A 57,671-nucleotide genomic window follows, 5' to 3' on the forward strand; every position below is an offset into this window, starting at 1 on the left:
GCCCCGCGCCCCCCCCCCCCCCCCCCCCGCGGCGGGGCCGGCCCCCCGCCCCGCCCCCCCCACCCCCCCCCCGGGGCGGGGGGTCGCGCCACCCCCCCCCCCCTCGGCCCGTTCTTCTTGGAACCTGTGTCTGTGACCTACGTCATGGACGGGCATCGGAACTCGGCCCTCCGCCCTTCGCCCTCTCCCGGCGCCGTGTGACCGAAGGCAACGCGGCCTACGACACCGCGATCGACTCCGTCGACATTGCGGCGGGCGACAGCCTCGCCATGTCGCCGACCGGGGTCGACTTGACGGTCTCGGCGGCCACGGGCCAGTGGCGTTCCGGCGACCTCGTGCCCTTCACCTTCGAGTTCCGGCGCAGCGGGCGGGTCACGGTGCTCGCCGTGGTCGTGCGTCCCGGCAGCGTCTCGCTCCAGTAGTCGGCCCGAACAGCCATCGAGTTCCCCGTGCCGTCATGTGACATGAGTCACCGCATCCGTGGTGAGTCGAAGCCCCGGTGTGCGCCCGTACCCCCTGATGACGATCAGACGTCGGGTGCAAAGATGGGCGCGCTATGACTGTCGGAGGGTGGGGCCGCACGCTGCGGGCGGGTGTGTTCGCCGCCGTCTGCGTGCTGCTGGCCGCCCTCGGTCACGTGATGATGTCCGGCGCTCCCGTCCCGTGGTGGACCATGGGCGCCGGTGCCGCCGCGACCGGCACGGCCGGCTGGTTCCTGGCCGGCCGTGAGCGCGGGCGCGGACTGATCGTCACGGTCGTGGTCGCCGCCCAGACGGCGCTCCACGAGACGTTCTCCCTGGGCCAGAACCTGATGCCCGGGAGTGGTACAGCGTCGGCCGACATGGGCGGCACGGCCATGGGTTCCTCGGACTCCATGGCGTCCATGTCCATGGACGCCATGGACATGAGCGGCATGGCACACATGGCGCGCGGCTCGGCCGACATGGGGTACGCGCACACCATGACGGGCGGCGCCTCGTTCGGCATGCTCGCCGCCCACCTCCTCGCCGCCGTCCTGTGCGGGCTGTGGCTCGCCCACGGCGAACGCGCCGCCTTCCGCGTCCTGCGGGCGGCGGCGGCACGGCTGGCCGAACCCCTGCGGATGCTGTTGGCACTGCCGGTACCGGCCCGCCGCCCGTCCGCGCGCAGGCGCCGCACCCTCGCGTACCGGTCGTCCCTGGCCCGCTTCCTTCTCTGCTACTCCCTCACCACCCGGGGACCGCCCACGGGCCCCGCTGTCGTCTGAGACAGCCGGATCCACCGGGGGCTCACCCGCACTTCGTCGCACCGCGTTCCGACGCGGGTCTTCCCAGCGCCGCACACCACTTCGTGCGAGCCGACGAGCGCGCGCCGAGCCCCGGGCATCGCCGTACCCATCGCGTACGGCCGCACCCCATGTGCCGGAGAGCCGTGCCCCATCGCGGGACGTCGGCCCCGGACGACCCGAGAAGGACACCACGTGATCACTTCTGTGCTGCCCGCTCCCCGCCGCGCGGACCGTGCCGTGGCGGACGCCTCCGCCACCGCCTGGGCCCTGGCCGCCCGAAACGGCGATCCCCAGGCGACCGAGCGCTTCGTCCGCGCGCTGCACGGCGACGTACTGCGCTACGTCGTCCATCTCAGCGGCGACCCGCAGACCGCGCACGACCTGACCCAGGACACGTTCGTACGAGCTCTCGACAGCCTGCCGGGTTTCGAGGGCCGTGCCTCGGCCCGCACCTGGCTGCTGTCCATCGCCCGTCGCGCGGTGGCAGACAGCTTCCGGCGGGCCGCGGTCCGACCGCGGCTGGCCGACGCGCACGACTGGCAACTGGCCCTGGAACGCGCCCAGCCCAGCGGCCTGCCGGGCTTCGACGACGGCATCGCGCTCCTCGACCTGCTGGAGTCGCTGCCCGACGAGCGCCGTGAGGCGTTCGTGCTGACCCAGGTGGTCGGTCTGCCGTACGACGAGGCGGCGCGCTTCATCGGCTGCCCCGTCGGCACGATCCGCTCCAGGGTCGCCAGGGCGAGGACCACCCTGGAACGCCTGCTGCGCGAAGCCGAGACCGAGGCCGCCGTCCAGGCGGCGTGACGTGAGGGCCGGCGCCCTCCTGGTGGGCGTCGGCGCTCCAACTCCCCGTAACTGAAGAAGAGTTGACGGAAACGCTCGGGAACTCACCCACTCCCGCTCCCGACTGCCAGTGCGACGGCTCGATCCCGCGCCCGGTCACGACACCAGTCAGGAGGTCCGTGTGACGCCAGAGATGGAGGACGCCTTCGCGGCGATCAGAGCCGTGCACGGCGCGGACGCGATCACCCGCGTCGAGCGGATGCTGGAGCCCGGCGGAGGCGGCGGCACCCGCTCCAGAAGGGCGCCAAGTGGATCCTGCCGGGACTGTCCACGCCCCCTTGGCACGACCCCTACGCCTATCCCGAACTGCTTCCGGTGGTCGAGGCGCTGGAATCGGCCCACCCGGCCGTCAGAGAAGAACTGAACTCCGCCTGGAGTTACAGGCGTGAAGCGTTCTCCGACTACGAGCACTACCTGACCCGGCGACTGCCCGATCGGCACGGTCCGCTCCCGCGTGGCGCGGGCCCGGGCGACCTTGACGGATGTGCTGGCCGAGGCCGACGAGGTGGCGGTCTGACACCAACACGGTCTGTCGGCAAGGGTGTTCAGTCGGCGGCCCCGGACGCCGGCTCGCGACCAGGTCGGGAACCGGCGGCGGGCGGTCGCCTTCGACATCCCGAAGCAGGGCGCCGGACCACTCAGCGCCAGCCGAGCTCCGGTGCCACCTCGGTCAGGATGCTCTCCAGCACATGGGCGTTGTAGTCGACCCCGAGCTGGTTCGGGACGGTCAGCAGGAGGGTGTCCGCGGCCTGGATGGCCTCGTCCTCCTTGAGCTGCTTGACCAGCACGTCCGGCTCGGCGGCGTAAGAGCGTCCGAAGATCGCCCTGGTCGTGTCGTCGATCATGCCGACCTGGTCGCGCGAGTTGCGGTCGTGGCCGAAGTAGGCGCGGTCCACGTCGTCGGTCAGGGCGAAGATGCTGCGGCTGACGGACACCCGCGGCTCGCGCGTGTGGCCCGCTTCCTTGAATGCCTCGCGGTACGCCTCGATCTGCTTGCGCTGCTGGACGTGCAGCGGCTCGCCCGTCTCGTCGTCCTTCAGCGTGGAGCTCTGCAGGTTCATCCCCAGCTGCGCGGCCCAGACGGCGGTCGCGTTCGAGCTGGACCCCCACCAGATCCGATCCCGCAGCCCCTCGGAGTACGGCTCGACGCGCAGCAGCCCCGGCGGGTTGGGGAACATAGGCCGCGGATTCGGCCGCGCGAAACCCTCGCCCTCGATCACCTTGAGGAACGCCTCGGCGTGCTGCCGGGCCATGTCCGCGCCGGTCTCGCCCTCCTCGGGGGCGTAGCCGAAGTAGCGCCAGCCGTCGATCACCTGCTCCGGTGAGCCACGGCTGATGCCGAGCTGCAGCCGGCCGCCGGAGATGAGGTCGGCCGCGCCCGCGTTCTCGGCCATGTACAGCGGGTTCTCGTAGCGCATGTCGATCACGCCGGTGCCGATCTCGATCTTCGAGGTCCGCGCGCCGATGGCCGAAAGCAGCGGGAACGGACTGCCCGCCTGCTGCGCGAAGTGGTGCACGCGGAAGTACGCGCCGTCCACGCCCAGCTCCTCGGCGGCGACCGCCAGATCGATGGACTGGTGCAGGAAGTCCGCGGCCGACCGGGTCTTGGAATGCGGGCTCGGCGACCAGTGACCGAACGAAAGGAAACCTATCTTCTTCACGCAGGCCAGAGCGTTCGGCGGCCACGATTGATTCCCACGCGCCCTGCACGTCGGTGCCGTGCCTACTCCAGGATGGGATCACCGCGCCCGGCCCTCACACTGTGCAGGCCACGCGGGCACTGGGGGCGGTTGAGGCCTGTTCGGCCGGCAATGTGCCACGCCTCTCGTGCAACGATCCCCAACCGGCCGACGCCCACGGGGCGTTGAGCTAGTGCACGGAGAACCCCCCGTCGACGAAGACCGACTGACCGGTGACATAGGCGGAGGCACGGCTCGCCAGGAACACCGCTGCGCCCGCGAAGTCCTCGGCAAGTCCGTTGCGCCCGACCATCGTTCGGGCGGCCAGCGCCGCCACCTTCTCCGGGTCGCTCGACAGTCGCGCGTTGAGCGGCGTCATCACGAACCCCGGCACCAGCGTGTTGCAGGTGACGCCGTACGGCGACCACGCCTCGGCCTGCGACCGGGCCAGCGACTCCAACGCCCCCTTGGAGACGCCGTAGGCGCCGCTCTGCACGAACGCGCGATGCGCCTGCTGGGAGGTGATGTGGATGATCCGCCCGAAGCCCCGCTCGGCCATGCCGGGACCGAACCGCTGTCCCAGGAGGTAGGGCGCCTCCAGGTTCAACGCCATCGTGGTGTCCCACACGTCCTCGCCCAACTCGCCCATCGGCGGCCGGAGGTTGATCCCGGCGCTGTTCACGAGAATGTCCGGCTCGCCGAACGCCTCGGCCGCGGCCTCCGCCGCCGCACGCACCCCGTCACGCGTCCCCAGATCCCCGCTCACCCACGCGGCCCGGCACCCCTCCGCCACCAACTCGTCGACGGTGGCCGCCAGTTCCTCCTCCTTGCGGGCCACTACGACGACCTGGGCCCCCGCCCGCGCGAGCGCCCCGGCGACCGCCCGGCCGATGCCGGAACTGCCGCCCGTCACCACGGCCACCCGGCCGTCCAGCGAGAACATGTCGAAGAGATAGTCGCGAGAGATCATCTCCGCAGCCTAGGCGTCGACCCTCGCGATCCGGTCCCGGGGACTGCGAACAACGAGGAGACAAGGCCTCTCGCACCCGTGGCACCAACTAGGTACCATCGATGTATGCCATCACTGAATGTGTCCTTCACCGAAGAGGAACTCGACGGAGTGCGCGCCGCCGCCGCGGCCGAGGGCAAGAGCCTCAAGCAGTACCTGCACGACCTCGGCGTTCGGGAGATGCAGCGTGGCCGGTTCGTCGCCGGCGCGTCCGCGTGGGCCGAGCGGCTGCGCGGCGAGTTCGACGACGCCTTCCCCGAAGAGGTGCCGCCTTCCGAGCGCGGTGGGGTCGCGGCCGCCTGATGCACCTGTACATCGACGTCTCCTGGCTGCTCGACGTCCAGGAGGCCGCCCTCTCCGACGAGGACATGTCGGTCTCGGACTACTCCGCGCTCGTGGCCGCCGTAGCCCGCCACAAGACCAAGCTGCCGACCCTTGCCGCGTCTGATCCGGACGCCGCCTGGCGGGCCGCCGCGCTCATGCACACCATCGTGCGCCTGGAGCCGCTGCCGCACCGCAACAGCCTGTACGCCGCGTTCGTCGCCGCCCAGTACATGGGCCAGTCCGGCGAGGGCATCGACCCGCCCTACGGCGCGCTCTCCGAACTCGTCCGCAAGATCCGCGACACCCGCGTCGGGGTCGTGGCCGTCGCCGACCAGCTGCGGTCCTGGAAGGTCTGACCTGGTCCTTCCCGGGTCCTCGCGGCCGGGTGGCGGTACCTCTGCGTACGCTGTTGGCGTGTCAGCCGCCCGCCTCCGCCGTGTCGCCGTCCTCGTCCTCGAAGGCGCCAAGCCGCTCGACGTCGGTATCCCCGCACAGGTCTTCACGACGCGGGCGAGCATGCCGTACGAGGTGCGGCTGTGCGGTGCGGCTCCCGGACTGGTAACCGGCGGTGACGGCCTGTCGTACCACGTCGCCGACGGCCTCGACGCGCTGGCCTGGGCGGACATCGTCTTCGTCCCCGGCTATCGGTTCCCGGACCGTGAGGACCCGCCGCAGCCCGTCCTCGACGCGCTGATCACCGCCCACGACCGGGGCGCACGGCTCGCCGCGATCTCCACGGGTGCCTTCGCGCTCGCCGCCACCGGCCTCCTCGACGGCAAGCGGGCGACGACCCACTGGCACTACACGCGGGCCCTCGCGGCGAAGTACCCACTCGTCAAAGTTGACGAGAACGTCCTGTTCGTCGACGAGGGCAGCATGCTCACCTCGGCGGGCGCCGCCTCCGGCATCGACCTCTGCCTGCACATCCTGCGCGGCGACCTCGGCGTGGCCGCGTCCAACCACGCGGCCCGGCGCCTGGTCGCGGCCCCGTACCGCAGCGGCGGCCAGGCCCAGTACGTGCCGCGCAGCGTGCCCGAACCGCTCGGCGAACGGTTCGCCGCCACCCGCGAGTGGGCCCTGCACCGGCTCGGCGAGCCCCTCACCCTGGAAACACTGGCCCGGCAAGCGGCCGTCTCACCCCGCACGTTCTCCCGGCGCTTCGTCGACGAGACCGGCTACACACCGATGCAGTGGGTCATGCGCGCCCGCGTCGACATGGCCCGCGAACTGCTCGAACGGTCCGAGCGCAGCGTCGAGCAGATCGCCGCCGACGTCGGCCTCGGCACCGGCGCCAACCTGCGGCTGCACTTCCACCGCCTGCTCGGCACCACACCGAGCGAGTACCGGCGCACCTTCGCCCAGGGGGAGTAGCCGAGACCCTGCGACGGCCTTGGGCGAAAGCCCTGCGACGGCGTTGGCGAAATCCTTTTGAACCGTGGCGATCGCGCCACTGTCACCGACGGTTGCCGCGCGCGAGCCTGGAGTCGAACCGAAGGGACTTCACTCATGACTCGCATCGCCATCAATGGATTCGGCCGCATCGGACGCAATGTGCTGCGCGCCCTGCTCGAACGCGACAGCACCCTCGAAGTCGTCGCCGTCAACGACCTGACGGAGCCCGCAACCCTGGCCCGGCTGCTCGCCTTCGATACGACCTCCGGCCGGCTCGGCCGCCCCGTCTCCGTCGACGGGGACACCCTTGTCGTCGACGGCCGGCGCATCAAGGTGCTCGCCGAACGCGAACCGGCGGACCTGCCCTGGGCCGCGCTGAATGTCGACCTCGTCCTTGAGTCCACCGGCCGTTTCACCTCCGCCAAGGCCGCCCGCGTCCACCTCGACGCGGGCGCGCGCAAGGTGCTCGTCAGCGCGCCCTCGGACGGCGCCGACGTCACGCTCGCGTTCGGGGTGAACAACGACGCCTACGACCCGGCCACGCACACGATCGTCTCCAACGCCTCCTGCACGACCAACGCGCTGGCCCCGCTGGCCGCGGTGCTCGACGAACTCGCCGGTATCGAGCACGGCTTCATGACCACGGTGCACGCCTACACGCAGGAGCAGAACCTCCAGGACGGCCCGCACCGCGACGCCCGCCGTGCCCGCGCCGCCGCGGTCAACATCGTGCCGACCACGACGGGCGCCGCCAAGGCGATCGGCCACGTCCTGCCGAACCTCGACGGCAAGCTGTCGGGCGACTCGATCCGGGTGCCCGTACCGGTGGGTTCGATCGTCGAGCTCAACACCACGGTTTCCCGCGACGTGACCCGCGAAGACGTGCTGGCGGCCTACCGCACCGCGGCCGAGGGCCCCCTCGCGGGCGTCCTCGAATACTCCGAGGACGCGCTCGTGTCCTCCGACATCACCGGCAACCCGGCCTCGTCGATCTTCGACTCGGCGCTCACTCGCGTCGACGGCCGTCATGTGAAGGTCGTCGCCTGGTACGACAACGAGTGGGGCTTCTCCAACCGGGTGATCGACACCCTGGAACTCCTCGCCGCAGGCTGACCGACAGCACGGGGGTGGAAGGCGGCTGTCCGCCGGTGTGACTGGTGCTGCCGTAGTGTCTGGCCATGCCCGAGTCGCCCCGCCCCGTTCCGCCGGCGCCCGACGTGCCCCGCCGAGCCCGTGAACTCGGGCTCGGTATCGGCGACTTGCCCACCGGGACGCACAACGCGATCACGGACGTGCCCGGCATCGGTGTCGGGCACACCACACTGATCCGCCCGCCGCACGTGCACAGTGGCGTCACGGCGATCGTGCCCGAGGGAGTGGGGCCCGCGAACCCGTTGCCCGCCGGGGTGTTCGCGGGCAACGGCTACGGCAAGCTCCTCGGCACCACGCAGATCGCCGAACTCGGCGCCCTCGAAACCCCGGTGCTGCTCACCTCGACCCTGTCCGCCTTCCGGGTCGCGGACGCCCTGGTCGGCTGGGTGCTGGAACGGCCCGAGGGGGCTGACGCCCGGAGCGTGAACCCCGTGGTGGGGGAGTGCAACGACGGGCTCCTGTCCGACATCCGGTCGCGTCCGGTCCGCGAGGAACACGTCCGTGCCGCACTGGACACCGCGTCCGCCGGTCCGGTCGCCGAGGGCTCGGTGGGCGCGGGCACCGGGATGACCGCGCTCGGTTTCAAGGCGGGCATCGGAACCTCGTCGCGACGCGTGCCGCTCGCGGGCCGGGAGGCGATGCTCGGGGTTCTGGTGCAGGCCAACTTCGCCGGCACGCTCCGGGTACGCGGCCGTACGGTCACTCCCACCCACGTGGGCGTCCCCACCGACGAATCCGATCCCGGTCCGGAGACCGGCTCCTGCATGATCGTGGCCGCGACCGACGCGCCTCTCGACGCCCGCCAGCTCACCCGACTCGCCCGCCGCGCCGTCTACGCGCTGGCCCGGGTCGGTGCGGGCTACGGCCACGGCAGCGGCGACTACGGCCTCGCGTTCGGCACCCGTCCTCTGGGCACGCCCGCCGGACCGGCGGTGGTGCCCGATGCCGGGCTCGACGCCCTCTTCGGCGCGGTACTGGACGCCGTGGAAGAAGCGGTTCTGAACTCGCTGTTGACCGCGACCCGGGTGACGGGGCCGCGCGGCCACACCCGTTGGCCGTTGCCCGCGGCGGCACTGCTCAGTCTGCTGGGGTGAGGGTGCGCTCGTACCAAGCGCCCTGCCTGCCGCCGATCTCGGCCGGGAGCGCCCGGCCGACCGGGACGAACCCGGCCTTGGCCAGCACCTTCTGCGACGCGATGTTCTCGTCCGAGGTGGCCGCCCGAAGCGTACGCAGACCGTGTCGTGCCGCCGCCAGCCGGCACACTTCCTCGACGGCCGCGGTCGCCACCCCGCGCCCGGCCACATGCTGCGCCACCCGGTATCCGAGGTCGGCGGTGCCGCCCTCGACGAGGTCGAACAGATTGAACCTGCCGAGGACCGAGCCGTCCTCGTCGACGAGCACATGAAAGGCGCAGACACCGGCCTCCTGCTCGGCCAGCAGGGCCTCGAACTGTCCTGTGAAGTGCTCGAAGTAGTTGTCGCCCCGGTCGGAGACGGACGCGGCGAAGTAGTCACGGTTCGCCAACTCGAAGGCCAGGACCGCCGGGGCGTGATCGGCGCGCAGCCGCTGCAACTCGGGCACCGCCCGACCCTACCCAGGCGGGCACCCGGCCGGGCAAGTCACTTTCTGACGAGGAAGCAGGTCCCGTACGCGTCGCGGTCGGTCGGTGACCACCCATGACGGCGGGGCCGGTACCTCAGCTGGGCTCCAGCCCCGCGTCCCGCGCCAGCAGCGCCGCCTGTACCCGGTTCTCGCACCGCAGTTTCGTCAGGATGCGGCTGACGTACGTCTTCACCGTCGCCTCGCTCACATGGATCCGCTCGCCCGCGTCGGCGTTCGACAGGCCCTCACCGAGCAGCGCGAGTACTTCCAGTTCGCGGGTGCTCAGTGTCTCCAGACGCCGCCGCGCCTCCTCGCCGCGCGCCGCGGCCTGCCCCGAGGCGAGCGAGTCGACCACGTGGCGGGTGGCGGCCGGCGACAGATACGCGTCCCCGGCCGCGGCCGCCCGCACCGCCTGGATGAGTTCGGCCGGCGCCGAGTCCTTCAGGAGGAACCCGGCGCCTCCGTGGCTCAGCGCGCGCAGTACGTTCTCCCGCTCGCCGAACGTCGTCAGGATCAGTGGACGTACGGCCGGTGCCGCGCGCCGCAGTTCGGCCAGCGCGGACAACCCGTCCAGTACGGGCATCTGGATGTCCAGGAGAGCCACGTCGACGGAGTGGGCGCGGACCAGGTCGACGGCCTCACGGCCGTTGGCCGCCTCCGCCACGACGTCGATGTCGTCGGCCGAGGTGAGGATCATCCTGATGCCCGCCCGGATGAGCGGTTCGTCATCCGCGACGAGGACTCTGATCACAACTCTCCTGCAGGGACGTACGGCGATGGCTGCTACTTGACCAAGTAGGCCTTTTTCTCGATCAGTTTGCCGTCCTTGAAGCAGAAGCGGTAGGCAGGCATCTTGTCCCCCTCGTTCGGCCAGTCCTCCGTCGACAGGTACGACGCGCACGTCGCTCCCCTCGGCACGGCGGGCGCCTGATCGTCGTCTATGGCCCCGGCCAGGAACGACTTACCGTGCGGCAACGTGTTTCGCACGGCCGTCTCGGTGTCTCCGACCTTCACGGAGTTGTAGACGGACGGCTGGATCATGAGTTTGTCGGACTCCTTCTCCACCAGGTTGACGATCAGCACGAAGGCCAGCACTCCGAGCACCAGGAAGATCACTGCTGCGGCACTGCAGCCGATCACAAGGCCTTTCCCTCTGCGTCCCATGGCGATGTCGAACTCCTTCTGCCTGTCCGGCGCACCGGACCAGTCGATGTCCGCACCACCGTCGCCGGGCACCACCCCTTCGCTCTGCCCCCGGAAGTCGTTCGCCCCGTCGACGAACGTCGTTGCTTCGTTCATCGAGTCCGCTCGCCGCGAGTCCCCGCCCGGCGTGCGTGGCGGGGAGCTGTACGGCAGAACGCCCGCGACCCGGAACCCGCCCTCGGACGTGGAGCCCGTATGCACCATCCCGCCGACCAGCCGGGCCCGCTCCTGAAGGCCCGTGAGGCCCTGCCCGCCGCTGATCACCGGGTGCCGTCCGCCGCCGGTCGTCACGGGTATCGGCCCGTTGGCCACCTCGACCACCAGGGAGTCCGGCTCGTACCGCAACTCGACGGCGACCGAGGCCCCCGGCGCGTGCTTCAGGGCGTTGGTCAGCGCCTCCTGCACGATCCGGTACGCCGCGTGATCGGCGGCGGGAGGCAGTGGCCGTGCCTCGCCCGCCTGCCGTAGCTCCACGACCGAATGCGCGCCCCGCGAAGCCGCCACCAGGCCGGCTATCCCCGCGACACCCCTGGCCGCGGGCTCCGGGTCGGGTTCGCTTTCCCGGGCCCGGTCCGGTGTGCCGTCGTGCAGGATGCCGACGGCCTCGCGGAGCTCGCGCATCGCGGCCACGGACGCCTCCCGCAGGACGCCGACCACCTCGCGCTGCCTGTCCGTCAGATCCCGGTCCACCTCCAGGGCGCCCGTGTGGACGGCGATCAGCGCCAGTTGGTGACCGAGGCTGTCGTGCATGTCCTGGGCTATGCGCTGCCGCTCGCGCAGGCGGGCGTGGGACGCTATGATCTCGCGCTCGCGCAGCAGCTGCGCGTTGTGCTCGTGCAAGGCCTGCACCAGCCTGCGCCGCTGGGCGCGGTAGCGACTGGTGAGACCGGGCACGACCGTCGTCGCCAGGAACGCGAGCGCGGTGAACACCAGCGTCTGCGCCGCGAACAGGTTGAAGGGTCCTCGGCTGACGGACAGTCCCGTGTAGAGGACGAACGTGGTCCCGAACAGCGTGAGCGCCCGCCGAGGCGCCTCGATCCGCGCCCCCGCCGACCAGCTCGCTGCCATCAACACGACCCCGAAAGCGCCGAGCGCACCGGCGATCGCACCAGTGAGAACCAGCACGGTCGCCGGGAAGGACCGCCGCAGCAGCGAGAGCACCACGGCGGTCACCGCCGCGGCGATCATCCGCGGCACGCTCTCGTCGGCGAAACTCAGCATCGCGAACAGGCCCAGCACCAGGGCCAGCACCGTCTCGCCGACGATCTGCCGCGGGGACCACAGGCCCGGCGCCCCCAACTGCTTCCGGACCTCGCGCGCCTTCGTCTTCACGTCCACGCGCCAACGGTAGACATCACCGCCCGCGCGCACAGCCAACGTTCGTCGCGACCATGAGCAACCAAAGTCGTACGGCGGGCCGAGGAACCGGCGGGCTCGGACATGTGTCGTCGTCCAGGAGCCCCTCAGCCGCTGTCGCCGAAGGACTTCACCTGGCACTCGACCCTGTACCTGTCGAAGTCGGGCAGGTTCATGCTCTCACCGCCGGCGAGTCCCCAATTGCCGTCGGAGACCACGCTCTTGATTCCGTGACCGTTCATGCACCTCACCATGGTCCGCACGCCGTCGCCGTAGCGGGGATTGCGCGCCGGATCCAGTTCCACCGGCTGGAGCGGGTATGTCAACTCGCACGTCTTGAGCGCCGGGCTGTCGGCGACGGGCCTGCGGCCGGCCGGCACACCATGCTCGTGGAGGCAGCCCGTCCAGGCGTCCCAGTGTCTCTTGATGTCCTGCTGGTTGTCGTCGAGACGGATCCGCACGTGTCCGGCGTCCGGGTCCGCCGTCTTTCCGGTGGTGGTGGAAGGGGTGGCGATGGAGGCGACACCCTCGTCGCGGGTGCCCTTCCCACCGTCACCGCAGGAGGCGAGCAGGACGAGGGTGGTGCCGGCCGCGACGACCGTCAGGACGGGACCGGTGACGCCGCGGCGCCCGGGATCGGTGAAGGAGGACATGGCACCAACATCCCGGCCAGGTATGAGGATCCTGTCAGCGAGCGATCAGCATTCTGTCTGCGGTAGCGGTGACGCGGAGGCCGAACGCGGACGGTTGCGGGAGGTTCAGCCGAGCATCGAGCGCAACGAGGTGTCCGGCCGCGGGGCGGTCGGTGACTCGTACGGCGATGTCAATGACCGGAAGACAGCGGCCAGTTGGCCGAGGTCAGCCACCCGCCCCACCGTGCGCGGAGTGCGGCCGATGCCGCCCCGGACCTCGGTCGCCGCATGATCAGACCGACGCCCGACGCGTCGAACAACTTCTGTCCCAGCGCTGTACGCGAATCCGGTGTTCGAGATAGCGTCACCACGCAGTTGCCGAGTGAAACGATTCAATCCACTGCCGCACAAGGGGACAGCATGGCGTCGAACAGCACACCGGACAACGGCATTTCCCGTCGCGCAGCTCTGGCCGCAGCAGGCACCGTCGGACTCACCGCGGTGTCCCTCTCGACCGGACTTCCCACCGCCGAGGCGCTCCCCGCCGCCGAAGCCTCCGCTTCGCTCACCGGCAGCCCGTCGCGCCGCGCCGGCGGCTGGCACCGCTATGTCCAGGGGCCGTCCTCGCGCACGGTCCGGCCGGTGCGGATCGTCGCGTCGACCGGAGACGTGAAGAACCCCAACGCGCTGCTCAAGCCCGGCGGTTCCAGATCCGTCCTGCGGCGCCCGCAGCCCGCGGCGGCTCCCGCCTGGCCCACCGGCACCACGGCCGAGGCCTCCTCGTCCCACGCGGGCAACAACGGCAACGACGGACAGCCGCGCACCTACGGCGCCTCCAACGCGATCGACGGAAACCCGGACACCTTCTGGAACGACGACACCCTCGGTGTGTTCCCCGACGTCCTCACCATCACCGCGCCGCAGGTCGCGACCCTGCGGGGCATCACGGTGATCTCCAACAGCGACGGCGTACCGACCGACTACACCGTCGACGTGTGGCGCGACGGCGACTGGCACACCGCCGCCACGGTCGCGGGCAACGACGCGGTGCAGCGGGCCGTTCCGTTCGCGGAGCCGGTCGGCACCGATCGCGTGCGCATCACCGTGACCCACGCACAGGACACCTCGCACGGCAACTTCACCCGGATCAACGAGGTCTGGCCCGCGCCGGTCGAGCCGATTCCCGTGCCCAGCGTCACGGTGGACTTCGGCAGGGTCGTGGTCGGATATCCGCAGATCAGGTTCACCTCCGCCTCCGCCAACTCCCCGGGTGTACGCGTCGCGTTCTCCGAGACCCGCCAATTCCTCACCGACCGCTCGGACTTCACCCGCTCCGACCAGGCCGGCGGCGCCGGACAAGGCACGGACCAGTTCGCCGTCCCCGCGAAGGGCGCCAACTGGACCGACCACAAAGGCTTCCAGGCCGGCGACAAGGTCTTCGCGGACGGGCTGCACGGATTCCGCTACCTCAGGATCAGCCTCGACGCGCTCGCCTCCGACAGCCCCGCCGCGCAGCCCTGGGGCACGGTCGAAATCGACTCCGTGGCCCTCCAGTTCACCGCGTACCTGGGCACACCGAGCACCTACCGCGGCTGGTTCCTGTGCTCCGACGACGAGTTGAATCGTTACTGGTACGGCGCCGCGTACACCAACGAACTGGTCACCGACACCTTCCGCCAGGACGACGTCGATCCCCGCAACGCCTGGAGCGCCACGTTGGAGGGCAAGTTGGTCCTCCAGGACGGTGCCAAGCGTGACCGAGACCCGTACGTCGGCGACCTCGCCGTCTCCGCGCGCACCCTCTACCTCACCCACGACGACGCGGCGGCCGCGGCCCGCAACGTCCTGGCCGACCTCGCGGACCACCAGCGCGCCGACGGCTGGATACCGCCCGCCTCCATCGGGAACTACACCCTGCCGCTCTTCGACTATCCGCTGTACTGGGTCACTTGCAGCTGGGACTACGTCCTCTACACCGGGGACCGCCAGTACGCGACGAGCTACTACCCCACCCTGCTGAAGGTCCTGGACACCTGGTACCCCAGCGTCACGGACGACGCCGGACTGCTCAACAAGGGCCTCAACGGGACCGGCGGATACGGCGACTACGCCTTCCTCGGTCGCACCGGCCGCGTCACCTACTACAACGCGCTCTACGTCCAAGCCCTCCAGAACGCCGCCCAGTTGGCGACTCTGCTGGGGCAGAAGGCCGATGCCACGCGCTGGAGCGAGCGCGCGGACAAGGTCGCGCAGGCCGTCAACTCGCTGCTGTGGGACGAGGGCGCGGGCGCCTACCTGGACTCCTCGACAGACGCGGTGCGGCACGCGCAGGACGGCAACTCCCTCGCCGTCGTCACCGGCATCGCCGACGCGGACCGCGCCACCTCCGCGCTCGCCCATCTCGACGCGACGACGAAACGGGCGTACGGCAACGCCTTCATGGACAACGACACCCTCTTCGACCAGGCATCCCAGCGGGTCTACGCCTTCACCTCCTATCCGGAGATCGAGGCCCGCTTCCTGACCGGTCAGGTCGACTCCGCGCTCGACCAGATCCGCCGTATGTACGGGTGGATGGACAAGAACGACCCCGGCATCACGAACTGGGAGGGCATAGGCCCGAACGGGTCCCTGTACGAGGACGCGTACACCAGCATGGCGCACGGCTGGTCCACCGGAGTCCTGCCCGCGCTCACCAACAACCTCCTCGGCGCCCGGCCGACCTCGCCCGGCTACGCCACCTGGGAGGTGCGTCCGCAGCCCGGCGGCGTGGACTGGGCGACTGGACAACTCCCCACCCCGCACGGCTCGTTGGGCGTCGAGTGGGAGAACGGTACCCGCGTCTTCCGGCTCACCGTCCGCGTACCCAAGCGCACCCAGGGCTCCGTCACCCTGCCCGGTGACGCGCGAGGGCTCCGGGTGTCGGTCGGACGGCGGACGCTCTGGGACGGCAAGCGGGCGGCGACCCGTGACGTGAGCGTGGCCGACGGGACGGTCACCGTGTCGGGCCTCGGCCCGGGCGAGCACAGTTTCGTGAGCGAACAGCGCGGCAACTGACCCAGTTGGGCGCCTCGTTGGCGAGGCACCGAAGTGAGCCGCTCCGGTGCAGGCCAACTACGGTCTGGCTCGGGGCGGTTCGCTGTGAAATAGGCGAACCAGGCGTTCCCTTCGGCTAATTGTGGCGGGTGTTTTGCCGGTGCGCGCATTGCCCGCCCCACCGCCCCGACCTGGCCTGACCCGCGGACCAAGGGAGGGCCGGCATGCTGCGGACCGTCCGGGAACAGGCCGCGGGTCTCACCAAGGATCAGCGCAACGCCTTCGTCGCCGCCTACCTGGGCTGGGCGATGGACGCCTTCGACTACTTCCTTGTCGTACTCGTCTACAGCGAGATCGCCGACGACTTCCATGTCTCCCTCACCGACATGGCCTTCCTCACCACGGCCACCCTGGTGATGCGTCCGGTCGGCGCGCTGCTCTTCGGCCTGTGGGCGGACCGCAAGGGCCGCCGCACCCCGCTCATGGTCGACGTGGCCTTCTACTCGGTCGTCGGATTCGCCTGCGCCTTCGCGCCCGACTACACAGTGCTGCTGGTGCTTCGCCTGCTGTACGGCATCGGAATGGGCGGCGAATGGGGTCTGGGCGCCGCGCTCGCCATGGAGAAGATCCCCGCCGACCGGCGCGGTTTCTGGTCGGGTCTGCTGCAGAGCGGCTACTCGCTGGGCTATCTGCTCGCCGCGATCGCGTTCTTCGGTATCGAACCCGCCTTCGGCTGGCGCGGGTTGTTCGCCTTCAGCCTCGTCCCCGCCCTGGTCGCGCTGTGGGTGCGCACCCGGGTCGAGGAGAGCGAGGTGTGGGAGAAGAGCGTCCAGCTCAACCGCACGCCCGCCTATCAGGTGTTCAAGAACCCGGCGGTACTGCGGCGCTTCGTCTACCTGGTCGCGCTGATGACCGCCTTCAACTGGATGTCGCACGGCACCCAGGACATCTACCCCACCTTCGTCAAGAAGGGGCTGGGCCTGTCCCCGGACACCGCGATCGCCATCGCCGTCGTCTACAACATCGGCGCCATCATCGGCGGCATGGTGCTCGGCGCCTACTCCGAGCGACTGGGACGCCGTCGCACGATCATGATCGCGGCAGCCGCCGGCCTGGTCGTGGTGCCCTTCTTCGTCCTGTCCAGCGCCGTGGGCCGGCTGATGCTCTCCTCCTTCCTGATGCAACTGTGCGTGCAGGGCGCCTGGGGCGTCATCCCCGCCCACCTGACCGAGATGAGCCCGGACACGATCCGGGGCTTCTACCCCGGCGTCACCTACCAGCTCGGCAACCTCGTCGCCGCCCTCAACCTGCCGATCCAGGAAGCCCTTGCCGAGCGGCACGGCTATCCGGCGGCGATGGCGTGGACCGTGACGCCCGCTCTGGCCCTGGTGATCGTGCTGAGCGCCGTGGGCCGCGAGGCCAAGGGCATACGGTTCGGCGGCACGGGGGCGCAGGTGCCGAGTCCCGCGGTGGCCGACACCTGAGGGTCTCTCAAAGCGCCGGTGAGCGGCCCGGGACGGTGACCGGTTCCAGCCGCCGCACGCGAAACCGGTCGCGGCGCAGCAGGGGCCGTTCGACCAGGGCGTACGAGGCGAGGGCCGCGGCGAGCGTCGCCGCGAGGCCGGCCGGGAGCAACGCGTCGCCGTGCACACCGAGGTCGTGGAGCAGCCGGATCACGGGGTAGTGCCACAGGTACATCCCGTAGCTCAGGTTGCGACCGATCCACACCGGAACGGACAAGGACAGCAGACGGGTGGGCCACGACTCGGGGCACAGGTCGAGTGCGGCCACCACGCAGGCCGTCAGCAGGGCCGCGGCCAGGAACCCGACCGTGTACCAGGCCGGATTCCATCCGCTGACCTCGGTGATCGGGATCTGCCAGGCGATCAGCCCCAGCAGCACGAGCGCTGGGCAGCACAGCCGTCCAGCCCAGCGCCGCAGCAGTGCCGGCCGGGGGTCGTCGGCGCGCAGCCGGGCCAGTACGAGGGCCAGCAGGGCGCCGACGAGGAGCTGGTCGGCGCGGGTGTCCGGGCCGTTGTAGATGCGGTGTGCCGCCGAGGGATCCCAGAGCACGGTCCGCCAGAGCACCGGCAGCACGCACAGCACCGCGACCCAGCCCAGCACGGCACGTGCCCTCGCGCGTCGGAGCAGTACCAGCAGGAGGAGGGGCCAGGCCAGATAGAACTGCTCCTCCACTCCCAGGGACCAGGTGTGGCTGAGCGGCGCGGTGAGGTCCGAGTACGTCCCGGCGTTCCCGGCCCGTACGAGGTTGACGACCGAACCCGCGGCCAACACGGCTGCCACCCAGGCTCCTTGGAACAACGGCAGCGCGAACGTCACGGACAGGACGGCGGTCACCGCGCACATCACCAGCAGGGCCGGCATCAGCCGCAGCCAGCGCCGGCGGTAGAACGACCACAGCCCGATACGACCACTACGGGCGTACTCGGTGACCAGCAGCCGGGTGATGACGAACCCGCTGATCGTGAAGAACACATCAACGCCCACCGAGCCGCCGGGCACCAGGTCCGGTTCCACGTGGTAGACGATCACCAGCACCACGGCGACCGTCCGCAGCCCGTCCAGCCCCGCCACCCGCCCACCACCGCGCAGCGCGGACGCGAAGCCCTGTCTTACGTCTCCTGCGTCAGGGCTCTGTCCGGTGGCCTCGTCTACCGCGCTTCGATGGAGGGTGCTCATAACGGCGGCGTCTGCCCAACCGGAGCGGGATCACACAAATTCTCATGTTCCTCATCGAGCGGCGGCACGATTCGGCCGCTGTCAGCCGTCGGGAGTCAGGAGAGGGCGGCCTGTATCTCGGCGTGAACGGCGAGGGCGCGCAGCGGGGTGAGGTCGAGGGAGGTGAGGACGGAGGAGTGCACGATCGAGGGGAGGGTGTGGCGGAGGAGGGCGGAGGTGGTGTGGGGGAGGTTCTGGTAGGCGGTGGTCGCCTGGGACATCGCCTGGATGCCGGCGAAGGCGCCGACCAGGACCTCGGCCGTCTCGACGGGGTTGACGTGGGGGAGGAGTTCGCCCTGGTCGCGGGCCTTGTCGAGGAGGTCGGTGACGATGGTGGTCCAGTGGTGGAACGGGCCGGTGCGGTCGACGCCGTCGGCACGCTGGTCGAGCGCGAGCCGGGCGCCGGCCCGGACCATGGGGTCGGTCTGCAGGTGGTACGCGTGGAGCATGGCCGTGTCGACGAGCTCCTGGGTCTTGCAGGGGCGGTCGGGGACGGCGAGGTTGTCGTGCTGTCCGGCCAGGACGCCTTCGGCGAGCTGTTCCTTCGACTTGAAGTGGAAGTACAGGGCGCCCTTGGTGACGTTGGCAGTGGTGAGGATCTCGCTGATCGTGGCCGCCTGGTAGCCGCGTTCCTCGAAGACGCTGGCCGCGGCGACGAGGATGGTGCGGCGGGTACGGATCGCCCGGTCCTGTTTGGGTCCTGGCATGGGCCGGCGCCTTTCGTTGCGGTTGAGCTGCGCTGTTCAACTCGTCAAAAATACCGTCCAGTTCGTATAGTCTACGGCGCTTCGAAACTCATCGAGGGGCCTGTGGCGGGCTTGTTGACGGCTGAAACTTCGCCAATTGGTGTGTGACAGCTGGTTTTCCGGACCGGTCATGCCGTTTTTTCGAACCCTGTTCGGCCGGCCGGTCACCACCCGCCCGAGTTCCACACCTCCGACGTCACGGACTCTCGGTCAGCAGGCTGCTGGCGAACTCATGGGCCGGATCCGCCAAGGTGCTCCGGAGTGCGGCGAAGAGGTCCGCGGCCGTTGTGCCCGACCAGGTGGCGGGGAGCAGGGTGTCGGGCAGGCCCGGGTCCAGGTAGGGGAGCCGGCGCCAAGCCGTCAGAACGTGGACGTAGTCGATGAACGCCTCCTGGTCGGACAGCGCCTCCGCGCCGACCCCGGACCAACGCCCGGCCAGCGGCGTGAACTCCGCGACGAAGTCGTCGTAGAGCTTCTGCAGTGCCTCCAAGTCCCACCAGCGGCCCACCTGTTCGGCGGGGTCGCCGAAGGCAACGTAGTCGGCGCGGAACAGGTCGACGTACTGGTCCAGGCCGTGTCGCAGGAGGTGGTCGCGGGTGTCGTCGAGGGCGTGGGCCGGGGCGATCCAGACCCCGGAGGAGACCGTGCCGAAGCCCAACCAGGCCAGCCGGGAACGGAGTTGGTGACGGTGCTGCCGTTCGCTCTCCGGGACGGAGAAGACGGCGATGACCCAGCCGTCGTCGGTCGCGGCGTGGCGCTCGAAGATACGGCGGTCACCGGTCTCCAGGACGGAGCGGGCGTACGGCGAGAGCGCGTAGCCCGCGCGGCCGTCCCGTCGCTCGGCCACCAGGATCTCGCGGCGCTTCAGCCGGAAGATCGAGGAACGGACCGCCTGGGCGTCGACGTCCAGCTCGGCGAGGAGCCGGATCAGCGCGCTCACGCTGATCCAGCCGCCGACCTCGCGCGCGTAGAGGCCGTACACCGTCACGATCAGGGACCGCGGCGGTGCGGGCTGGCCCGGGCTGTCGTCAACGAGATCGCTTGCCGTCATGATCGGATTATTTTAGTGCGCGCCGGGGTGGCGTCCGGTTCGGCCCGGTCGGACGAGCGCAGTGCCTCGCGCCAGGCGGGCGGCCAGGGTGCGCTGCCGCCCTTCTCCTTGTCGGGCACGTGCACGGTGACATAGCTGCCCCGGGCCGCGCGACGGCGCGGTTCGTCCCCGGAGGCGCCGCGCCACACCTCGAAACCGAAGGTCATCGACGTCCGGCCGAGGCGGACCAGCTCGACCCGCGTCTCGACCTCCTCGCCGAACCGGATCGATGCCTCGAACTCCACCTCGTAGCGAACCCTCGGAGCCACCGGGAAGTAGCCCGGGATGTCGTACGCCCGCATCAGCTCGGCCTCCGCCGCCTCGGCGAACCGGACGACGGTCGTGTTGTGGTAGATCCCGGCCGCGTCGGTGTCGATCCACTCCACGCGGGTGCGGTGGATGGCGTAGGGGCCGCTCATTCCGCTGCCCTGCCCGGGGTCCAGCGCAGGTGCACGGCGTCCCGCGGCGTCTCGCGCAGCAGCGCCAGGCGCGGACGCACCGCGTCGGTCCGCGACGTGGGCGGCTTGCGGCGGCCGGCCGCGAACTGCGCCGGCCAGTCGGCGCCCGGGCCCCGGTACTCCTGCTCGGCGGCGGCCTGGAGCGTCCACTGCGGGTTGTAGAGATGCGTACGGCCCAGCGCGCACAGGTCGGCGCGCCCGGCGAGCAGGATCGAGTTGACGTCGTCGTACGACGAGATCGCTCCTACGGCGATCACGGCAGCGCCCGCCGGAGCGGCCACCTCGTGCCGGATGCGGTCGGCGAACGGGGTCTGGTACGAGCGGCCGTACGCCGGCTTCTCGTCCTTGGTGACCTGGCCGGACGATACGTCTACGGCCGCCGCGCCGTGCGCCACGAACGCGCGCGCGATCTCGACCGCGTCGTGCTCGGTGTTCCCGTCGGGCGCCCAGTCGGTGGCGGAGATCCGTACCGTCACCGGGCGGTCGACGGGGAAGGCGGACCGTACGGCGTCGAAGACCTCGAGCGGGAAGCGCAGCCGGTTGCTGAGGTCGCCGCCGTACTCGTCGGTGCGGCGGTTGGCGATGGGGGAGAGGAAGGAGGAGAGCAGGTAGCCGTGGGCTGCGTGCACTTCGAGAAGGTCGAAGCCCGCGTCGGCGCCCCGGCGGGCGGCGGACACGAAGTCGGCGACCACGGCGTCCATGTCGGCCCGGGTCATCTCGCGTGGTGTGTGGCAGCCCTTGCCGTATGCCAGCGGGGACGGGCCGACGACCTCCCAGTTGCCCTCGACGAGAGGCTCGTCAATGCCCTCCCACATGAGCCGAGTCGAGCCCTTGCGGCCCGAATGGCCCAGCTGGAGGCCGATCTTCGCCGTGCTGCGCTCGTGGACGAAGGACGTGACCCGCGTCCACGCCTCGCGCTGGGTGTCGTTCCACAGGCCCGTGCAGCCCGGGGTGATGCGGCCCTCGGGGGAGACGCAGACCATCTCGGTCATCACCAGGCCCGCGCCGCCGAGCGCCTTGGAGCCGAGGTGGACGATGTGGAAGTCGTCCGGCACTCCGTCGACGGCGGAGTACATGTCCATCGGCGAGACCACGATCCGGTTCTTCAGCTCCAGGCCGCCGATGCTGAACGGCTGGAACATCGCCGGGGCGGACTCGGCCGCGCCCTGGGCCTCGGCGAAGCCGCGTTCGATCAGGTCGGCGAAGCCCGGGTCGCGGTCCTTGAGGTTGTCGAAGGTGATCCGGCGCGAACGGGTCAGCAGGTTGAAGCAGAACTGCGCGGGATCCTGGTCGGCGTAGCGGCCGATGTTCTCGAACCATTCCAGTGAGGCCTGCGCGGCACGCTGGGTGGACTCCACCACCGGACGCCGCTCGGTCTCGTACGCCGTCAACGCCTCGTCCACGGTGGGGTGTTCGTGCAGACACGCGGCGAGCGCGAGGGCGTCCTCCATGGCCAGCTTGGTGCCGGAGCCGATCGAGAAGTGCGCGGTGTGGGCGGCGTCGCCGAGCAGGACCACGTTGTGGTGGTGCCAGCGCTCGTTGCGGACCGTCGTGAAGTTGAGCCAACGGGAGTTGTTGGTAAGGAGGTTGTGGTCGGCGAGCTCGTCGGCGAAGATCTCGCGGATCCGGGCCACCGACTCCTCGTCGCTGACGCCGGGTGGGAACTGGATGCCCTCTGTCGAGTCGAGGCCCGCCTTGCGCCACACGTCCTCCGCCATCTCCACGATGAACGTCGAGCCGTCGTCGGAGAAGGGGTACCCGTGGATCTGCATGGTCCCGAACCCGGTCTGCTTGACGAGGAATTGAAACGCCTCGAAGACCCGGTCGGTGCCCAGCCACATGTACTTGTTGGTGCGCTGGTCGAGTGAGGGGACGAAGGCGTCGGCGTACTTGGTGCGCACCGCCGAGTTGATGCCGTCCGCCGCGACCACGAGATCGTAGGACAGGCGCAGTTCGTCGACGTCCGGGGCGAGGGTGCGGTAGTGGACCGTGACGCCGAGCTCGGCGGCCCGCTCCTGGAGGATGTGCAGCAGGTCCTTGCGGGCCATCGCAGCGAAGCCCTGGCCGCCGACCGTGAAGGGGTGGCCGTCGAACTCGATGTCGATGTCGGTCCAGCGGGCGAACCGGCTCTCCATCGCGTCGTGGACGACGGTGTCCGCGTTCTCGATGCCGCCCAGGGTCTCGTCGGAGAAGACGACGCCGAAGCCGAAGGTGTCGTCGGGCGCGTTGCGCTCCCACACGGTGATCTCATGGCCGGGGTCGAGCTGCTTCATCAGCGCGGCGAGGTACAGCCCGCCCGGCCCGCCGCCCACGATGGCGATCCTCATGCCTGGTTCTCCTTCTCGACGATCTGGCGCAGCAGGAAGTGCTGGAGCTTTCCGCTGGTGTTGCGGGGCAGGGCGTCGCAGAAGCGCACGGCCCGGGGGTACTTGTAGGGCGCCAGCTGCGCCTTGACGTGGTTCTGGATGTCCTTGACCTTGGCGTCGTCGCCCACGACCCCCTCGGCCAGGACGACGAACGCGCAGACGACCGAGCCGCGTTCGGGGTCGGGCTTGGCGACCACGGCCGATTCGACGACGTCCGGGTGGGTGTTGATCGCGGACTCGACCTCGGGACCCCCGATGTTGTAGCCGGAGGAGACGATCATGTTGTCCGTGCGGGTGCGGTAGTAGAAGTAGCCGTCCTCGTCGCGGACGAAGGTGTCGCCCGTGACGTTCCAGCCCTTGACGACGTAGTTCTCCTGGCGCCGGTCGTCGAGATAGCGGCACCCGACCGGGCCGATCACTGCCAGCCGCCCCTCCACACCGGGGCCGACCTCCTCACCGTCGAGGTCGAGGACCGTCGCGCGATAGCCGGGGACAGGTTTCCCCGTCGCCCCGGGCCGGATCTCGTCACCGGCGGCGGAGATGAAGATGTGGATCATCTCGGTGGCGCCGATGCCGTCGATGACCTTGATCCCGGTCTCCTCGTGGAGCTGCTGCCACACCTCTTCCGGTATGTGCTCGCCGGCGCTGACCGCGGCGCGCAGGCCGTGCAGCCGGTCCGCCTTCCCGGCCTTGAGGATCTGCCGGTACGCCGTCGGCGCGGTCGCCAGCACGGTGACCCCCGCCTCGGCGACCAGTTCGGCCAGCGGCTCCGGCGCGACCGCCTCCGTCAGCAGCGCGCACGCTCCGGCCCGCAGGGCGCAGACGACCAGGATGCCGAGCCCGAAGGTGAAGGCGAGGGGAGCCGTGCACGACACGAGGTCGTCGGGCCGCAGCCGCAGGGTGTGGCGTCCGAAGGTGTTGTCGATCGACAGGATGTCGCGGTGGAAGTGGGTGGTGATCTTCGGTACGCCGGTGCTGCCCGAGGTGGGTCCGAAGAGGGCGACGTCGTCGGCGGCCGTGTCGACGGGCGTGAACTCGCCTGATTTCAAAGCCACTTGGCGCGTCAGGTCGTCGGGGGCTTCACCGCCGTACGCCACGATCCTGAGGTCCGGCAGGACCGTGTCGCGTACGGCCTCGACGTCAGCCGTGAACCGGTGGTCGACGAGGGCGACGGCCGGCCGGGTCTTCTCCACGACCGGGGTGAGTTCACGGGCCCGCAGGGCCGCCATGGTGGTGACCACGATGCCGCCGGCCTTGAGGACGGCGAGCCAACACGCCACGACCCAGGGGTTGTTGGGCGCGCGCAGGAGCACGCGGTTGCCGGGGACGACGCCGAGGTCCTCGGTGAGGACGTGGGCGATCTGGTTGGTACGGCGCAGCAGCTCGCCGTAGGTCCACACCTCGCCGCCCGGTGTGCGCAGGGCCGGGCGGTCGGGGCCGAAGGCGGCGGTGGGTACGTCGATGAGTTCGGTGCCGGCGTTGAGGCGCTCGGGGTACTGGAGGTCGTCGGTGGTGAACTCCAGGACCGGCCACTGGGCGCGCGGCGGGAGGTGGTCGCGGGCGAACGTGTCCGGATAGGCGGAGGGCGAGAGAGCAACAGGGTCCAACTGGTCCATCGGGAGGTTCCTTTCCGCAGGCCGGGGGCGGGCCGTGCAGGGATCAGGAGCTGCGTGGAAATCAAGAGCTGCGGATCAGGCCTTCCTGGGCGACGGTGGCCAGGTGGGTACCGGAGGCGGTGAAGAAGCGGCCGACGGCGAGTCCGCGACCGGAGTCGGCGGCGACGGCTTCCTGGGCGTAGAGGAGCCATTCGTCCATGGGGCCCGGCCGGTGGAACCACATCGAGTGGTCGAGGCTGGCGGTGACGACACCCGGCTGCGCCCAGGGCAGGTCCAGTACGCGCAGGACGGGTTCGAGGATCGTGTAGTCGCACACGTAGGCGAGCGCGGCGAGGTCGCGCTGTTCGTCGGTGAGCCCGTCGACGGGACGCAGCGCGTCGAACGGCCTTACCCAGACGGCCTGTTGGGGCACGCGCTCGCCCTCGACCGTGAGGTAGACGGGCCCCGGCACGTGCCGCATGTCGAAGCTGCGCCCGCCGCTCCAGTACTCCTCGGAGGTGTCCGTCATCGTGCCCCGGGGCGCGGTGGTGTCGCGCAAGTACGTTGCGGAGCTGGGCAGTTCGGTGGGATCCGGAACGCCGGCCGGGGGCTCGGCAGCGAAGGTGGCGCCCGGCTCGCCCGCGGCGAAGTTGGCGAGGCAGGTGTAGACGGGCTTGCCGTTCTGGAAGCCGCGGACCTGCCTGGTGGCGTAGCCGCGGCCGTCGCGCAGCAGTTCCACCTCGTAGCGGACCTCGGCGCCGATGTCGACCGGCCGCAGGAAGTAGGAGTGCATCGAGTGCAGCGTCTTGCCCTCGACCGAACGCATCGCGGCGGCGGCGGCCTGCGCCACCATGTCGCCGCCGTACGCCTTCGGCCACGGACACGGCTGGGTGGTCGCGGTGAAGGCGAGGTCGAAGTGCTCGGGTTCGGCGGGGGTCAGGGCGAGCGCGGCGGTGAAGACCGCCGAGGTCGGGACGGAGCGTACGCCTGCGCCGGTTGCTCGGGAGTCGGTGCTTTGGATGTCGTTCACGGCCGGTCCAGCCAGTCGCGCAGGTCGGCGTCCGCCACCTGTTCCAGGTTGACCACGATGTTCTCCGGGGTGCGGGTCGTCATCCAGGTCAGCGGGTTGTTGCGGTCGAGATTGCACTCGACGTGCGGCATGAACGGCGGGACGAAGACCCAGTCGCCCTCGGCGAGGTCGAGGTAGTCCTCGAAGCGTTCGCCGAAATAGATCCGGGCCCGGCCCGAGAGGACGTAGCCCCCGGTCTCCGCCTCGCCGTGGTGATGGGGGACCGAGCGATAGCCCGACTCGTTGCTCACCTTCCCGAACCACAGCTTGGTGGCCGGCGTGTGCTGGACGGAGACGCCGGAGATCCGGCTCGCGCCCGCGGACTGGCCGGTGTCACCGACCTCCAGGCCCGCGCGGGTCACGACCGGCACGACCAGGCCGGACTCGTTGGCGTACAAGGAGTTGTCGCCCTCTAGGACGTACTTGGAGAAGTCGGGTTCCATGGTCAGCTCCTGGAGTCGGTGAGACGGAGACGGTTGCGCAGGGTGCCGATGCCCGGGATCTCGGTCTCGACGAGATCGCCGTCGCCCAGATGGACCGGCGGAGTCATGCCCGACCCCACGCCACCAGGGGTGCCGGTGAGCACGAGGTCGCCGGGACGCAGCACCGTGAAGGCCGAGATATAGGCGAGCAGCTCGGCCGCGTCGAACACCAGCGTGCGCGTGTTGCCGCGCTGCCGCTCGACGCCGTTGACCCGGCAGATCACCTCGACACCCGCGACCGGGTCCAGCTCGTCGGGGGTGACGACCACCGGGCCCAGCGGAGTGGTGCGGTCCCAGGCCTTGCCCTGGAACCACTGGAGCGTGCGCTTCTGCCAGTCCCGCACGCTGATGTCGTTCGCGACCGTGTACCCGGCGATCGCCCGTCCGGCCATGTCCCGGTCCGCGCCCTTCAGCTCGGCCCCGACCACCACCGCGAGCTCCGCCTCCCAGTCGACGTCGAGACCGTGCGGGAGGGACAGGTCGTTCTCCGGGCCGGTCAGCGTGTCGGCGAACTTGGCGAACAACGTGGGGTGCTTGGGCAGCTCGCGGCCCATCTCGGCGATGTGGTCGGCGTAGTTGAGGCCGCAGCAGACGACCTTGCGCGGCGACGGCAGCGGCAACACCGGGGCGGCACCCGGCAGTTCGGCCCCGGCGAGGTCGGCGATGCGGTCGGGGGCCGTCGTCGCCAGCAGCGCGGAGAGGTCGTCGGCCGGCAGCGCCCGCCAGCGGTCGCCGTCCAGGACGGCGGCCGTGGTGCGGCCTTCGTGGGCCACGGTGGCGAGCTTCATGGGCGGTACTCCCTCGGGTGCTCGGGTGCTCGGGTGCTCGGGTGCTCGGGTGCTCGGGTGCTCGGGTGGCGACGGCCGGAGGGGCCGAGCCACGTCGGCGATATAGCGAGATTTTCACGACCGTCGAAAACAGTCAATAGATGGGTTACGCTGCCTGCACCAGCCCGTCCGAGGAGGAACCCGCAATGACGACTCCGATCCCGGTGAACCCGCCCTCGCTCCCCGCGCCGAGCGGCTACTCGCACGGCACCCTGAGCGGCAACACGCTCCACCTGGGCGGGCAGACGGCCCTGGACGCGGACATGCGGATCGTCCCCGGGGGCATCGTCGATCAGTTCCGGCAGGCCTTCGGCAACGTGCTCACCACGCTGCGGGCCGCCGGTGGCATCCCCGAGGACTTGGTCAGCCTGACGATCTACCTCACAGACATCCCCGACTACCAGGCCCACGGCAAGGAGATCGGGAAGGTCTGGCGTGAGCTCGCGGGCCCGGTCTACCCGGCGATGGCCGGCATCGGTACCACCGCGCTCTGGCAGCCGGAGGCGATGATCGAGATTCTCGGCGTCGCGGTCATCCCGGACGAGCGACTCGTCCGGCCGGGGGAGGGGAACGCCACCGGGGTGTGACGGGTGCCTGGCGGCAGGTGAGCGCTGCCCTCGATCTTGCATGAGCCCTCGTCGTACGCCGACGGGGGCTTCTTGCTGCATTTCGCGACCCCCGTTGCAGGGGTTCCGCTTCCGGTCGGCGCGCGGCCATTCTGACATCCCTGCCGAGCGGTGCGGCTTTCAAACATTCAATTCAGTTCGACTGCCGAAATAGGTGGGCCTCTTTGCCTGCGCGGGCGCCCGTGACGCCGATTCGCCTGTCTTCAGGGGAAGTTGTGTGGCGGTGTGCAGGCGTTCTTCCTATATGGGAGTTTCGCGGGATTCCTTTTCAACGTGACGCCCGGGTGCGGCTGCGGCAAATATCAAGTGTTGACATGCCCGGAGCCCGTGATTGATGATTACGACCGCGTCACGGAGTTCTGGAAGGGAATCCGAGGGAACAGGGAAATGACGTGACGAAGTAATTGGCCAGCGATTTCGTGCATCGAATTGTCGAATCTCCGGGCCGCTTTCGGCGGCCCTGCGCGTCCCGGCCGCCGGCCTCGCGCCCGCCACCTCCCCTCCCCCTCTCACGGCACCCGCGCTCGACGGCGAGCGCAGCCTCACCGCGATGTTCGCTCGATCGCGAGCGCGTCCTTCCGGCCCGTCGACAGCCCGGTGATCCCGGCTTGTCGCGCCCCGATGTCACCCAGCCCCACACCGATGGGAAGGCCAGGTACCGCCGGTGCACCACACCCCCCACCCTGTCCCCGCTCCCCGCGCGTCCACCGAAATACCCACGCACGGACCGGAAGGGACGCGCGTCCGGCCCGCCTCCTTCGCCCAGCAGCGGCTGTGGTTCCTGTCCCAACTGCCCGGCGCGAACGCCGCGTACAACGAGACGATCGCCTTCACTCTGACCGGCCCGCTCGACGCGGACCTGCTGTCCCGTGCCCTCGACGCACTGACGGACCGTCATGAGACGCTGCGGACACGGCTGGTGGCCGCGGAAGGGGACGTGCAGCAGCACATCGACCCACCGGGCAACGGATTCACGCTGACGCGTGAAGACCTCACCGCCGTCGACGACATGGACGCGCGGGTGGCCGCCCGCCAACTCGACGAGGCGCAACGACCGTTCGACCTGGAAGCCGGTCCGCTCGGCCGAGGCCGCCTGCTCGCCACGGGACCCGAACGCCACGTACTGCTCCTGACGTTCCATCACAGCATTTACGACGGCGTCTCGATGAACGTCATGATGGACGAACTCGGGCAGCTCTACGAGGCGTTCGGCGCGGGCGTCCCGAACCCCCTGCCGCCGCTCGCGGTGCAGTTCGCGGACCACGCGTGCGCCCAGCGTGAAGCCGACCTCGGCACTCAGGAGGACTACTGGCGGCGCGCGCTGCACGACGCCCCGCCCGTCCTGGAACTGCCCACCGACCGCCCACGGCCGGCGGAACAGCAATACGACGGAGGGCGGGCCGAGTTCACCCTCGACGCCGAGGTCACCGCCGGACTCCGCGGCCTGGCGAGACGGCACGGCGCCACGCTCTACGTGGCCCTGCTGACCGGCTGGGCGATTCTGCTCTCGCGGCTCTCCGGAGAGGAGGACATCGTTGTCGGCAGCCCGTTCGCGGGCCGGCGCGGCCCGGGAGCGGCCGGTCTCATCGGCTTCCTCGTCAACTCCCTCCCGCTGCGCGTCTATCTCTCCGGATCCCTCACCGCCGCCGAGGCCCTGACCCGCACCCGCGCCGTAGTACGCGAGGCCCTCGCCCACCAGGACCTCCCCTTCGAACGCATCGTGGAAGTGGTCAACCCGCCGCGCAGCGCCTCCCGCACACCCCTGTTCCAGACCATGCTGGCCTGGCAGCCCGACCGGCGCGGCCTGCTGCACCTGCCCGGGATCGAGGCCGAGCCGCTGCCGATCGCCCACGCCCCGGCCAAGTTCGACCTCGCCCTGTCGGCGACCGAGTCCGACGGCAGCATCACCGGGCACCTGGACTACGCGACCGCGCTCATCGACCCCGACACCGCCCGGCGCTGGACCGGCCATCTCCGGCAACTGCTCACCGACATGGTCCGGCACCCCGAACGGGACATCCGGGCACTGGAGTTGATGACCTCGGAAGAACGCCGACGGGTGCTTCTCGACGGCGACGCCCCGCGGACCGACACCGTCAGCCGGCCCGACCCGGCGGAGACTGCCCTGCGTTCGGCGTCCGGACTCGTCGAACTCTTCGAGACACAGGTCCGCGAACGCCCCGCGCAGACCGCCGTCGTCGACCGGGACGGCTCCCTGGACTACGCGGCACTCGGCCGCCGCGCCGACCACCTCGCGCACGCCCTGGTCGCCCGTTCCGTCCGCCCCGGCGACGTGGTGGGCCTCCACGCTAAACGCTCCCGCGACCTGGCCGTAGGCATCCTCGGCATCCTCAAGGCGGGCGCCGCCTACCTCCCGCTCGACCCGGGCCAGCCAGCCGAACGCCTCGCCCGCATGATCGAGGACGCCGCCTGCCCGCTCGTGCTGAGCGACCACGACAGTGCCGAACGCGCCCCGGAATGGCTGGACCTGGGCGCCGTAGAGGCCGAAGGTGCGACCCGGCAGGGACCACCGGCGGACATCGACCACACGCCCGACCAGCCGGCCTACGTGATCTTCACCTCCGGGTCCACGGGACGGCCCAAGGGTGTCGCGGTCGAACACCGCAGCGTCCTCAACCTGTTCGCGACCTGGCACGCCCGCATGGGCACCGCCCCCGGCGAGGCCGGCTCCGCCTGGTCCGGCATCGGCTTCGACGCCTCGATCCACGAACTGCTGCTGCCCCTGACCACCGGCGGCGAACTGCACATCGTCCCCGAGGAGTTGCGCGGCGACCCCGAGGCGCTGCTGGCGTGGATGCGCGAACACGCCGTGACCCAGGCGTTTCTGCCGCCCGCCTACGTCAAGTGGATCGACGAGGACCCCGCCGTACGACTGCACGGCCTGCCCCTGCGCAAGCTGCTCACCGGCGTCGAGTCGCTCACCGAGGCCGCACTCCACCGCCTGACACAGCACCTCCCCGGCCTGCGGATCTGCTTCGGCTACGGCCCCACCGAGGCGACCCTCTACAGCACCGCCTACTACGACCCCCGCCCGCTGGAACGGCCGTGCCCCATCGGCCGCCCGCTGCCGCGCACCCGGATGTACGTGCTCGACGGCCGCCTGGAACCCGTCCCGCCCGGAGTGGTGGGCGAGGTCTACCTCGGCGGAGCGTCGCTGGCGCGCGGCTATCTGGGCCGCCCCGACCTCACCAAGGAACGCTTCCTGCCCGACCCGTTCGTGCCCGGCGAGCGGATCTACCGCACCGGCGACCTCGCCCGCCGACTGCCGGACGGCCAGGCCCACTTCATGGGACGCGCCGACGACCAGATCAAACTCCGCGGCTTCCGGATCGAGCCCGCCGAGGTCGAGGCGGCACTGACGGCCCTGCCCGGCGTACGGGAAGCGGCGGTCCTCGTCGACCACGACGCGAGCGGCCAGCCCCGCCTCATCGCCGGAATGGGCCGGGGCACGGCACCGGCCCGCACCGCCCACAACTGGCGCACCGCCCTCGCCCGCCGACTGCCCGACTACATGATCCCCGCCGTCTTCCTCGACCTCGAAGCCCTGCCGCTCAACCGCAGCGGGAAACTCGACCGGCCCCAACTCCTGCGCCTGGCCCAGGAGTCGACCTCCGACCAGGTCAACACCGCCAGCCCGCGCGACCACGTCGAGCACGGCCTGTACCGGATCTGGCAACGCATCCTGCTCCACCCCGACATCGGCGTCAGCGACAACTTCTTCGAGATCGGCGGCACTTCACTGTCCGCCATCAAGATGGCCCACGCCGTCACCGAGACCTTCGGCCGCCGACTCCCCGTCGGCGAGGTGATGACACGCCCCACCATCGAGGCCCTGGCCGCACTGCTCCGCGAGGACGGCACCGCCCGCGCCCCCGGCAGCCTCATCGAGTTCCGCCCCGGCACCGGCCCGCGCGTGGTCTGCGTCCATCCCGCCGGCGGCACCGCGTTCTGCTATCTGCCCCTGGCCACCCTCCTGCCCGAGACCGTCGGGCTCTACGGCATCCAGTCCCCGGGAGTGAACCCCGGCGAGGACCTCCTGCCGACCGTGGAGGCCATGGCCGAGGCATACCTGCGCCTCCTGGAGCCGCTCGGCGACCAGCCCCTCGTCCTGACCGGCCTGTCCTACGGCGGTCTCGTCGCCCACGCGATGGGACGACTGCTGGCCGCAGCCGGACACCGCGCGGTCAGTGTTGTCCTTCTGGACACCCAGGCCACCGACGACGCGACGGCCCGCGCGGAGATCGGCGCCGTCGACGCGACCGAGTTCCGCGACAAACTCGTGAGGTTCAACGGGATGTACCCCGGCATCGACGACGCCCAGGTCGACCGCTACTTCCACCTCTACAACCACAACCGGCTCACCGCCCGCGAACACCTCCCGGCACCCTCCCCGGCCCGGCTGGTCCTCGCCCAGGCCGTACCGGACGGCACCGACACCCCCTTCCACGCCGAGGTCCGTGCCTTCTGGCAGCGCCGCGCCGAGGGCACGTACAGGGTGGAGACGCTGGAGTGCGACCACTGGGAGATCCTGGAGGGCGTCGGAGCAACCCGGGTCGGCGCCCTGCTCGGCGCCGAACTGGCCCACCACACCGCACAGTCGGCCCTGCCGATACGGGAGGCGTGATGGACCTCCGACCGGCCCGCACCATCTCCCCGGCACCGCTCGACACGACCCCCGCACGGACCGCCTCCCTCGCCGAGACCGTTCTCGCCCAGGCCCGCCGCACCCCCGCCGCCCCCGCCGTCGAGGACGGCGGCCGGGTCCTCGACTACACGGAACTCGTACGGGCCAGCGGCCTGGTGGCGGCACGACTGCGCGCGGCCGGAGTACGCCCCGGGCACGCGGTCGCCGTACACCTGCCGCGCTCCTGGCAGTTGGTCTGCGTCATGCTCGGCATCCGCCGCGCCGGAGCCGCCGTCGTCCCCCTCGACCGCCTCAGCCCGCCCGACCGGCAGCGCCACATCCTGGTCGACTCGGGCGCCGTCGCCGTGGTTCACGGGGACGGACCTCAACTGCCCGTGCATCTCCCGGTGTTGGACGTCGACCTACTCCTGAGCGGTGACGGCGGCGGCCTGCCCGATGTGTCCCCGGGACACCCCGGCGACACCGCCACGGGCTTCGTCTTCTACACCTCCGGCTCCACGGGACACCCCAAGGGCGTGGAGGTCACCGACGCGGGGGTGCTGCGGCTTGCCCGGCCCGGCTATCTCGGCCTGCGAACGGGCACTCGCTTCGCCTGCCTGGCCAACCCCGCCTTCGACGCGCTCAGTTTCGAGGTGTGGGTGCCACTGCTGACCGGTGGCGTCTGCGTCGTACTGGACGACAGCCAGGTGCACAGCGCGCCGGGACTCGCGAGGGCGCTCGTCGAGCGCCGCGTCGACACGCTGTTCATCACGACGGCACTCTTCAACGCGGTAGTCGAGCAGGTCCCCGACTGTTTCGCCACTGTCGGGCAGGTCCTCGTCGGCGGCGAACAGCTCAACACCCGTATCGTCCGCCGCTGGTACGAGACCAACCCCGGGGCCCGCACCCTCCTGCACAACGTGTACGGGCCGACCGAGGCGACGACCTTCGCCCTCTGCCACCCCATCCCGCGCGACTTCGCCGGCGACACGATCCCCATCGGGACGCCGCTCCCCGGCACCGGCGTACTCCTGCGCACCGAGGACGACCGCACCGCCGAACCGGGCGAGGTGGCCGAACTCTGGCTGTCCGGACCGGCGTTGGCCCTCGGCTACCGCAACCTCCCGGAGCGGACCGCGCACAGCTTCGTACGGCTGCCGAACGGGCAGACGGGGCAAGGGCGTTGGTACCGCACCGGCGACCTCGTACGGCAGGACACCAGGGGTCGGATCACCTACGTCGGCCGGGCCGACCGCCAGGTCAAGGTGCGCGGCTTCCGCATCGAACCGGGCGAGGTGGAGCGGCAGATCCTGGCCCAGCCCACCGTCCGCCAGGCCCACGTGTGCACCCGCCGCGACACCGAGGACCGCAACGAACTGCTCGCCTTCCTCGTCCTGGGCGGCGAGCTCTCCTACGAAACCTACGACCGCCACCTCGCCGCGAGCCTGCCCTCGTACATGCGCCCCCACCACACCTACCTGGTCGCCGAACTGCCGCGCAACGCCAACGGAAAGGTCGACCGGGAGGCTCTGCTGCGTGATGCCCACACTTCGTGGCGCGGCACGCCCGAAGGCGACGCACCGCCCGTCAGCGCTGGGCAACGGCGGGTGCTGGACGTGGCGGAGGACATCCTCGCCGTCATCGGGCTGCGCCCCGGGGACCGTTGGGCCGCCAGCGGCGGCGACTCGCTGAAGGCGCTGCGCTTCCGCTTCGAGATCCTTGAGCGCTACGCCGTCGACCTCCCGCACGACCTGGTCCTGCGTGCCGACTTCGCCGCCCTCGCGGACGCCGTCGCCGCCGCCGACACGACCGTAGGAGAACACCCACCCGTACCCGGCCCCGCCGGGGAGACGACCGCGCCCGCCACCAGTGAGCAGGAGCGGTTGTGGCTGCTGCACCAGCGAGCGCCCGAAGACCGTTCCTACGACGTGCCGTTGGCCTTCCGGGTCCAGGGGCTCGTCGACACGGCGGCTCTGCACCGCGCGGTGCGTGCTCTGGTGGAACGGCATGTCGCCCTGCGCACCCGGCTGGTCCCCACCCCGGACGGACTGCTCCAGCGGACCGGCGATCCCTACGACCCGTGGGAACACACCGAAGCCCGCCCCGGCGAGGAGTGGCAGGACACCGCCGACCGGTTCTTCGACCACCGCTTCGACCTCACCGAGGGCCGGATGCTGCGGGCGGCCTGGGTACCGGAGGCCGACGGCGGACTGCTCCTGCTGCACCTGCACCACGTCGCCGTTGACGGCTGGTCGCTCAACCTCCTCTTCCGCGACCTCACCGACGCCTGCCCAGCCGAGGACTCGTCCCATACCCCCCTGGACTTCGCGCACTGGCAGCGCACCTGGCACACGAGCGTTGCCTACGAGGACCGTCGCGCACGGCTGCGCTCGCACTACGGCCGCGACGGAGAACCGTCACCCGCACTGCCGGCTCCCGACGCGCCACGGGCGCGCCTGCTGCGCACCACACTCGACGTCGTCCGCCGCAGCGCACTGGACCGGCGTGCCGCGCAACTCGGCCTGACCCGCTTCCAGTTGCTGGTGTCCGCGTTCGCCGCGAGCGTCTACGGCGTCACCGGGCAGGGCCGTCCGCTGATCGCCACGCCGGTCGCGAACCGTCCCCGGCCCGAATTCGCCGACACCGTCGGCATGTTCGCCAACACCGTGCTCCTCGACCTGCCGATGGAGCCGCACCGCTCATTGGACGCCCAGCTGTCAGAGCACGCCGACGTCGTGCACACCGTGCTGCGCGACCAGGAGGTCGCCCTCGCCGACGTGCTCGCGGACCGCGCTTTGGGTGAGCGGACCCCCTTGTTCGACTACCTGTTCGTGCTGGAGAACACCGACTTCTCCGCGCTGCGGCTGGACGGCTGCGAGGTACGGCCGCTGTGGCCCGAGCCGCTCGGCGCGAAATGCGCCCTCACGCTGTCGGTGGTGGAGCACGAGGGAGGCTTCGACTGTCTGTGGGAGTACCGCGACGACCTCGGCGCCGAACGTGCCGGGGCCGCGGCTCGCCTCTTCCGGCAGGCCCTCGATCACCTGGCCGGCGAGACCGAGACCACCCTGCATGAACTGGTCGCCGACTACCGCCGCACCCTGCCCGACCACGGCCAAGGTCCCGCGCGGGAAGCGGACTTCGCCAACGTCGCCGAGGGCTTCGCCCGGCAAGTGGCCCGCACCCCGCACGCACCGGCCGTCGCCATGGGCGAGTTGTCTCTCACCTACGCCGAACTCGACGCGCAGGCCGCCCGGTTGGCTTCCGTCCTGGCCGCCCGCCTCCCTGCCGATCCCGCCGCCCCGGCTGCCGTGGCGCTCCATCTCCGACCCTCCTTCGAACACATCGTGGCCCTTCTGGCGGCGGCCCGGCTCAACCTCACAGTCGTACCGCTCGACCCCGCCTATCCACCGCCGCTGCTGCGCCATGTGCTCGACCGGGCCGACCCCTTGTGTGTGCTCGTGGCACCGGAGGACGAGGAGGCTCTTGCCGCGATCGCGCCGGCGTCCCTGCCGCGGTACGTCCTGACCCTCGCGGACGCCCCGACCGCCGTGCCCGACAGCCCCGCGCACCAAGGAGCGCGGCCGCTCTACACCCTGTTCACGTCCGGCTCCACCGGTGAGCCCAAAGGCGTCCAGGTCTTCGACCGGACGCTGTGCAACCTGCTGACCTGGCAGCGCACCGACGGCGGTCTGGTCGGACCGGCCGTCACCCAGCAGTTCTCCATGCTGTCCTTCGACGTCTCCTTCCAGGAGATCTTCACCACCCTGTGCTCCGGCGGGCTGCTGCGCCTGGTCGAACCCGCCTGGCGGCACGATGTCCCTTCCCTGCTAAGGGAGTTGGAGGCCGGGGGAGCGGAGCGGATCTTCCTGCCGTACGTCGCCCTGCAACTGCTCGCCGAACACGGCGTGCGCACGGGGCAGTTCCCGTCCCGGCTGCGTGAAGTCGTCACCGCCGGGGAGCAGTTGGTGTGCACGGACGCGATCCGCCGCTGGTTCGCCGGACTGCCGGACGCCCGTCTGTTCAACCACTACGGTCCCACCGAGACCCACGTCGTCAGCGGCCTGTGCCTCGACGGCGATCCGGCTGCCTGGCCGCTGCGGCCCGCGATCGGACGGCCGGTCGCGAACGCCGTGCTGCGGGTCGTCGACGAGGGCGGCCACCCCGTCCCGCCGGGCGTCACCGGAGAGTTGCTGATCGGCGGACTCATGGCCCACCGCTGCTACCTCGGCGACGACACACCCCACCACGACCGCTTCACCGATGACCCCGACCTCGGCACCCTCTACCACACCGGCGACCTCGCGCACTTCGACGTGGACGGCCTGCTGCACTACGCGGGCCGCGCCGACAGTCAGGTCAAACTCGGCGGCCACCGGCTGGAGTTGGGCCAGGTGGAAGCCGCTCTGTTGCAGTATCCCGGCATCACCAACGCCGTCGCGGTCGTGACGGACGGACTGTTGGTGGCCTGCCTGCAGTGCCGGGGTGGCGACCCCGACCCGAAGGAGCTCGCCGACCATCTGTCCGGGCTGCTGCCTGCCTATGTGCGCGTCAGCCGGTTCCGCCGTCTGACAGAACTGCCGCGCACCCCGAGCGGCAAACTGGACCGCCGGGCGGCGCTCACCGCCCAGGGCCGTGAACTGCGCCCGTCCGGCGCCATCGCCCAGGCCACTCTGTCACCTCTCGAAGCACGGTTGGCTGATCTGTTCGAGACGGTGACAGGCAGGGCGGTCGGTGTCGAGCAGCGGTTCTTCGACGCCGGCGCCACCAGCCTGGACCTGATGCGTTTCCAGCTCCGCTGCGCGGGCGAGGACCAACTTGCCTTCGGTGTACCGGAGTTGTTCGAGCACGTCAGCCTCCGCGCACTGGCCCGCCTCATCGAGGGGCGCGCTTCGGAGAGTACGGATTCGGCGCCCCTCGGCGCGCCACGACCCGTGGGCGAACCCATCGCCGTGATCGGGATGGCCGTACGGCTGCCGGGCGCCCCCGACCTGGCCGCCTTCTGGGACCTGGTCGTCTCCGGCGGCCGGGGCATCGAGCACTTCCCGACGACCGACGGCAGGGTGGGCGCCCGCAGCCAGCTCGCCGGGCCGCTCGCCTTCGACCCGGGCCGCTTCACCATCAGCCCGCACGAGGCCCGGCTGATGGACCCCCAGCAACGACAGCTCCTGATGAACTGCGTCGAGGCACTCGCCCACGCAGGCATCGCGAACCCTGCGGCCCACCGGGTCGGACTCCTTGCCGCTTGTGGCGAGAACACCTATTTCCAGCGCATGCTGCGCGAGGCCGAGCCGGCCCAACTGCCCGACTCCTTCCGGCTCGCGCTGCACCACGAGAAGGACTTCCTGGCCACCAAGGCCGCCTACCACCTCGGGCTGACCGGGCCCGCCTTCACCGTGCAGTCCGCGTGCTCCAGCTCGCTCGTCGGCGTACATGTGGCCGCCGGGATGCTCCGGCAGGGCGACGCGGACGTGATGCTCGTCGGCGGTGTCCTCGTCGACCCCGACCTGACCGACGGCTACACCTACCGGCCGCAGCACATCTTCTCGCCGGACGGCCACTGCCGGCCCTTCAGCGCGAACGCCGCCGGCACCGTCGGGGGCAGCGGCACCGCCGTCGTCGTCCTCAAACCGCTCGCCGCCGCGCGCCGCGACGGCGACACCGTATACGCCGTCGTCACCGGCTCCGGCATCAACAACGACGGTTCGGACAAGCTCGGTTACAGCGCCCCCGCCCTGGCCGGACAACGCGCCGCGATCCGCACCGCCCTGCACCGCAGCGGCCGTAGCGGCACCGACCTCGGCTACGTCGAGGCACACGGGACCGGTACCCGGCTCGGGGACCCGGTGGAGACGGCCGCGCTGCGGCAGGCATACGGGCTCGCGGACGACGCGCGAGTGGCGCTGTCCTCCGTGAAGAGCCAGATCGGACACCTCGGCGCCGCCGCGGGCGTCGTCGGCCTGGTGCGAGCCGTGCTCGCCGTGCACCACGGGGTCATACCGCCGACCGTGGACTTCGACCGGCTCAACCCCGAGATCGAGGACGGCCCTTTCCGCATACCGGTCACCGCCGAACCCTGGCCGTCGGACACCCCGAGAGTGGCGGCCGTCAGCAGTTTCGGCATCGGCGGGACCAACGCCCATCTGCTGCTGGAACAAGGGGAGTTGTCGGATCCCGGTCCGGTTCCGTCCGAGTTGGTGCCGTGTCTGGTGCTGTCCGGCGGCTCGCTGTCCGCCGTACGCGCGGACGGTCGCCGTATCGCCGCCTACCTGAGGGCGCGTCCCGACACCTACCCGCAGGTGCTGCGCCACCTCCAGGCCGGACGGCCCGCGCTCGGCCACCGGGCGGCGGAGGTGTGCCCGGACGTCACGTCGGCCATCGCGTGGCTCGGGGATATCGGGGAGGCCGGGGAGGTCGTCGAGCCGCTCGTGCGGACAGGGGTCGAGGTGCCGGACCGGGACCCCCACGCCCTCGCCGAGGCATGGACGGCCGGACACACCCTCGTATGGCAAGAAGGGCCCGCACCCGCGCCCTGGGACTGCCCACCCCCCGCCTTCGACACGACGGAATACGACTTCCGGCGCCCGCCCGGAACCGACCAGCCCGAGGCCGGGTGCGCCCCGCAGCGGCTGCCCTCCGGTCAGTGGCTGCACCAGCCGCTGTGGACACGTCTGCGCCGCGCCCGCACCGGCGCCCACCAGCCCCGGCGCACCGCCGTCGTGGTCACCGCACCGGACGCGGACGACACAGCGTGGCGCTTCCTGGAACGGCACTACGCCCGGGTGGTGACCGTGCGGGCCGGGCAGGGACTCACCCGGCTCGGCGAGGACCGCTACGAGGCCGATCCCGCCGACACCGATCAACTCGCCGTCGCGCTGGCGGAGATCACCCGGCGCACCGGCCCCGGCGTCGACTGGCTGCACACCCTTCCCCTGACCCTCGACGGCAGCCTCGACGACCACGCGCTGGAGGCGGCCCAGTGGGCCTGCCTCGACACCGTCGCGGCGCTCGCCCGCGCCCTCGCACAGATCCCCGACACCGAACGGCCCCAAGCCTGGCTGCTGTCCCACGGGGCGCAGCCGGTCACCGGTCCCGTCCGCACCCCCGAGGCGGGCCTGCTCGCCGCCGCCCTCGAAGTACCCCGGCAGGAACTGGGCGTGACCCTGCGCTGGACCGACCTGCCCGGACCGCGTCCGGCCGACTGGGCGGCCCAGTTGCCGGACCTGCTCCTGGACGACACGATCACCGAACCGTCGACCGGCCTGCGCGACGGCTTCTGGTGGCAGCGCACCCTTCAGCCGGTCCACACTCCCGAGCCCCCAACTACCGCCGTCCGCACGGCCGTTCCCGGAACCCACCTGGTGCTCGGCGGCACCGGCGGCATCGGCACCACCCTGGCCGCCCGCCTTCTGGAACACCCTGGCAACCGCGTGGTCCTCGTCGCCCGGGGGACCGGGACACCGCCCGCGCTGCGCGCACACCAGGACCGCGTCACGCTGGTCCCGGCCGACCTCGCCACCGACGACCTGGACACGGTCGTAGACCAGCTGGCCCCGCACCTCGACGGCCTCGCCGGGATCGTCCACGCGGCGGGCACCGCCGCCGGCGGCCTCCTCATCCGCCGCGACCCCGCCGACGCCCGCCATGTCACGGCCGCCAAACTGCGCGGCGCCCTGCTCGTCGAGCGGATCATCGCCGAGTACGACCCGGACTACGCGGCCTACTGCTCGTCAATGGCCGCCAGATTCGGTGGAGTTGGGCAGTTCGACTATGCGGCGGCCAACGCCTGCCTGGACGCCTGCGCCCACCACTCGCCTCCCGGCGCCGACGACGCCACCGTCCGCATGAGCATCGGCTGGGACGCCTGGCGGGAGGTAGGCATGGCACAGCACGCCCTGACCGCCGACGCCCGTCACCAGGAACACCTGAGGGCGGCGCTCACCCCCGAGGACGGCGCGGCGGTCTTCGAGCGGGCGCTGCACCTGCAACTGCCGCACCTGCTGGTCAACACCACGCCCCTGGCGGAGGCTCACTACTTCTACGAGAACGAGCATGAATCTGCGCCTGTCGCCGACAGACCGACGCTCGCCACGCAACCTACCCCCGGCGACCCCGCCGCCGACCTCACCGAGATCCTCCGCGACCTCCTCGGCGTGGACGCCGTCGACCCCGAGGCGGCGCTGTACGACCTGGGCGCCGACTCGCTCACCCTGCTGGAACTCATCGACGAGGTGAAACGCCGCCACGGCACCGACATCGATCTGTCCCGGCTCAGTCACCGGGTGAGCCTCGCCGAGATCCTCGGTCACCTCGGCACCGGCAACCGCCGCGCGTCCGCCGCCGTGGCCGTCGAAGTGTGGCAACGGGGGCCGGGTCCGGACGTGTTGTGCCTGGTCCATCCGGTCGGCGGCGACATCCAGGCCTACCGTCCGCTGGTGGCGGCCCTCCCCGCCGAGTCGACCGTCTGCCTGATCGCCGACCCGAAACTGCGCGACCCGGGACTGCCCGCCCGGTCGATCGCCGACCGGGCCGCGCATTACCTGGAGGCCGTGCGGGCCGCCTTTCCGGACCCCAACTACCGTCTGCGTCTTGCGGGTTGGTCGTTCGGCGCCTGGACAGCCCTGTCCATGGCGGCACTCGCCGAGGCCGAGGGCAGACCCGTCGGTGCCGTCCACCTTCTCGACCCACCGCCCCCCGGTGCCGGCCAACGCCTCGCCGCCTACGACGAACAGCAGGTGGACGCCGTGTTCGCCCGCGAGTTGACCGGCAACGGCGGCGGACAGCTGTCGGAGTCCGGCCGCGCCTACGCCGAACGCCTCGCACACTGCTGCCGCACCAACCTCGCGGCCATGGCCGAACACCGGCTGCCACGACTGCAATCGACACCTACCGAGGTATGGCTCGCCCAACGCCCGGTCGAGGAAGGGCTGTTGACACCGGAGCCGACCCCGCCCGGCGCGTGGGACGCCCATCTGCCCGGCTCCTATCGCCTCGACCACATCGACGCCACCCACTACGAACTCGTAGCCGAACCCCACGTACAGGCGATCGCCGCCGCGCTCGCGACAGCCCCCGCACCGGCCCATCCCGCCGGACGATCCTGAGGAGGTAACCGTGCGGCACCCCTACACCCGCCTGCCCGAGCGGTCCTTCTGGCGCACCGCGGTCGCCGAACCCGACCCGCTCGACATCACCGACCTGTGGACGCCGAAGTTCACCATCGGCCAGGACGATCCCGTCGTCACCGCCGGATCCTGCTTTGCCGCCCACATCGGACGGGCCCTCCTGGAGGAGGGCATGCACTGGTACGACGCCGAACCGCCGCCGCCGGGCCTCACCCGAGCGGAGCGGTCGGCGCGCGGCTACCGCCGTTTCTCCTTCCGGACCGGCAACATCTACACCGCCGCCGCCCTGCGCCAGTGGATCGCCTGGGCGCTCGACGAGGAGAAACCGCCCGAGGAGGTCTGGGCGGAGGGCGACGCCTTCCACGACCCGTACCGGCCCACCGTCGAACCGGACGGCTTCGTCTCGCCCACCGACCTGCTGCGCTCCCGCGACACCACCCTCGCCGCCGTCCGCACCGCCCTTACCAAGGCCGACGTGCTCGTCTTCACCCTCGGTCTGACCGAGGCCTGGCACGACACCCGCACCGGCACGGTGCTGCCGATGTGCCCCGGAACCGTACGCGGCACCTTCGACCCCGCCCGGCACGTGCTGCGCAACCACACGGTGGCCGAGGTGCATCACGACCTGACGGCCCTGCTCGCTCTGGCCCGCACCGTCAACTCCCGGCTGCGCATGGTCCTCACCGTCTCCCCGGTCCCTCTGACGGCCACCGCCACCGGCCGTCACGCCCTCGTCGCCACCACCCACTCCAAGTCCGTCCTGCGCGCGGCGGCCGGCCAACTCGCCGACGAGAGCCCGGAGGTCGACTACTTCCCGTCGTACGAGATCGTCACGGGATACCCCTACCGGGCGGCCTTCTACGAACCCAACCTCCGCACGGTCAGCCCCGACGGCGTGGCCTTCGTGATGCGGCACTTCTTCGAGGCCGTCCAGGGCCGGACCACCACCACGCCCATCACCCCCACCCTCGTCGACGGCGGAGAGGACAACCGGTGTGACGACGCAGTGCTCGACTACTACAACCCCCGCCCGCTTCCTTCTGCTCGGTGACTCCCACGCCGGTTGCATCGGCCGCGCCGCCCAGGCGGCCGACCTGTCCTTCGCGGGCGGCCCGGTCGGCTCCGGGCGCGACTTTCTCGGCCCGTTCTTCGACACCGACGACACCGGCCTCACCTTCCGGCAGGCGGAGACACAGCGGCTGTACCGCGAGTTCCTCGACACCCTCGACGTGCCCGCGCTCGCCGAACTCCGGGTACCGCTGGTGTGCACCTTCGGCCTGAGCGCCCACACCGTCGCCACCCGGCAGAACTGGGACCTCTACCGCGACCGGCACGGCACCGTCCCGGCAGCCTTCCTGCGGAGCGGCCTCTTCGCCGACCTGATCCGCGCGACCGCCCGGGGCGCGCTCGCCTTCTACGACCACGTCGCCGCCCTGGGACTGCGCGTACTGGCACCCCTGCCGCCCCAGCGCGTCCCCGGCATGTCCGACCCGGACGTCTTCTTCGCCGCGCAGGACATCCTCGTAGCCGAACTCGCCACGAGGGGAGCCGAGTTGGTGGATCTGCGCACCCGCGTCACCGACAGGAGCGGCCTGCAACGCCCGGCCTTCTCCCAGCCGGACGACACCATCCACGGCAACCTCGCCTACGGCCGCCTCGTCGTGTCCGAACTCCTCGACCGAGGCCTGTGACTCTCACCCCTTCCCGCCCACACCAAGGAGGTCCCTCATGGAGGACTACGCGCTCAAGGCCGTCGAACGGCTCACCACCCGCCCCGCCGAGGTCTACGACACCCTGTCCGTCGAGCCGATCACCCCGCTGCTGGGCGCCGAGGTCACCGGCCTCGACCTTTCCCGGGAGCTGACGCCCCAGCAGGAGAAGGAACTCAAGCACGCGTTCCAGACCCACCACGTCCTGGTCTTCCGCGACCAGGACATCACCCCGGAGGAGCACAAGCGGTTCGCGGGCGTCTTCGGCGAACTGCACCCCGTAGCCCTCGCACCCGAGGGATCCGACCCGTACATCCTGGACATCAAGGCGACCAAGGAGTCCCGGGCGGTGGCCGGCAACGGCTGGCACGCCGACGGCACCGCCGACCCCGAACCCTCCCTCGGCTCGCTGCTCTACATCACGACCGTCCCCGAGGGCGGCAGCGGCGGCGACACCGTCTTCGCCAACATGCACCTCGCCTACGACCTGCTCTCACCGGCGATGCGCGGCTTCCTCGACGGCCTCACCGCCCTCCACGACGGGGCCCTGCCCTGGACCGCCGCCGGACAGACCCCGCCGCCCGAGTACGAGGTACCGCGCACCGAACAGCCGGTCGTCGCCCGGCACCCGGAGACCGGCCGCAAGCTGCTCTTCGTCAACGCCCCCTACACCTCCCACATCACCCAGCTGTCCCGCGCCGAGAGCGACGCCCTCCTCGACCTGCTGTACGCGCACACAGCCCGCACCCCGCTGCTGCACTGCCGGGTCCGCTGGCAGGAGCGCACCCTCGTCCTCTGGGACAACCGCAGCGTCCAGCACCACGCCGTCTGGGACTACTTCCCGCACACCCGGGAGGGCCGCCGCGTGGCCGTCAACGGCAGTTCCCTGCAGGCCTGAGTCATGCCCATGACCGACATCGCTCCGGCTTGGCTGCGGCACGTCGCCACGGAGCTCCCATTGCAGCTGCCGACGGACGTCCGCGACGACTGGACGGCCCGGCTGCACGGTCTTCTCGACGAAGTCCCGGACACGGGAAGCCTGTTCGCCGTCCACGTCTGGCAGGCCGAGACGGTCCTGCCGCTCCTCGCGGAGGCTGCGCGGGAGGGGGACGCCGCCGTGTTCGCGGGTCCGGGAGACCTGCACCGCGCGGCGGCGTGCGGCAGGGCGACGGACCAGGAGACCTGGCGAACGGCGCTCACCCCGATGCTCCTGCACCTCTACGACGCGGCCTACGACCGGGCCGGCGCCTACACCGAGGCCCACACGGGCGCCCGCGACTACGCCCTGGCCAACGGCTTCTCAGCGACCGACGCGGACGGATACGGCCACGAGTACGCGCGGTTGAGCAGCGACGCGAACGCGCGGGCCTGCGCCGAGGCCCACGCGCTGGCACTCGGTCCCGCGCTGGCACGGGCGTACGCGACCGACGGCGGCGAGGCGTACGCCGAGACGTTTCCCGCCGCCCAACTCCGGGCCGTAGTGCGGGTGATGACAGAGCGGGGCGATCCGGCGCCCGCCACACGTCTCGCCGAGGGGCTCATCTCGGCGCTGGCGACATCGAGGCCGTAGACACTCGGGCCGGCAATCGCGGAGAGTGTTGATTCGTATGCAAGATCGGCGGCGCGCCACGATGGGAAGAGGCCGTACCTCATGACACAGCTTCGGATCGGTGTGATGTACAACCGCGACTGGGCCCCGGAGGAGTTGCCCGGATTCGCGCGGCAGGTCGAGGCCCTCGGTGTGGACGATCTCTGGGTGGTCGAGGATCTGGGGTGGAACGCGGGGATATCGGCCGCCTCCATCGCGCTGGGGGCGACACAGCGGCTGCGGGTGGGCATCGGGATCATGCCGGCGCCGTTGCGCAGTCCTGCACTGCTGGCGATGGAGGTGGCCACGGTGGCGCGGGTGTTCCCCGGCAGGCTTGTGGCGGGGATTGGGCACGGGGTGGCCGAGTGGATGGCCGACGTCGACGCGGTCGCGCGGTCACCGCTCGCTCTGCTGGAGGAGACGATCCGCTCCGTGCGCGCCCTGCTCCGCGGGGAGCGCGTCGTGCTGGACGGGCAGGAAGTGCGGCTGGCCGGCGTCCAGTTGGTCCATCCGCCGGCGGAGCCGCCGCCCGTGGTCGCGGGTGTGGTGCGGCCCCGCTCGCTGGAGCTGTCCGGGAGGGTCGCGGACGGGACGGTGATCGCCGAGGGGCACGGGCCCTCCGATGTGCGGAGCGCTCGGGTGGCCGTCGAGAAGGGTGGTGCGGCCGCGGACCACACCCTGACGGTGTTCGCCTTCTGCTGCGTGGGGGACAGTGCCGATCAGGTGAAGCATGAGCTGGAGCCGCATGTCGAGGGCCATGGCGCCTGGCTCGGCCGCCCGCAGGAGCAGGTGCACACCGTCTCCGGCACGGCGGAACAGGCCGCCGAACGGGTCCGCGAGCTGGAAGCGGCCGGGGCGGACACAGTGGTGCTGCGCATGATCGGCCCTGAGCCGGCGCAACGACTGGGGGATCTGCTGAAGGCTCTTGGCCGCTGACTCCGGTGGCAGCGAGTCGGCCATCCTGGCCAGGCACTGGACACCGCGCCCGGGTCCGTACACGATCCCGTGCATGACAGTCGAGGACGCCATCACCGCCACCGCCGACCGGATCGCCGCGCTGCTCCCGGCGGGGACCGACCCGCGGACGCCGCTGCCGGGTGCCGAGTGGACGGTGGGGGAGGCGGCGGCGCATCTCGCGCTGGCGGGGAAGCTGATGCGAGACATAGGGGCGGGCAAGATCCGGCCGTACGGCGACGGGACGCCCGCTGGGCTCGCGGCGGCCAACAGCGCGTCCCTGGCCGCCTTTCCGGAGCGGGATCCGGTGGTTCTCGGCACGGTGATAGCGGACCAGGCCCAAGCCTTCGTCACGGACAGCGCCGGCCGCTCTCCGCGGGAGCAGGTGCTGACACCGATGGGACCGATGGATCTGGCCACCCTGGGCTCATACCTGCTCACGCATCTGCTCGGGCACGGCTACGACATCGCCGTCGCGCTGGACCGGCCGCACATGGTGAGCCGGGAGGTCGTCCCGTTCACGCTGCCCTTCATGGGGCTGGCCATGCCGCGCGTGGTGAACGCCGCCGCGGCCGGTCACCACGCGTGCTACGTGGTACGGACCGGCCGCGACCGCTTCGCCGTCACCTTCGAGGACGGGATTCCCACGGTCAGCGACGAGCCGCCCAGGCGCCCCGACTGCACGATCGCCATCGACCCCGTCGCCTTCCTCCTCCTCGCCCTCGGCCGCTGGAGTGCCCCCGCCACCGTGGCCCGCGCCAAGGTGATCGCCTGGGGCCGCAGACCGTGGCTCGGGCCGCGCTTCCCGGGGCTCTTCTCTGCGCCGTAGCCGAAGGCCTGAACGCCCTTACGCCCAGCAGCCGTTGACGGTGGCGGCGAGGCCGTCGAGGGCATCCTTGGTGTCGGCGGGGGCAGCGGTGGAGTTGTTCTCGATGAAGGAGAAGATCTTCCAGTTCCCGTCCGCCGCCTTCGTCAGTCCGCTCAGCGCGATCGCGCCGGTGAGCGTGCCCGTCTTGGCCATCACCTTGCCGACGGCGCACTGGGAGTCGGCGGTGTCGAAGCGGCCCCACTCGGGTCCCAGCGTCGAACCCGCCTCGCCCGCGACGGGCAGTCCGTCGATGATGTACTTCAGCGTCGGGGCGTTGGCCGGGTCGTCGGCCAGGTCGAGGATGTCGGCGATGGTCTGGGCGGGGATGCGGTTGGAGCGGGACAGCCCGCTGCCGTCGTGGATCTCGAAGTTGGTCAGCGAGATGCCGTACTGCGTGAGGATCTGGCGGACGACCGCCGTGCCGTCCTCGAAGGTGGCCGGGCGGCCGGAGGCGAGCGCGGTCATCCGGAGGAGGGTCTCGGCGATATCGTTGTCACTCACCTTGAGCATGTGCTCCACGATGGTCGACAGCGCGGCGGACTGATGCTCCGCCACGGGGACGGCTCCGGTGCCCGCGACGCCGTGCGTGACACTGCCGGTGACCGTGACGCCCTGCGCGGCGAGGAGCTTCGCGAAGGTCTGTCCGGCGTCCAGGGACGTGTCCGTTACGTGGTGGCCGTCGACCACCAACGCCCGTACGGGAGCGATGGAGTCGGGGTAGTAGCCGTCGTTCCAGCCGGTGGCCAGGTAAGGCGCGGGGAAGAGGCTGTCGTCGACCTGGACCTTCACCGAGGTCAGGCCCGCGCTCTTCAGGCCCGCGACGACGGTCGTGACCATCGCGTTCAGATCGGCGGAGGTCAGGGTGCGGTCCCCGCCGCCGACCAGCGTGACCGTGCCGGCGTCGTAGACGACCTTCGTGGTGAAGCGGTGGCCGGGGCCGAGGACCGTGAGCGCGGCCGTCGAGGTGCCGAGCTTGGTGTTGGACGCCGGCATCAGCGCGGTGGTCGCGTCATGGCCCCACACGACGTTGTTGGACTGCGCGTCGATGACCACACCGCTGAGCGTCGTGCCCAAACGGGTGTCCTGGATGCGGGTGTCGAGGTTGGTCGCGATCTGCTGCTCGGCCGGGTCCGGCGTGGCGGCGGTCTGCCCGGCGGCGAACGCGGACGTGCCGAACAGGATCGTCCCGGCGACGGGGGCGGTCACCGCGATGACGGCGACCCGGCGGAACATCGGACCGACCGTTCTGCTCTTGCGGTGGCGTCCGCTCGCGTGGTCGGTGGCGGGGGAGTTGGGCATGGCGGCCTCGGCACAGGGGAGAGTGAGTGGGGGGTACGAAAGATCCGGGGATCTTGAAAGGGGAAAGTAACAGTTCCAACTCACGTTACCCATGGGTACGTTGTGAAGAACGGGAGCCTGGCTGGTTTGCGACGGTGCCGTCAGTACTCGTCGTCGCCGAAGGGCAGCGAGTCGAGGTCCCCGGTGAAGTCCTCCACGCTCGGGAACATCAACTCCAGTGCGTCGCCCGGGAGTTCATGCCGGGCACCCGAGGCGGTCAGCGCCTGCTCCGTCCAGATGCACTTGCCCGTCGACGTGTACCGCGTCCCCCAGCGCTGGGTCAGGGCGGTGATCAGCTGCAGGCCGCGCCCGCCCTCGTCCGTGTCCGTGGCGCGCCGGATCCGGGGCATCGTCAGACTGCCGTCGAAGACCTCGCAGATCAGCTCGGCGCCGTGCAGGAGGCGCAGACTGACCGGGCCCTTGGCATGCCGCACCACATTGCCCACCAGCTCGCTGGCCAGCAGTTCCGTCGTCGGGGTCAGATCCTCCAGACCCCAGGTGCTCAGCTGCTCCCGCACATGACGGCGGGCCTGGCCGGCCGCTTGAGGGTCGTCGGGGAGCGACCAGGACGCGATCCTGTCGGGGGTCAGGGCGTGCAGCCGGGCGACGAGGAGGGCGGCGTCGTCGGCCGTCGGATGCTCGGCGGGCAGCAGCCCCGCCGTGAGGGTGTCGCACAGCCGCTCAAGCTCCAGCCGCTCCGAGCCCGCCTCCACGCCGGCGCCGGACCGGTGCGCCGCGCTCAGCAGCCGCGCCAGATCCGACATGCCCTCGTCCATCTCGCGCTTCGACGACTCCACCAGACCGTCGGTGTAGAGCACCAGCAGACTGCCCTCCGGCACCTTCAACTCGACCGTCTCGAACGGCGGTTCGGCCGCGCCGAGCGGCGGATCGGCCGACAGCTGAGGGAAGTGCACCGTGCCGTCCGGGTGCACCACGGCCGGTGGCGGATGACCGGCCCCGGCGATGGAACAGATCTGGGTCGTCGAGTCGTAGAGCGCGTACAGACAGGTCACGTACGACTCCTCGCCCATCCCGGCGACGAGGTCGTTCAGGTGGCTCATGATCTCGTCGGGCGGCAGCTCCAAGTCGGCCAGGGTGTGCAGCGCGGTGCGCAGCCGGCCCATCGTCGCCGCCTCCGGCAGACCGTGCCCCATCACATCGCCCACCACCAGGGCCACCTGGCCGCCCGAGAGCGGGATGATGTCGTACCAGTCGCCGCCCACGTCCATGCCCTGGCCCGCCGGGAGGTAACGGGCGGCGGCGGTGCACGCCGGCAGGTCGGGCAGCGCCCGGGGGAGCAGGCTGCGCTGGAGCTCGCGGGAACGGTCGTGCTCGGCGTCGTAGAGCCGGGCCCGTTCCAGGGCCTGGGCGACGAGGGCGCAGATCGTGGCGAGGAGGGTGCGCTCCTCGTCGGTGAGCCGGCGGGGGTGGTCGAAGGCCACGACGCAGACGCCGAAGGTGTGGCCGGACGCGGTCAGCGGCAGGAACGCCCACGCCTGCTTCTCGGCCCTGGCCGGTCTGGCGGCCAGCTCGGGATAGCGGGCCGCGTACTCCCCGACCGAGGAGAGGAACAGCGGCACGCCGGACTCGATCACGTCCCAGGTCGGCTCGCCGGGGGCCCGGGCGTGGCCGTCGACGACGTGCAGGAAGTCCTCCGGGTAGCCGTCGGCTCCCACGGTGTGCAGCCGGTCGCCCTCGATGGCCTGCACCAGAAGTCCGGTCGCGGCGAACGGCGGCAGCACCCGGCGGGCGACGGCGGCCACCACGTCCTTCGAGGTCGTCGCCTTGGCGAGGGCGGCCGTCAGCTCTCCTATCCGGGCCGCGCGCCGGGCCACCGCCAGCTCGGACGCCCTGCGCTCCTCCTCGTGCTGGCGCTTCTCGGTGACGTCGGTGAGATAGAGGGTGACGCCGTCGGGTCCCGGGACCAGCCGCAGGTGGTGACGGCGGCCGGTGCCCTCCAACTGGGCGTCGAAGCCGACCGGCGTCTCCTCGGCCGCGGCCTTGCGGCAGCGGTCCTCCAGGCCGGGCACGTTCCGCACCGTGGGCAGCTCCCACAGGAGGCGCCCGAACAGCTCTTCCTCGGACAGGCCCAGGGTGCGCTCCGCCTCCAGGTTGGCGAAGGTGATCCGCCAGTCGTCGTCCACCGCGAGGAAGCCGTCGCTCATGTGGCGCAGGGCCCGGCTGAGGGAGTCCCGGGCGGACCGGGACTCGTCGCTCTCCCAGCCCACACCGATCATCCGCAGGGGCTCGCCCTGTTCGTCGTAGGTCGCCCGGCCGCGGGCCCTGGTCCAGCCGTACGTGCCGTCCAGGCGGCGCACCCGGTACTCGGCCTCGAACACGTCGTGCTCGCGGATCGCCCGGTCCACCGCGTCCAGCGTCGGCGGCAGGTCGTCGGGATGGACGCACACCATCCAGTTCTCGACCCTCGCGGTGTAGTCCTCGGGGCGGGTGCCGTACAGCTCCAGGGCCGCCTCGTCCCAGATCAGCTCACCGCCCTGGATGTCCCAGTCCCACGAACCGACGCTGACCTCCTTCAGCGCCTGCCGCAGCCGGTCACGGTGACCGGCCGGCTCCGCCGTGGAGGGGCCGGAGGGCGGCGGCGCCTGGCTCATGCGCTCCTCGGTCCAGGCGACCAGGTCCCGCAGGAAGGCCCAATGGCGCGGTGTGGGCTCACCCTGCTCGCCCATCAGGACCGTGAGCGCGCCGATGCTGCGGTCCCCGCCGGACACCGGCACGGAGGCCAGACCCGTGCCGGGCCACGACAGCTTCCGGCCCGGGGACCCGCTCACGGTCGCGGCCTCCACCGGAACCCACGGAACCCACACACCGCTGCCCTGGTGCAGTGCCCTGGCCGGGGCCGTCGGGCCCTCCTGGTCGATGATCTCCCACGGGCGGGTCAGGGCGGGAGGCAGACCGGTCGACGACACCAGCCGCAGCGCGGACATCGGGCCACGCAGATGAATCGCTCCACCGAGAGCTCCCAGCTCGCCCACCGCATGCTGCAGTGCCAGCCGGAAGACTTCGCTCTCGGTGACGCCGGGGTCCACCGTGCCGAGCAGAGCCAGACGTGCGTTCATACCGTAAATTTTACCGTTCCCGCCTCACATGACACTGGCTCCGCAGGACTCCCACCCCTGGCTCGAGCTGTCGCGCAGGGCTCTCAACAGCCAGCATTCCAGGCCGAGTTGCATCGGAGTTCCGCCGACGTTCCCTCGGGTGACAATACTCGGCATCCGGGGCACCCGCGCCCTGTGCGACAGCAGGGACCGCGGACCGTGCGCAGTTCACGGAAGGGGTGGGGAGTGGTAACGACCTACGACTACCTTTGTGGTCGTCCCGGAAACCCTTGATCATGCCCGCGCGTTGTCACCCCGTCAGGCTCACCGCCCACCCGCCAACGAGGAGCGGCATGGACATCGGCGTATTCATCCCCATCGGCAACAACGGCTGGCTCATATCGAAGAGCGCGCCCCAGTACGGACCGAGCTTCGAGCTGAACAAGGCCATCGTGCAGAAGGCCGAGGAGCACGGGCTCGACTTCGCACTGTCGATGATCAAGCTCAAGGGATTCGGCGGAGAGACGGAGTTCTGGGACCACAATCTGGAGTCGTTCACCCTGATGGCGGGCCTGGCCGCCGTCACGGAGCGGATCAAGCTGTACGCCTCCACCCCCATCCTGGTACTGCCCCCGGCGATCGTCGCCCGTATGGCCACGACCATCGACTCCATCGCCCCCGGCCGCTTCGGCATCAACATCGTCACCGGCTGGGCCCCCGGCGAGTACTCCCAGATGGGCCTGTGGCCCGGCGACGAACACTTCGGCAACCGCTACGCCCGCGCCGCCGAGTACGTCACCGTGATGAAGGAGCTGTGGAGCGAGGGCGTCAGCAACTTCAAGGGCGAGTTCTACGAGATGGACGACTGCGTGCTGTCCCCGCGCCCGGCGGACGGCCACATCGACATCGTCGCCGCCGGACAGAGCAACACCGGGATCCGGTTCGCCGCCGAGCACGCCGAGTACAACTTCATCCTGGGCAGCGGCGTCAACACCCCCCTCGCGCTGTCGGGCACCACGGCCACGCTCGTCGAAGCGGCCGAGGAGACCGGCCGTGACGTCGGCGCGCTCTCCCTCTTCATGGTCATCGCCGACGAGACCGACGAGGCCGCCCACGCCAAGTGGCAGGACTACCACGACAACGCCGACCACGCGGCGCTGGCGTACATGGCGGGGGAGACGGCCACCGACACGACCTCCGACGGCACCTCGACCGCCCGGACCATCGCACTGCCCGAGGGTGCGGTGAACTTCAACATGGGCACACTGGTCGGGTCGTACGAGACCGTCGCGAGACTGCTCGACGAGGTCGCCGAGGTCGAGGGCACCAAGGGCATCATGCTCGTCTTCGACGACTTCCTCGAAGGCCTGGAGAACTTCGGCACCCGCATCCAGCCGCTGATGAAGTCCCGCTCCCAGGCCGACTGATCCCCTTCCCCGCGAACGCGGCCCCGGAGCCGGACACCCGCTGTCCGACCGCTCCGGGCGTCGCTCCGGACCCGCCAGGACAGGAAGGACGCCGCCGTGACCCGTAGTGCCCAGGAGGAGGACTACGAGCGCGCCGGGCTCGACGGGCGGCTCAGCCCCGGCACCTCCCCGGCGCTGATCCTGGTGGACCCCGCCCGTGCCTACGTCGACCCGGACTGCCCGCTGTACGCAGGCGTCGAACCGGCGGCCGACGCGATGCGGACCCTCCTGGCCGACGCGCGCCGCGCCGGGATTCCGGTCGTCGTCACGCGAGTACGGCTGAGGGCGGACGGCAGTGACGGCGGGGTCTTCCTACGCAAGGTGCCGAGCCTGCGCGTATTCGTCGAAGGCAGCCCCTTCGGCGAGTTCATCGACGGACTGGCCCCGACGGCGGCCGAACTGACGGTGACGAAGCAGTGCCCGAGCGCCTTCTTCGGCACCGGTCTTGCCGAGCACCTCACCGCCGCCCGCATCGACACGGTCCTCATCGGCGGACTCTCAACGAGCGGCTGCGTCCGCGCCACCGCCCTCGACGCCATGCAGCACGGGTTCGTCCCGATCGTGGTCGAGGAGGCGGTCGGCGACCGGGACCCCGACATCCACGCGGCGAATCTCTTCGACATCGCGCACAAGATCGGCGAGGTCTGGCCGCTCGGGCGCGTCCAGGAGTACCTGGAGCCGTTCGGCTGACCGGGGCACCGGACGCTAGGCCGCCCGGTGCCGCCCCATGACGGGCTCGGCCAGCACTCGCGCCACCGGGCACAGAGTCTGACCGTGCCGCGCGAAGAGTTCGTCGCGCGAGTCGAAGCGGCCCAGATCCGCCACGACGTACGCCGAGAGATCGCACCCGGCACCCGATGTCGGGCAGAGCGTCGCCCCGTCCCAGTCGATCGCCGTTCTGGACAGCGCCTCGAAGAGCGTCTCCGAACCGGAATTGGTGAAACCGGCGTCGGCTCCTTCGCTCAACTCCCCAAGGCTGCCGAAGAGTTCGGACACCGCGAGCCAGGAGGCGGACGGCGCGTGGTCAAGACGGAATTCCGGCCAGGCCAGCAGAACCCGGTCCGGGACGATCCGGCGCAACCGGGGAAAACGCGGATACCAGAACGTCCCGTCCACCAGCAGTCCGCGCACCCGTGTGGCCACCCCGGCGGCCCGCGCCACGGCTTCGAGTACGGCGAGCCGCTGACTGCACGAGCCACGGCCGCGGCGCAGCACCTCGGACACCGGCCGTTCGTCCTGCACCGAGTACACCGGCCGTACCGCTGCGGTGATCAGGCGGTGGGCGTGGCGCAGGGTCTCGATCCGGCGGACGGTCTCCGAGTCCGCCGTCACCTCGATCCCGTCGAGCAGCGAGAGCACGAGCGGATCCCGCCAGTCGAGGATCCGCGTCGGGGCCGTGCTCCCCGTCGCCGCCACATCGCCACCGCCGGTGGTGCCGACGCGGGAACGCCCTCTCGGTGTGAGCAGCGAGCTCGTCATGACCATGGTCCTCTCGTCGGACAGCCCCGACGGGCAGGGACGTCCGACGAGGGGACCATCATGAAGGATTAATTGAACGCGTTCAACTCTGCATGTGCTGCCCCTGCGTCAGCCGATTCGCAGGTCGTCGACGCAGGTACTGTTGTCGAACCGGCGTCCACCCAGGCGGTGGTGGCATGGGACTGCGGGAAGATCCAGCAGCTGGAGCAGTCCGCCGGAGATCTCGACGTCGTGCTGTGCGGACCGCAGAAGCAGCTCGTCGAGCCCCGAGGTGGTGACGTCGAGGTTCTACGGCCGGGTTGATCTAGGGTCGGCCCCATGGTTGCCATGAAGCTCTCCGCATCCGCTCGCCGTGTCGTCGAGGCGGCGGAACGACTCGCCGCCACGCTCGGGAACGACCCGAACCACACCGTCGCCGCGGCGGCGATGGACACGGCCGGGAGGATCCACGAGGCGGTCAACGTCTACCACTTCACCGGCGGACCGTGCGCCGAGCTGGTCGCGCTCGGAGTCGCCGCCACGGCGGGGGCGGGTCCGCTCGTCACCATCGCCGCTGCGGGGGATCGGGGCCGTGGCCTCATTCCGCCGTGTGGTCGCTGCCGACAAGCGCTTCTCGATCTGCATCCCGATGTCCAGGTCGCCGTACCGACCGACGACGGGCCGGCATTGCGCCCGATCAGGAAGCTGCTGGCGGACACCTACTTCTTCCCCGACGCGGACGCGTGTCGCATCGTCCGGTTCGAGGGGCACGACGACTACGAGGCCGTCGCCACCGCGCGCAAGACGTCCACCGTCCGCCACGACGAAACGATCGGGGTCGGGCCCGCGATCTTCTTCTTCGAGGGCGACGAAACCCACCGCACGTTGAACGGCACCGTCACCGGTGTCGAACGCCGGCGGCTCGACGACGGTTCGGCTGTCGACCAGTTGACGTTCACCGTCGACGTACCCGAGTGAGGTCGGTGGTCAGGACGTCGGCGGGCCCTGCATCACGAGGGCGAGGCCCTGTTCGGCGTCGTCGTTGAGGGCGGTGTGGAAGGCGCTGTCGTAGGCGTCGTCCCCAACTGCCTTGCGGGCCTGGAGCTCCCATTCCTCGCGGACGGCGGACAGTTCGGGTGTGCCGTGGTTCGGGTGGCCGAGCATGCGCCAGAAGGTGTTCCCGGTGCCCGACGTCCGCGCGGCCGCGATGCCGTTGCCCTGTACCGCGTTGGCCCCCGTGAGGAGGTCGAGCGCGAGGGCGATGCCGAGATTGTCGTGGAGGTTGTGCTTGCTGGTGAGCATGGCCCGGGCATGGAGTTCGGCGTCGTGCGCGCGCCCCTGGAGGAGGTCTATGAAGGCGAGTTGGTGGAACGCGTACGACCGCGCCCAGTGCTCGCCGTACCGCACGCTGAGCCGGCGCAGGGCGACGGCCGCCTCGTAGGCCTCGGCTAGTCGGCCCAGCGCGGAGTGGGCGAAGGTGCGGATCACCATGCAGCAGAGCTGTGGCGCGCCGGACGGTGGCGACTGGCCGTGGGTGATCAGGGCTTGGTCGCACACGTCGTACGCGTCCTGGGGGCGGCCGGCCATGAGGTGGGTGAGGCCGACCGTGTGGGCGGCGAAGAGTTCGGACTGCGGGTCGTCGTCCTGGTGTGCGGCGGCGGTGCATTCCTCCCCGACGAGCAGGGCGCTGCGGTGGTCGCCCTGGAGGGTGAGGGTGATGCCCAGGGCCCACAGGGCGCGGGTGCGGGAGGGGCCCTTGGGTGTGTCGAGGGCCAGGGCGCGTTCGAGGTAGTCGCGGGATTCGTGGAGGTGCCCGCAGCAGGGCCAGAACAGGCCGGTGCGGCCGGTCATCTCCACGGCGGTCTCGGGGTCCGTCTCGATGAGGTGGTCGAGTGCCGCGCGTACGTCGCTGTGGCTCGCCGAGATCCGCGCGTACCAGGCGACCTGCTGTTCACTGAGCCAGCCCGCCTCGGCCTCGGCCAGCATGGTCGCGAAGTGCGCGGCGTGGAGCTGGACGAGCGTCTGCTCCTCGCCGAGTTCCGCGAGCCACATGGCGCCGTACTCGCACAGCGTGTCCAGCATCCGGTAGCGGACGCCCGCCCGTTGCAGCACGGACTGGTCGGCCAGCCGGTCGAGGAGCCGGGGGACGGCGTCGGCGTCGAGCGGGCCGCCGGCGCACACGGACTGCGCGTCGGCCGCGTCGAAGGGGCCGCGGAAGACGGAGAGCCTGGCCCACAGCAGGCGCTCCAGCGGGGAACAGAGCTCGTGGCTCCAGCCGATCGCTGTGCGAAGGGCCCGGTGGCGCCGGGGCCACGCGGTCTCGTCGACGAGCGTGTCGAGGCGTGAGGCGAGGCGCTCGGCGATCTCGCCGAGGCTGTTCTCCCGCAGCCGCGCGCAGGCCAGTTCGACGGCGAGCGGGATTCCCTCCAGGCGGTGGCAGATTGCGGAGACGGTTTCGGCGGCGCCGGGGGAGTCGAGGGAGACGTCCGGGGCGGCCGTGGCACAGCGCTCGCGGAAGAGGCGTACGGCGTCACTCGCACCGCCGTCGTCGATCGACAGCGGAGTCACCTCGACGAGCTGCTCACCTCGGACGCCGATGGGCTGTCTGCTGGTGGCCATGACCGTCAACCCCGGTGCGGAGGCGAGGAGTTCGCTCACCAGGAGGAGGCAGGCGGGCAGTACGCGCTCGCAGCAGTCGAAGACGAGCAGCACCTGCCGGCCGGCCAGCCACTCGCAGAGCGCCTCGACGGGAGCGCGCGGATTGTGGTCCAGGAGATCTACGGCGTCGCAGACCGTGGCGGTGAAGAGCCGGTCGTCGTAGAGGTTCGACAGGTCGACCCACCAGGCCCCGTCGGCGTACTGGTCCCGGACCTGTTCCGCGACGCGCAGTGCCAGGCGGCTCTTGCCCACGCCTCCGCCACCGGTGAGAGTGACCGACCGATGCTTCGTCAACGCCGTTCTGACTGCGTCGAGTTCGCTTGCGCGGCCGACGAAGCTGGTAGTCACGACGGGGAGGTTGCCTGCCACGGTCCCATCCTGCACGGCCCGGGCATGGCGCCAACCCCTCTCGCGGGAAACGGTCACAGGTGATCGGGCTTGGTAATTATTCGGTCGTCCCGTTCGTCGCGGTCGGTCCGCTGTGATGCCGTCGGTTCAGAGGCTCCCGGGGCGGACGAGACCGGTCCGCTTGACCCCGCTCAAGAGGGGAGCGACCTCCAGCGTGGAGATGTGGGGGAGAGCGCCGATGGTCTCGCTCACGAAGCGGTAGAGCGCGTCGAGATCGGTGGCCGCGACCGCCACGAGGAGGTTGGCCGCGCCGGTGGTCGCGGAGGCGAAGCGGACCTGCGGGTGGCGGCTGAGCCGCTGGCCCGTCTCCTCCAGACCGCCGGGTGCGACGGTGATCCACAGCAGCGCCTCGGTACGGATGCCCAGCCGGGCCAGGTCGACCTCGGTCGCGAGCCTCAGCACCTGGTTGCCGAGCAGCGCTTCCAGCCGGCGCCGCGCGGTGAGCGGGGTGGTGTCGGCGCGGCGGGCGAGATCGGCGTAGGAGGCCCGCCCGTCCTCGATCAGAGCCGTGACCAGCGCGTGGTCGACGGGCTGGAGACCCGGTCGGACGGCCGGGGTGGAGTGCTCCGCACGCAGGCTGGACAACTCGGCCTCCGTCAGCAGGCCGCCGCTCCAGTCGAAGGCCGCCGGGAAGACCCGTAGGAGGAGGTACGAGGTCCACGACTGGACCGCCGGAGTGGCCGGAAGGTCGCGCAGCAGCAGCGAGTTGCGCGCGTCCGGCCCGTCCAGGAACAGGATCGTGCAGATCTCGTCGCCGCCGCCGAGGACGTCCACTCACACGGTGTCCGCGCGGCGGGCCAGGGTGGCGGCGATGGCGCTGATCTGGTCGGGCCGGCACTTGATGCGCAGGACCAGTGGAACCAGATCGGGAAACCACAGGGGATTGCGTACGGCGGTGGCACGCAGCG

44 protein-coding genes and 1 pseudogene (1 of these 45 cut by a window edge) are annotated in these 57,671 nt (G+C 70.9%); 24 read left to right on the plus strand and 21 right to left on the minus strand.

Translation table 11 applies throughout. The annotated features are described in order from the left end of the window. Positions 1 to 197: 197 nt before the first annotated feature. The 4 genes and pseudogenes from ACFXC1_RS05895 to ACFXC1_RS05910 all read left to right on the plus strand — a co-directional run. The gene (locus ACFXC1_RS05895) at positions 198 to 422 is read left to right on the plus strand and encodes a copper chaperone PCu(A)C domain-containing protein (protein ID WP_381239246.1); all 225 of its coding nucleotides are present in this window, start codon (positions 198 to 200) and stop codon (positions 420 to 422) included. A 134-nt stretch (positions 423 to 556) separates the two neighbouring features. After that, complete coding sequence (locus ACFXC1_RS05900) at positions 557 to 1,246, plus strand: hypothetical protein (protein WP_381239249.1); 690 nt, start codon at positions 557 to 559, stop codon at positions 1,244 to 1,246. Positions 1,247 to 1,459: 213 nt separating this feature from the next. Then, entirely contained in the window at positions 1,460 to 2,071 is a 612-nt protein-coding gene (locus tag ACFXC1_RS05905) for a sigma-70 family RNA polymerase sigma factor (protein WP_381239252.1), read from the plus strand. 463 nt (positions 2,072 to 2,534) lie between these two features. After that, positions 2,535 to 2,627 (plus strand): annotated as a pseudogene (locus tag ACFXC1_RS05910) (sigma-70 family RNA polymerase sigma factor); the annotation flags it as partial. A gap of 121 nt (positions 2,628 to 2,748) precedes the next feature. Here the strand turns inward: ACFXC1_RS05910 and ACFXC1_RS05915 are convergent. Together ACFXC1_RS05915 and ACFXC1_RS05920 are read right to left on the minus strand one after the other, a co-directional pair. Beyond that, positions 2,749 to 3,771, minus strand: coding sequence for an LLM class flavin-dependent oxidoreductase (locus tag ACFXC1_RS05915; RefSeq protein WP_381239254.1), 1,023 nt, complete (start codon positions 3,769 to 3,771; stop codon positions 2,749 to 2,751). A 208-nt stretch (positions 3,772 to 3,979) separates the two neighbouring features. Beyond that, positions 3,980 to 4,759, minus strand: coding sequence for an SDR family NAD(P)-dependent oxidoreductase (locus ACFXC1_RS05920; protein ID WP_381239257.1), 780 nt, complete (start codon positions 4,757 to 4,759; stop codon positions 3,980 to 3,982). A 105-nt stretch (positions 4,760 to 4,864) separates the two neighbouring features. Between ACFXC1_RS05920 and ACFXC1_RS05925 the strand changes: the two genes are divergently transcribed. The 5 genes from ACFXC1_RS05925 to ACFXC1_RS05945 all read left to right on the plus strand — a co-directional run bounded on the left by ACFXC1_RS05925 (position 4,865) and on the right by ACFXC1_RS05945 (position 8,760). After that, a complete protein-coding gene (locus tag ACFXC1_RS05925; RefSeq protein WP_381239260.1) occupies positions 4,865 to 5,101 on the plus strand; it encodes a hypothetical protein in 237 nt (78 codons plus the stop codon). Continuing rightward, complete coding sequence (locus ACFXC1_RS05930) at positions 5,101 to 5,478, plus strand: toxin Doc (RefSeq protein ID WP_381239263.1); 378 nt, start codon at positions 5,101 to 5,103, stop codon at positions 5,476 to 5,478. The genes ACFXC1_RS05925 and ACFXC1_RS05930 overlap by 1 nt, the downstream gene beginning before the upstream one ends. Positions 5,479 to 5,536: 58 nt before the next feature. Then, entirely contained in the window at positions 5,537 to 6,493 is a 957-nt protein-coding gene (locus ACFXC1_RS05935) for a GlxA family transcriptional regulator (protein WP_381239265.1), read from the plus strand. Between the two features lie 135 nt (positions 6,494 to 6,628). After that, on the plus strand, positions 6,629 to 7,627 hold the full coding sequence (gene gap, locus ACFXC1_RS05940) for a type I glyceraldehyde-3-phosphate dehydrogenase (RefSeq protein WP_019075520.1): 999 nt from the start codon (positions 6,629 to 6,631) through the stop codon (positions 7,625 to 7,627). Positions 7,628 to 7,692: 65 nt separating this feature from the next. Further along, positions 7,693 to 8,760 (plus strand): P1 family peptidase, encoded by a 1,068-nt coding sequence (locus ACFXC1_RS05945; protein ID WP_381239267.1) that lies wholly within the window; start codon positions 7,693 to 7,695, stop codon positions 8,758 to 8,760. On the opposite strand, the gene ACFXC1_RS05950 is transcribed toward ACFXC1_RS05945, so the two are convergent. The 4 genes from ACFXC1_RS05950 to ACFXC1_RS05965 form a co-directional block, all read right to left on the minus strand. Continuing rightward, positions 8,744 to 9,247: a GNAT family N-acetyltransferase gene (locus ACFXC1_RS05950; protein WP_381239270.1), complete on the minus strand. Its 504-nt coding sequence runs from the start codon at positions 9,245 to 9,247 to the stop codon at positions 8,744 to 8,746. The genes ACFXC1_RS05945 and ACFXC1_RS05950 overlap by 17 nt on opposite strands. Positions 9,248 to 9,362: 115 nt before the next feature. Then, positions 9,363 to 10,019, minus strand: a complete 657-nt coding sequence (locus tag ACFXC1_RS05955; RefSeq protein WP_381239273.1) for a response regulator transcription factor — start codon at positions 10,017 to 10,019, stop codon at positions 9,363 to 9,365. Positions 10,020 to 10,051: 32 nt separating this feature from the next. Then, a complete protein-coding gene (locus ACFXC1_RS05960; RefSeq protein WP_381239275.1) occupies positions 10,052 to 11,809 on the minus strand; it encodes a histidine kinase in 1,758 nt (585 codons plus the stop codon). Between the two features lie 125 nt (positions 11,810 to 11,934). Beyond that, positions 11,935 to 12,480 carry a hypothetical protein gene (locus tag ACFXC1_RS05965; RefSeq protein ID WP_381239278.1) on the minus strand — a complete coding sequence of 182 codons (546 nt, stop codon included), beginning with the start codon at positions 12,478 to 12,480 and terminating at the stop codon, positions 11,935 to 11,937. Positions 12,481 to 12,879: 399 nt separating this feature from the next. Here ACFXC1_RS05965 and ACFXC1_RS05970 point away from each other — a divergent pair, with 399 nt between their 5' ends. Both ACFXC1_RS05970 and ACFXC1_RS05975 read left to right on the plus strand, forming a co-directional pair. Further along, on the plus strand, positions 12,880 to 15,516 hold the full coding sequence (locus tag ACFXC1_RS05970; RefSeq protein ID WP_381239280.1) for an alpha-L-rhamnosidase-related protein: 2,637 nt from the start codon (positions 12,880 to 12,882) through the stop codon (positions 15,514 to 15,516). 203 nt (positions 15,517 to 15,719) lie between these two features. After that, positions 15,720 to 16,979 carry an MFS transporter gene (locus tag ACFXC1_RS05975; protein WP_381239283.1) on the plus strand — a complete coding sequence of 420 codons (1,260 nt, stop codon included), beginning with the start codon at positions 15,720 to 15,722 and terminating at the stop codon, positions 16,977 to 16,979. Positions 16,980 to 16,986: 7 nt separating this feature from the next. On the opposite strand, the gene ACFXC1_RS05980 is transcribed toward ACFXC1_RS05975, so the two are convergent. The 9 genes from ACFXC1_RS05980 to ACFXC1_RS06020 all read right to left on the minus strand — a co-directional run bounded on the left by ACFXC1_RS05980 (position 16,987) and on the right by ACFXC1_RS06020 (position 26,828). Beyond that, the gene (locus tag ACFXC1_RS05980) at positions 16,987 to 18,195 is read right to left on the minus strand and encodes an acyltransferase family protein (RefSeq protein ID WP_381239286.1); all 1,209 of its coding nucleotides are present in this window, start codon (positions 18,193 to 18,195) and stop codon (positions 16,987 to 16,989) included. A 95-nt stretch (positions 18,196 to 18,290) separates the two neighbouring features. Then, positions 18,291 to 18,941 (minus strand): ScbR family autoregulator-binding transcription factor, encoded by a 651-nt coding sequence (locus ACFXC1_RS05985; RefSeq protein ID WP_381239288.1) that lies wholly within the window; start codon positions 18,939 to 18,941, stop codon positions 18,291 to 18,293. A 235-nt stretch (positions 18,942 to 19,176) separates the two neighbouring features. Beyond that, positions 19,177 to 20,031 (minus strand): PaaX family transcriptional regulator, encoded by an 855-nt coding sequence (locus ACFXC1_RS05990; RefSeq protein ID WP_381239290.1) that lies wholly within the window; start codon positions 20,029 to 20,031, stop codon positions 19,177 to 19,179. After that, positions 20,028 to 20,489 carry an acyl-CoA thioesterase gene (locus ACFXC1_RS05995; RefSeq protein WP_381239293.1) on the minus strand — a complete coding sequence of 154 codons (462 nt, stop codon included), beginning with the start codon at positions 20,487 to 20,489 and terminating at the stop codon, positions 20,028 to 20,030. The genes ACFXC1_RS05990 and ACFXC1_RS05995 overlap by 4 nt, the downstream gene beginning before the upstream one ends. After that, the gene (locus ACFXC1_RS06000; protein WP_381239295.1) at positions 20,486 to 22,855 is read right to left on the minus strand and encodes a bifunctional salicylyl-CoA 5-hydroxylase/oxidoreductase; all 2,370 of its coding nucleotides are present in this window, start codon (positions 22,853 to 22,855) and stop codon (positions 20,486 to 20,488) included. The genes ACFXC1_RS05995 and ACFXC1_RS06000 overlap by 4 nt, the downstream gene beginning before the upstream one ends. Further along, positions 22,852 to 24,510 carry an AMP-binding protein gene (locus ACFXC1_RS06005; RefSeq protein WP_381239297.1) on the minus strand — a complete coding sequence of 553 codons (1,659 nt, stop codon included), beginning with the start codon at positions 24,508 to 24,510 and terminating at the stop codon, positions 22,852 to 22,854. Before ACFXC1_RS06005 ends, ACFXC1_RS06000 begins: the two co-directional genes overlap by 4 nt. 61 nt (positions 24,511 to 24,571) lie before the next feature. Further along, the gene (locus ACFXC1_RS06010) at positions 24,572 to 25,519 is read right to left on the minus strand and encodes an acyl-CoA thioesterase (protein ID WP_381239300.1); all 948 of its coding nucleotides are present in this window, start codon (positions 25,517 to 25,519) and stop codon (positions 24,572 to 24,574) included. Beyond that, positions 25,516 to 26,001 (minus strand): cupin domain-containing protein, encoded by a 486-nt coding sequence (locus tag ACFXC1_RS06015; RefSeq protein ID WP_381239303.1) that lies wholly within the window; start codon positions 25,999 to 26,001, stop codon positions 25,516 to 25,518. Before ACFXC1_RS06015 ends, ACFXC1_RS06010 begins: the two co-directional genes overlap by 4 nt. 2 nt (positions 26,002 to 26,003) lie before the next feature. Beyond that, positions 26,004 to 26,828: a fumarylacetoacetate hydrolase family protein gene (locus ACFXC1_RS06020; protein WP_381239305.1), complete on the minus strand. Its 825-nt coding sequence runs from the start codon at positions 26,826 to 26,828 to the stop codon at positions 26,004 to 26,006. 185 nt (positions 26,829 to 27,013) lie between these two features. On the opposite strand from ACFXC1_RS06020, the gene ACFXC1_RS06025 reads away from it, so the two are divergent. The 9 genes from ACFXC1_RS06025 to ACFXC1_RS06065 all read left to right on the plus strand — a co-directional run bounded on the left by ACFXC1_RS06025 (position 27,014) and on the right by ACFXC1_RS06065 (position 46,340). Further along, positions 27,014 to 27,454: a RidA family protein gene (locus ACFXC1_RS06025; RefSeq protein WP_381239308.1), complete on the plus strand. Its 441-nt coding sequence runs from the start codon at positions 27,014 to 27,016 to the stop codon at positions 27,452 to 27,454. A 703-nt stretch (positions 27,455 to 28,157) separates the two neighbouring features. Continuing rightward, positions 28,158 to 32,138, plus strand: coding sequence for a non-ribosomal peptide synthetase (locus tag ACFXC1_RS06030; RefSeq protein WP_381239311.1), 3,981 nt, complete (start codon positions 28,158 to 28,160; stop codon positions 32,136 to 32,138). Next, complete coding sequence (locus ACFXC1_RS06035; RefSeq protein ID WP_381239314.1) at positions 32,138 to 41,239, plus strand: amino acid adenylation domain-containing protein; 9,102 nt, start codon at positions 32,138 to 32,140, stop codon at positions 41,237 to 41,239. Before ACFXC1_RS06030 ends, ACFXC1_RS06035 begins: the two co-directional genes overlap by 1 nt. A 10-nt stretch (positions 41,240 to 41,249) precedes the next feature. Beyond that, complete coding sequence (locus ACFXC1_RS06040) at positions 41,250 to 42,311, plus strand: GSCFA domain-containing protein (RefSeq protein ID WP_381239317.1); 1,062 nt, start codon at positions 41,250 to 41,252, stop codon at positions 42,309 to 42,311. Then, entirely contained in the window at positions 42,256 to 42,951 is a 696-nt protein-coding gene (locus ACFXC1_RS06045; RefSeq protein ID WP_381239318.1) for a hypothetical protein, read from the plus strand. The genes ACFXC1_RS06040 and ACFXC1_RS06045 overlap by 56 nt, the downstream gene beginning before the upstream one ends. A 37-nt stretch (positions 42,952 to 42,988) precedes the next feature. Next, positions 42,989 to 43,867, plus strand: coding sequence for a TauD/TfdA dioxygenase family protein (locus tag ACFXC1_RS06050; RefSeq protein ID WP_381239320.1), 879 nt, complete (start codon positions 42,989 to 42,991; stop codon positions 43,865 to 43,867). Between the two features lie 9 nt (positions 43,868 to 43,876). Further along, positions 43,877 to 44,539, plus strand: a complete 663-nt coding sequence (locus ACFXC1_RS06055; protein ID WP_381239323.1) for a hypothetical protein — start codon at positions 43,877 to 43,879, stop codon at positions 44,537 to 44,539. An 81-nt stretch (positions 44,540 to 44,620) separates the two neighbouring features. Beyond that, positions 44,621 to 45,493 (plus strand): LLM class flavin-dependent oxidoreductase, encoded by an 873-nt coding sequence (locus tag ACFXC1_RS06060; protein ID WP_381239326.1) that lies wholly within the window; start codon positions 44,621 to 44,623, stop codon positions 45,491 to 45,493. 73 nt (positions 45,494 to 45,566) lie between these two features. Then, a complete protein-coding gene (locus ACFXC1_RS06065; protein WP_381239329.1) occupies positions 45,567 to 46,340 on the plus strand; it encodes a maleylpyruvate isomerase family mycothiol-dependent enzyme in 774 nt (257 codons plus the stop codon). A gap of 18 nt (positions 46,341 to 46,358) precedes the next feature. On the opposite strand, the gene dacB is transcribed toward ACFXC1_RS06065, so the two are convergent. Together dacB and ACFXC1_RS06075 are read right to left on the minus strand one after the other, a co-directional pair. Beyond that, entirely contained in the window at positions 46,359 to 47,678 is a 1,320-nt protein-coding gene (dacB, locus tag ACFXC1_RS06070) for a D-alanyl-D-alanine carboxypeptidase/D-alanyl-D-alanine endopeptidase (RefSeq protein ID WP_381239332.1), read from the minus strand. 140 nt (positions 47,679 to 47,818) lie between these two features. Further along, positions 47,819 to 50,794 (minus strand): SpoIIE family protein phosphatase, encoded by a 2,976-nt coding sequence (locus ACFXC1_RS06075; RefSeq protein ID WP_381239334.1) that lies wholly within the window; start codon positions 50,792 to 50,794, stop codon positions 47,819 to 47,821. Positions 50,795 to 51,126: 332 nt separating this feature from the next. Between ACFXC1_RS06075 and rutA the strand changes: the two genes are divergently transcribed. Next, positions 51,127 to 52,200 (plus strand): pyrimidine utilization protein A, encoded by a 1,074-nt coding sequence (gene rutA, locus ACFXC1_RS06080; protein ID WP_381239336.1) that lies wholly within the window; start codon positions 51,127 to 51,129, stop codon positions 52,198 to 52,200. 96 nt (positions 52,201 to 52,296) lie between these two features. After that, positions 52,297 to 52,929, plus strand: coding sequence for an isochorismatase family protein (locus ACFXC1_RS06085; RefSeq protein WP_381239338.1), 633 nt, complete (start codon positions 52,297 to 52,299; stop codon positions 52,927 to 52,929). Positions 52,930 to 52,944: 15 nt separating this feature from the next. On the opposite strand, the gene ACFXC1_RS06090 is transcribed toward ACFXC1_RS06085, so the two are convergent. Next, positions 52,945 to 53,718, minus strand: coding sequence for a transglutaminase domain-containing protein (locus ACFXC1_RS06090; RefSeq protein WP_381239340.1), 774 nt, complete (start codon positions 53,716 to 53,718; stop codon positions 52,945 to 52,947). 171 nt (positions 53,719 to 53,889) lie between these two features. Between ACFXC1_RS06090 and ACFXC1_RS06095 the strand changes: the two genes are divergently transcribed. Both ACFXC1_RS06095 and ACFXC1_RS06100 read left to right on the plus strand, forming a co-directional pair. Continuing rightward, complete coding sequence (locus tag ACFXC1_RS06095) at positions 53,890 to 54,021, plus strand: hypothetical protein (RefSeq protein WP_381239343.1); 132 nt, start codon at positions 53,890 to 53,892, stop codon at positions 54,019 to 54,021. 15 nt (positions 54,022 to 54,036) lie between these two features. Then, complete coding sequence (locus ACFXC1_RS06100) at positions 54,037 to 54,675, plus strand: cytidine deaminase family protein (protein ID WP_381239346.1); 639 nt, start codon at positions 54,037 to 54,039, stop codon at positions 54,673 to 54,675. 9 nt (positions 54,676 to 54,684) lie between these two features. Here ACFXC1_RS06100 and ACFXC1_RS06105 read toward each other — a convergent pair whose 3' ends face one another. The 3 genes from ACFXC1_RS06105 to ACFXC1_RS06115 form a co-directional block, all read right to left on the minus strand. Continuing rightward, positions 54,685 to 56,703: an ATP-binding protein gene (locus ACFXC1_RS06105; protein WP_381239348.1), complete on the minus strand. Its 2,019-nt coding sequence runs from the start codon at positions 56,701 to 56,703 to the stop codon at positions 54,685 to 54,687. A gap of 147 nt (positions 56,704 to 56,850) precedes the next feature. Continuing rightward, a complete protein-coding gene (locus ACFXC1_RS06110) occupies positions 56,851 to 57,537 on the minus strand; it encodes an Lrp/AsnC family transcriptional regulator (protein WP_381239351.1) in 687 nt (228 codons plus the stop codon). Continuing rightward, positions 57,538 to 57,671: the 3' portion of a hypothetical protein gene (locus ACFXC1_RS06115; protein WP_381239353.1), read on the minus strand. The gene runs 37 nt beyond the window's last position; 134 of the gene's 171 nt are visible here — the last part of the coding sequence; its start codon lies beyond the right edge, outside the window — the gene reads right to left on this strand; it ends in the stop codon at positions 57,538 to 57,540. It abuts the gene before it with no gap.

The sequence above is a fragment of the Streptomyces hokutonensis genome (genome assembly GCF_042751305.1).
GTDB classification, from domain to species: domain Bacteria; phylum Actinomycetota; class Actinomycetes; order Streptomycetales; family Streptomycetaceae; genus Streptomyces; species Streptomyces hokutonensis_A.

Excerpts from the sequence above, each read along its gene's own strand:
- dacB (WP_381239332.1), bottom strand. The coding sequence starts at position 47,678 with ATGCCCAACTCCCCCGCCACCGACCACGCGAGCGGACGCCACCGCAAG.
- ACFXC1_RS05900 (WP_381239249.1), top strand. The coding sequence starts at position 557 with ATGACTGTCGGAGGGTGGGGCCGCACGCTGCGGGCGGGTGTGTTCGCC.
- ACFXC1_RS05975 (WP_381239283.1), top strand. The coding sequence starts at position 15,720 with ATGCTGCGGACCGTCCGGGAACAGGCCGCGGGTCTCACCAAGGATCAG.
- ACFXC1_RS06035 (WP_381239314.1), top strand. The coding sequence starts at position 32,138 with ATGGACCTCCGACCGGCCCGCACCATCTCCCCGGCACCGCTCGACACG.
- ACFXC1_RS05995 (WP_381239293.1), bottom strand. The coding sequence starts at position 20,489 with ATGAGCGGCCCCTACGCCATCCACCGCACCCGCGTGGAGTGGATCGAC.
- ACFXC1_RS06055 (WP_381239323.1), top strand. The coding sequence starts at position 43,877 with ATGACCGACATCGCTCCGGCTTGGCTGCGGCACGTCGCCACGGAGCTC.
- gap (WP_019075520.1), top strand. The coding sequence starts at position 6,629 with ATGACTCGCATCGCCATCAATGGATTCGGCCGCATCGGACGCAATGTG.
- ACFXC1_RS06060 (WP_381239326.1), top strand. The coding sequence starts at position 44,621 with ATGACACAGCTTCGGATCGGTGTGATGTACAACCGCGACTGGGCCCCG.
- ACFXC1_RS05990 (WP_381239290.1), bottom strand. The coding sequence starts at position 20,031 with ATGACGGCAAGCGATCTCGTTGACGACAGCCCGGGCCAGCCCGCACCG.
- ACFXC1_RS06025 (WP_381239308.1), top strand. The coding sequence starts at position 27,014 with ATGACGACTCCGATCCCGGTGAACCCGCCCTCGCTCCCCGCGCCGAGC.
- ACFXC1_RS06090 (WP_381239340.1), bottom strand. The coding sequence starts at position 53,718 with ATGACGAGCTCGCTGCTCACACCGAGAGGGCGTTCCCGCGTCGGCACC.
- ACFXC1_RS06065 (WP_381239329.1), top strand. The coding sequence starts at position 45,567 with ATGACAGTCGAGGACGCCATCACCGCCACCGCCGACCGGATCGCCGCG.
- ACFXC1_RS05930 (WP_381239263.1), top strand. The coding sequence starts at position 5,101 with ATGCACCTGTACATCGACGTCTCCTGGCTGCTCGACGTCCAGGAGGCC.
- ACFXC1_RS06100 (WP_381239346.1), top strand. The coding sequence starts at position 54,037 with ATGGTTGCCATGAAGCTCTCCGCATCCGCTCGCCGTGTCGTCGAGGCG.
- ACFXC1_RS05945 (WP_381239267.1), top strand. The coding sequence starts at position 7,693 with ATGCCCGAGTCGCCCCGCCCCGTTCCGCCGGCGCCCGACGTGCCCCGC.
- ACFXC1_RS05980 (WP_381239286.1), bottom strand. The coding sequence starts at position 18,195 with ATGAGCACCCTCCATCGAAGCGCGGTAGACGAGGCCACCGGACAGAGC.
- rutA (WP_381239336.1), top strand. The coding sequence starts at position 51,127 with ATGGACATCGGCGTATTCATCCCCATCGGCAACAACGGCTGGCTCATA.
- ACFXC1_RS06020 (WP_381239305.1), bottom strand. The coding sequence starts at position 26,828 with ATGAAGCTCGCCACCGTGGCCCACGAAGGCCGCACCACGGCCGCCGTC.
- ACFXC1_RS05985 (WP_381239288.1), bottom strand. The coding sequence starts at position 18,941 with ATGCCAGGACCCAAACAGGACCGGGCGATCCGTACCCGCCGCACCATC.
- ACFXC1_RS05965 (WP_381239278.1), bottom strand. The coding sequence starts at position 12,480 with ATGTCCTCCTTCACCGATCCCGGGCGCCGCGGCGTCACCGGTCCCGTC.
- ACFXC1_RS05970 (WP_381239280.1), top strand. The coding sequence starts at position 12,880 with ATGGCGTCGAACAGCACACCGGACAACGGCATTTCCCGTCGCGCAGCT.
- ACFXC1_RS06005 (WP_381239297.1), bottom strand. The coding sequence starts at position 24,510 with ATGGACCAGTTGGACCCTGTTGCTCTCTCGCCCTCCGCCTATCCGGAC.
- ACFXC1_RS06050 (WP_381239320.1), top strand. The coding sequence starts at position 42,989 with ATGGAGGACTACGCGCTCAAGGCCGTCGAACGGCTCACCACCCGCCCC.
- ACFXC1_RS06075 (WP_381239334.1), bottom strand. The coding sequence starts at position 50,794 with ATGAACGCACGTCTGGCTCTGCTCGGCACGGTGGACCCCGGCGTCACC.
- ACFXC1_RS05920 (WP_381239257.1), bottom strand. The coding sequence starts at position 4,759 with ATGATCTCTCGCGACTATCTCTTCGACATGTTCTCGCTGGACGGCCGG.
- ACFXC1_RS06000 (WP_381239295.1), bottom strand. The coding sequence starts at position 22,855 with ATGAGGATCGCCATCGTGGGCGGCGGGCCGGGCGGGCTGTACCTCGCC.
- ACFXC1_RS05925 (WP_381239260.1), top strand. The coding sequence starts at position 4,865 with ATGCCATCACTGAATGTGTCCTTCACCGAAGAGGAACTCGACGGAGTG.
- ACFXC1_RS06015 (WP_381239303.1), bottom strand. The coding sequence starts at position 26,001 with ATGGAACCCGACTTCTCCAAGTACGTCCTAGAGGGCGACAACTCCTTG.